Below are 57,671 nucleotides of genomic sequence, written 5' to 3'. Positions count from 1 at the left end.
AAAGGTAAGGCTCCTAAACATGTAGCACATCGGGCATCTGAGGCGAAGCAGATTGTGTATGACGATAAAGAAGGTATGACCTTTGAAGTGCATGTTAAGGTTAAGGCACAAGGTGGATCAGCAAAAGCGATAGGGAATAAAATTGCAGTAACTAATGCGAATGCAGTTACCATTTATCTCACAAGTGGGACTAGTTTTAATGGTTTCGACAAATCTCCGGGCTTAGCAGGTAAGAATCCTGCGCTTGAGGCCAAACCACCACTTGTAAAAGCCTATCCTAAGACGTTTGTAGCGCTTAAAGCTACCCATGTAGCCGATTACAAACAACTTTTCGATCGTGTTTCATTTAACCTGGCTGATGATGCTGGATTGGCTAATTTGCCAACAAATGTAAGGTTGTCCAGACAAGGTGCTGCTGGCAACGACCAAGGTTTACAGGTACTTTACTATCAGTTTGGTCGGTATTTAATGATCGCCAGTTCCAGACCAGGTTCCCAGGCTACCAATTTGCAGGGACTGTGGAATGATCATGTTCAACCACCTTGGGGAAGTAATTATACCGTAAATGCCAATACTCAAATGAATTATTGGTTGGCGGAGAATACGAATCTTTCAGAATTGCATCAGCCTTTGTTTGATATGATCGGTCGTCTGGCTGTTAATGGTGCAACAACCGCCAAAGAGAATTATGGCATTCAACAAGGTTGGGTAGTTCATCACAATACTGATATCTGGTCTAAAACATCACCTTCTGGTGGTTATGATTGGGATCCTAAAGGTGCACCAAGGTGGTCGGCATGGCCGATGGGCGGCGCCTGGTTAAGCACACATTTGTACGAACATTACCTGTTTACGGGTGATCAAAAATTCCTCAAAGAAAAAGGCTATCCATTAATGAAGGGGGCAGCAGAGTTTATGTTGAGCTGGCTGGTAAAAGATAAAGATGGGTATTTGGTAACAAATCCTTCTACTTCTCCGGAAAATGTCTTTAAAATAGATGGTAAAGAATATGAAGTGAGTAAGGCTACAACTATGGACATGGGGATTATCAGGGAGTTGTTTAACGATTGTATCGAGTCGTCGAAAGCGCTTGGTATTGACGCTGATTTTTCTGAGCGCCTGGTGCAAGCTCGTGCAAAACTGTATCCATTTAATATTGGTAAATACGGGCAGTTACAGGAATGGTTTAACGATGTGGATGATCCTAAAGATACGCATAGGCATTTATCTCATTTGTTTGCGCTGTATCCTGGAAATCAAATTACTACACAAAGTACACCTGAACTTGCTGCTGCTGCAAAGCAATCGCTGATTCACCGCGGTGATGTGAGCACGGGTTGGTCGATGGCCTGGAAAATGAATTGGTGGGCGAGGTTAAAGGATGGAAATCATGCTTTAAAGATTTTAAAAGCTGGACTTACCTTAATCGATCCTGCTAAAACAGTAGAGCCAAAAGCGAATCCAAATGCTCCTGCGGCGCAGCTAACGAATATTCAAATGAGTGGCGGTGGTACTTATCCTAATTTATTTGATGCCCATCCACCTTTTCAAATTGATGGAAACTTTGGGGCTACAGCTGGAATAACAGAAATGTTGCTGCAAAGTAATGAGGGCGAAGTAAGTCTGCTGCCCGCATTGCCAGATGAATGGAAAGCGGGTAGTATCAAGGGCATAAAGGCCAGAGGCAATTTTACGGTTGCTATCGATTGGAAAAATGGCAAATTATCAACAGCACAAATCTATTCTGGATCAGGTGGCAATTGCAGGTTAAGTACAACTGTGCCGGTAAAAGTCATTGGTATCGTTTCAACAGCAGCGACTGGTTCAAATAGGAATAGCTTAAATGAAATGTCTGAGAAACCGGAATACCATAAAAATGAACAAGCTAAACTTCAGGATCTTGGTCTGAAAAATAACTATATCATAGATTTCAAAACTGAAAAAGGAAAAACCTATAAAGTAATTACCCAATAAACCATTATTTGCTATGAACCGAATATTTAAATATTCAATTTGCTTAATCCTCCTGATTAGTACCTCCAGGTTAGCTGCTCAGGATATCAAATGGGAGCAAGTTGCTCCTGGTGTTTGGAAAGGGAGTATTGGCAAGCCGGAAAGCTATAACTTGCTGACTGCTGCTGGAGCTAAACCTGCCCTGGATGGATTAAAAGACATGGGCGATGTTGCATTTCCCCTTGTACAAGAAGAAATAACTGCAAAGCTTACTGATGGTAAAATTTATCTGCGCTTTCCGCTGGATAAGAAAGAGCAGCTTTACGGCTTTGGCTTAAACTTTCAAACCGTGTATCAGCGTGGTAAGATCTTGAAACTGCATGTAGACCATTTTGGAGGTAAGGATAATGGACGTACACATGCGCCAACACCTTTTTATGTCTCCTCAAATGGCTATGGCGTATTTATCAATTCGGCGCGATACCTGGATATTTATGCCGGATCTGCTGTAAAACGTGATGGGAAAAATGTACCTGAAGCTAAAGATCGCAATACAGATAAAACCTGGTCTTCGCGTCCGTATTCGGATGGAGTAGAGGTTTTGGTACCAGCGGAGGGCGTTGAATTTTATGTATTTGCCGGCCCTAAACCACTTGATGCCGTTCGTAGGTATAACTTGTTAAATGGTGGTGGTGTATTGCCTCCACGTTGGGGATTGGGCTTTACCCAAAGGGTAAAAACATTATATACTTCTGCTGATGTAGAAGCTGAAGTAAAAGCTTTTGAAGACAAAGGTTTTCCGCTTGACTTTATTGGTTTAGAACCTGGATGGCAAAGTAAAGCTTACCCTTGTACTTTTGAATGGGATAAGACACGCTTTCCTAACCCTTCAGTTTTCGTGAAAAGTTTATTGAATAAGGGGGTTAGAGTGAATCTGTGGACAAACCCATATATTTCTCCGCAAGCCTCAATTTATAATGGCATTAAACCATTTACAGCAGATCATACCGTATGGTTGGGGGCTATTCCTGATTTGACAATGCCTCAGGCACGTGATATTATGTTCTCTCAATTGAAAAAGAGCCAGGTAGATATTGGCGTTAGTGGCTATAAATTTGACGAGGTAGATGGTTATGATCATTATTTATGGCCTGATGTAACGACTTTCCCTTCGGGTAAAAGTGCGGAGCAAATGCGCCAGACTTATGGCTTATTGATTCAGCGCTACAGTGCTGATATGTACCATGAGCGCAATCAGCGTACTTATGGATTGGTTAGGGGATCAAATGGGGGCGGTGCTGCTTTACCCTATGTAATTTATAACGATTATTATAACCACGAAGATTTTATCACCGCCTTGATCAACAGTGGTTTTGCGGGTGTATTGTGGACGCCAGAAGCCAGAGCTTCTAAAACTGAAGAAGAATGGTTACGTCGTATGCAATCTGTGGTGTTTTCGCCAATGGCTATGATCAATGCCTGGTCTACAGGTACTAAACCTTGGTCGTATCCTAACGTAGAACAACAAGTAAAAGATGTTGCATTGCTGCGTATGCAGATGATGCCCTACTGGTATAGTGAGTTTGCAAAATACCATTTTAAGGGTATACCGCCATTTAGAGCGATGAATCTTGAGGATGGCTACCAGGCTGATGTTAAAAAAGAAGTGAAGACTACCAATCTGGAAGAAAACCCATATGTAGAAGCCGTAAGTAAAGAGGTTAAGGACCAATATATGGCTGGCGAATATTTATTAGTAGCGCCTATGTTTACCGGAAAACAAACCCGTACAGTGATTTTACCTAAAGGTAAATGGTTTGATTTTTATACCGGAGAATATGCTGGTGATGGTCAAGTGATTACCATCACTCCGGGCTTGGATAAAATTCCTGTTTATGTAAAAGACGGTGGTATTGTGCCTATGGGGCCTGCATTGATGCACGCACCTAAATCTACAGATAAAATTGATCTGGAGATCAGGTACTATGGCAGTAAACCGGGTAAGTACATGCTTTATGATGATGATGGCGAGACTTTTAACTATGAAAAAGGTGCGTATAGCTTTAGGGAAATTAATATAGTTAAGGATGCTTCTGGTAAACTTAAGGCCTCTATTTCCAATGCCCCCAAAGGGAAACCAAATACCATTAACAAAGTTAGCTTTAGGGCTATGACCAAATAAATGAACGTTATGAAACAATTGGTATTAACAGCATTTGTATTGATAAACATGATCAGTTATTCATCCTTCGCTGCTGCGAAGGATGGTCAGACAGACCCAAAAGGTGTAGAGCAGGAAGTTGTGAAAACGTTAAAGGCTTCTATTCTGAAAAATGCGGACTGGGCAATGAAGCAACAGCCTGTTACGGTAACTGCCGAAAGCTCGTCGAGAAGCGCAGGTGGTAAGCATGATTTTTATTCGGAGGGTGATTATTGGTGGCCAGATACACAAAATCCGGAAGGCCCATACATTCAAAAGGATGGGATGACCAATCCAGAGAACTTTGTCGCACACCGTTTGGCAATGATTCGTTTTAGCAAGATCATTGGCGCATTGGCTTCTGCCTATAAACTTACTGGAGATCAGAAATATGTAAAGCAGGCTATGTTGCATTTACAAGCCTGGTTTGTAAATGAAGGTACAATGATGAATCCTAACCTATTGTATGCGCAAGCTATAAAAGGACGATTCACAGGCCGTGGTATCGGAATTATTGATACCATTCAGCTAATGGAAGTAGCGCAGGGAATTATTGTATTGCAAAAAGCGATGGAATCAGGCGTATTAGCTGAGACCCGAAAATGGTTTGCGCAGTATTTAACCTGGCTAATGAGCCATCAGTATGGGAAAGATGAAATGAATGCTCAAAATAACCATGGAACTTGTTTTACCATGCAGGTAGCATCTTTTGCAAAATTGTGCAATGATGATAAGTTACTGGATTTTTGTCGTGATCGGTATAAAAATGTCTTGTTGCCCGATCAAATGGCTGTAGATGGAAGCTACCCAAGAGAACTTGCACGTACAAAACCTTATGGTTACTCCATCTTTAACCTGGATGCGATGACCACGCTTTGCCAGATTCTTTCTACCAAAACAGATAACCTGTGGGACTTTAAAACGGCTGATGGAAAATCCATTAAAAAAGGGATTGAATACTTATATCCTTTTGTAGCTGACAAAAGTAAATGGCCTTTAAAGCCAGATGTAATGTACTGGGATAACTGGCCTGTAGCACAACCATTTTTGGTTTTTGGTGCCAATGCGTATGATCAAACGAACTGGTTAAACACCTGGACTAAGCTTGATCATAATCCTAAAGTAGAAGAAGTAATTAGAAATTTACCCGTAAGAAATCCTTTAATATGGCTCAATTAAATAGCAAATCAGCGTTTTTATTGTCCGCTTTGTTATGTGTAAATCTTTATTCCTACAGTCAGGTGGCTGGTGATGAGGATGCAAGTATGTTGAACAAGGCACAACAACGTGACCAAAAAGCAATGGATGAGGCCAGAAATGGCTGGTGGAAAAACTCCATGAAAACTCATGACGAACGCGTACAATGGTGGCGAGATGCCCGCTTCGGTATGTTTATACACTGGGGATTATATTCATTGCCTGCAGGTGAATGGAAAGGCAAGGAGGTAAAAGGATATTCGGAGCATTTGATGCGTAAAGAAAAGATTACCAGAACGGCATATCTTGATCTGGCCCATGTGTTTAACCCTGTTAAGTTTAACGCAGAGGAATGGATTTTAACAGCAAAGAATGCCGGAATGCGTTACTTTATCATTACTGCAAAGCACCATGATGGTTTTGCGATGTATGATTCAAAAGTCTCTGACTTTAATGTGGTTAAGCAAACTCCTTTTAAGCGCGACCCAATGGCCGAGCTAGCGACTGCGGCTAAGAAACATGGGATGAAGTTCGGCTTTTATTATTCACATGCTTTTGATTGGGAGCATCCCGATGCACCTGGTAATGACTGGGAGTACCAGAACCCAGGTGGAGATAAATTAATTGGTGGTGCCAATTGGTTTGACAACCATCCGGAGTGGTTACCTAAGGCGGTAAAGTATGTCGACGAAAAAGCTATTCCACAGATAAAAGAGTTGATCAATAAGTATCATCCTGATATTATATGGTTCGATACTCCTCATAAATTGCCTTTGTCTGAAAATATTAAGATCCTTAAAGCGATTAGGGACACTGATCCGAATATCGTGGTGAATGGTCGTTTGGCAAGAAGTTCGAGTGGTAATTTTGGTGATTATGTAAATACGGGCGATAGGCCGGCAGAACTACTTACGGTTGCAGGTGATTCGGAAGCAATTCCTACTACCAACGAATCTTATGGTTATTCTAAACACGATAAAAGTCATAAATCAGCTCGATTTTTTATTCAGCTTTTAGCTAATTCTGCTTCAAGAGGAGGAAACCTATTGATGAATATCGGGCCAAAAGGCGATGGTACTTTTGATCAGAAAGACAAGCAGATTTTGGATAGTATTGGTGGATGGTTAAAGCAAAATGGTGCAGCAATATATGGTACTCAGAAAGGTGTGTTGCCAATCCCTGCATGGGGAGTCAGCACAGTAAAGGGACAAAATATTTACCTGCATGTATTTAACTGGCCTAAAGACGGTAATCTAGTCGTGGGTGGTTTAAAAAGCGATGTTAAAACAGCTTATCTACTAACAGACAAAAACAAAAAGCCATTGGCTCTTAAACGTTTGGGTGCTTCGGATTTAAATGTAAGTCTGCCTGTAAATACAACTGCTAGTCCTGATGTGGTGATCGTATTAGAAGTAAATGGTAAGATAGACGTTGATGTGGCTAGAGTGATATCTCCGAGTGTTTCTACGAACCGATTCCTTGTGTTTGATGCGGAACAGCATGGAAAGAAAATGGGCTATGGCGATGGAAAAACCGACCGCTACTTTGTTAATGGCTGGAAATCGAAAGACAGTTACCTAACATGGGATTTAAAAGCCCTAAAGCCAGCTAAATATAAAGTTGTTGTAAAATACATTGCAGATGAGGGCGGTTCTTCTTATGAGGTTAGCGTTGGCGATTTTTCTAAACAAGAGGAAGTTGTAGTCTCGCAAAAAGGTGCGGTAGTGACCAAAGAAATAGGTGTTGCAGAACTTGGCACTGGTCCAGTACAGCTTAGCGTTAAGCCAATAGCGATTAAAGGTGCTGAATTGATGAAGCTGCTCGAAGTTCAGCTGGTACCGGTAAATTAATATATGAATAATAACAGAGAGAAAATATGAAATCATTATCTATAACTGTATGTGCATTGATGTTGGCTAGTTCCTCATCCTTTGCGCAGTCTAGTGTTACACGTACTAGAACGACTACTGGTACAGTTAATTCTCAGTCGGCAAATTCGCGTAATACTCCGGATTTTGCACCTACTGTACGTAAATCAACGCCTGCAGAAATTGAAGTAGACGTAAAACAAGCTTTTAAACAAGCTGATAAGCAAACTATTTTGCTGTTGAAGGAAATTGAGAAAACGAAAGCTGCTAGTACAAATGCCGACCAGTTTTCGCCAAGAACATTAGAAAAAGGGGAGTTGAAATTGGTTGCCTCGCGTGATTGGACCAGTGGATTTTTCCCTGGGGAACTTTGGTTCTTATATCAATATACTGGGAAACAAGTATGGTTGGATCAGGCAAAAGCATTTACGGCTTTGGTAGAGCAAGAGCAATTTAATGGCAAAACACATGATATGGGTTTCAAGGTTTATTGCAGTGTGGGTACTGGTTACCGCATCACTAAAGATAAACACTATGCTGATGTCATTATCCAGTCCGCAAAAACATTAGCTACGCGTTTCAATCCAAAAACGGGCGTGATCCGCTCATGGGACCATAGCACTGATAAATGGATAAACCCAGTAATTATTGACAATATGATGAACCTGGAGCTGCTATTTGAAGCTACAGCACTTACTGGTGATTCTTCTTTTTATAAAATTGCGGTGAGCCATGCAAATACAACGATGAAAAATCATTTCCGTCCAGATTACAGTTCTTACCACGTGATTGATTATGATCCGAATACTGGTGCTGTACTGAAAAAGAATACGCATCAGGGCTATAGTCATGAATCAGCCTGGTCAAGGGGACAAGCTTGGGCATTATATGGATATACCATGTGCTATCGTTTTACAAAGAATCCAGTCTATTTAAAACAGGCTGAAAATATTGCAGCTTTTATCCTTAATCATAAAAATATGCCGGCAGACTTGGTTCCTTACTGGGATTTTGATGCACCTAATATTCCTAATGAACCACGCGATGCTTCGGCAGCGGCGGTTATTGCTTCAGGATTGTATGAATTGAGTGATTACAGTAAAAACAAAAGCCTTTATCTGAAAAAGGCTGACATCATGTTAAACAGTCTGAGTACTAAATACATTTCACCGGTAGGAGAAAATAAAGGATTTATTTTGCTGAGTAGTACGGGCTCAAAACCGTCAGACAGTGAAGTGGATGTACCTTTGTCTTATGCTGATTATTATTACCTTGAGGCATTGCTAAGGTATAAATCATTAAAAAGATAGGTGATTATAGCATAAGGATGAGCCAATTTTGCTGAATATTAACAATATGATATTCTCTAAATTAGGAGTTAATAAAACCAAATTATAAACAAATCATGTATAAACGAAAAGTACTTTTAATAGTAGCGGCTTTTTTAATATTAGGCCAGTCTGCATATAGCCAAAGCGCATTAACAAAGGATGAACGAATGGCCTGGTGGCGCGATGCCAAATTCGGTATGTTTATCCATTGGGGTGTATACGCGCAGTTTGCGGGTGTTTATAAAGGACATGAACAACTAAGAGGGGGAGCAGAGTGGATTATGAATCGTTCTAAAATTCCTGTTGCTGAATATCAGGAAATGGCCAAGAGCTTTAATCCCGTAAAGTATGATGCGGATGCATGGGTGAAAATGGCAAAAGACGCAGGAATGAAATACATTATCATTACTGCAAAACACCATGATGGATTTGCTTTGTTTAACTCTAAAGCAAGTAAATGGGACATTACTGACGCGACTCCTTACGGTAAAGATTTATTAACTCCACTGGCGGCAGCTTGTAAAAAGTATGGCATTAAGTTGGGCTTTTATTATTCTCAGGCTCAGGATTGGAACAATCCTGGAGGATCTGTTGCAAGAAAAGAAATGCGGGAAGGTTGGTTGAATCCTGATTCTGCTAAAATTGATGCCTATACATTAGCTAATAAAGGCCATTGGGATCCTGCTCAGATGACTAAAACTTTTGATCAATATATTGATGAAGTGGCGGTACCACAGGTTAAGGAACTGATGACGAATTATGGTGATGTTGCTGTGCTTTGGTGGGATACACCAACCAACATGACTGATGAGGCGGCTTTAAAATTACAGGCAGCACTAAAATCACAACCGCAAATTATTACTAATGATCGCTTAAAGCGTCCGAACTTTCCTGGTGATACCAAAACTCCAGAACAAAAAATACCTAGTCAAGCTGAACTGGATGGCATGGATTGGGAGACCTGTATGACCATGAATGGTACCTGGGGCTTTAGGACTTCAGATCATAAATGGAAGTCTACGGAGACTTTAATCCGCAATCTGGCAGATATTGCTTCAAAAGGTGGTAACTATTTACTGAATATTGGTCCTAAACCTGATGGTACATTTCCGCAGGAAAGTGTAGATCGTTTGAAGGCTATAGGTGGCTGGATGAAGGTCAATAGTGAAGCGATATATGGGACTAAATCGAGTCCATTGGCACCTTTAAGTTGGGGCCGTTGTACAAGAAAAGAAACACCAAAAGGGACTACGCTTTATTTCTCTGTGTTTAACTGGCCTGCCAACGGGCAATTGGTTATTCCAGGGGTAAATAACAAAGTTTTGTCGGCAACATTGTTGGCTACAAAAGGTAAGTTACAAACGGAAATCAAAGGTGATGGGCTGACCATCAATGTACCTGCGACTGCTCCTGATGAAATTGCCAGCGTAATTAAGGTTGAGTTTGAAGGAGCGGTAGCTCATCAGGTAGAAACAAAACCTAAGAAAGAAATGAAAACAGGTGCATTAGATTAATAAGATTTTGAAAAGAATAATCCTTGTTTTAAACGTATTGCTCTTAACTGTTGCCGTTCAGGCACAAAAAACAGCTCCTTTATGGGAGGACTTTGTCAAAGCTAAAAAATCAGGTGGTACAGCAGTACTCCCTGATTTTTCATATGCGGGCTATGGTTTTTCCGAAATTCCCTTACCATCGGTAAGTGATAAAAAGTATTTTAAGGTAGATGATTATGGTGCAAAAGCCGATGATGATCAGTTTGATGATGTAGCGATTCAAAAGGCTATTGATGCAGCTGAAGCGAATCCAGGTGGTGGCGTAGTATTCTTCTCAGTAGGTAAGTATCTAATAGCAGCAGATGAGGATGCGACCAAGCAAATCAGGATAGCTAAAAGTAACATCGTTTTAAAGGGTAGTGGAAGTGGAAAGGGTGGAACGGAAATTTATCAGGCCAATATGAGAATCAATGGCCGGCAGTTTTTGTTTAAACCCGAAGAGAGTAAAGTTGAAAAGCTAGCAACTATTGTTAAAGATGCCGGACGTGAAACTTTTTCGGTTGTTGTAAAAGATGCTTCAAAACTTAAAGTAGGTCAGGATGTAGCAGTTCGTCACAGAAGTGAGGAATTTACAAAGCTTTATTTTGCTCCTTTAGAATTAAAACCGCAATGGTCAAGGTTATTTGGTGATAAAGGTGGGATGTTGATCTATGAAATCCATACGATCACTAAAATTGAGGGTGATAAGGTGAGTTTTAAAAACCCTATTCATATCGGTATTAAAATGGTTAAGTCTGCCAACTGGACTATAGAATCTTATAATTCTATTGACCATTGTGGTGTAGAGGACATTTTGTTTACCAGTAACTGGAAAAATTATCCGGAAGAGTTTATCCACCATAAAAATGAAATTCATGACTATGCTTATGAAGCTGTAGGTATGGAGTATCTAAAAAATAGCTGGGTTCGCAATTGTGAGTTTCATGATTGGAATGAGGGGGTTTTCATACGCTCAGGTTACCAGATTACTGTAGAGAACACGCATTTTAGAGGGAAAAAGGGGCATGCCTCGGTGCACGCCCGTACTGGTTATGGTGTATTGGTGAAACATTGTACTTTTAATGGTGCTCAGCATCATGGTGCAGGTACTGGATATAGTGCAGTAGGGACTGTAGTTACTCAATGTTCGTTAGGTACTGATCAGAACTTTGATATTCATTCGGGCCAGCCTTATGCTACGCTTTATGATGATATTGATGGAGGTGTTTTTTATAATTTAGGAGGCCCGGAACCAGGACATCCACACCATGGTAAGCAATTGGTATTGTGGAATTTTCATCATAAATCTGATAAGGATCAGCATTATAATTTTTGGGATATGAGCAGGCGGAGGAATTATACAATTGCTGCACCAATTATTGTAGGTTTTACTTCTAATAAGCCGGTTACGTTTGAGAATGCAGGATCAGTAGAAATGCAGGGGGAAACGGTGTTGCCGAAATCGCTGTTTGAAGCGCAACTATCTTTACGATTGAAAAAATAACTGTTCTCTTCAAGAGCTGCATTGCTTCGCTGAAAAAGCGAAGAACGCTAGGCTCTTTCTGAGAAAGTAATTTTTTTCTAAACTGGGTGGCTAAAATGGATGCTTATATTAGAGGGTAATAAATCAAATAAAAATGAAGTATATCATTAGGTTGAGCCTTATTTGGGGGCTATTCTTGATTGTAGGGAATTCTTTTGGACAATCGAAAATGCGTATTGCTTGTATTGGGAATAGCATCACTTATGGATCTGGGCTAGCCAATAGGGCTCAGGAGTCTTATCCTGCGCAGTTACAGACTTTGTTGGGTTCAAGCTATGAAGTACTTAATTTTGGCGTAAGTGGGGCTACGATGCTTAAGAAGGGCAATAAGCCGTACTGGAATACGCCGGAATATCAGAAAGCACTATTGAGTAATCCCCATTTGGTATTTATCAAGTTAGGTACCAATGATAGTAAAGTGGTAAATAGGCCGATGATGGGCGATTTTGAGCAGGATTATCGTGATATGATTCGGAGTTTTATAGAATTGCCAAGTCATCCGAGGGTAGTTTTGTTGTTACCCGTAAAGGCCTTTTCTGACGAGAAATTTGGTATTTCTGGAACTTACCTCAAAGCAAGTATGATTCCTATGATTCAAAAGTTGGCTTATGATGAAAAATTAGCGGTACTTGATTTATATAGCTTGTTTGCAGACAAGGAAGAGCTATTGGCGGATAAAATTCATCCCAATGTGGTTGGTGCAGGGTTTATCGCTAGGCGATTGTATGACTTTATTAAGCTGCAAGCTAAGCCTGTTCCTGGTGGTAATGGTTTAATTGATGAGGCAGAAAAAAGTAATTTTTATGGATACAACTGTTTCTCATTCGATTTTAAAGGCCATAAAGCTAAGATCGTAGTACCCAAAGCTGTGGCCAAAGGTATGCCATGGATATGGCGGGCTAGATTTTGGGGACATGAGCCGCAAACTGATATTGCGCTGTTAGAGCGAGGGTTTTATGTGGTATATTGTGATGTGGCTGAGCTATTTGGTAATGCAGAGGCTATTGGGGTATGGAATGATTTTTATGCGCAGTTGCGGAAAATGGGCTTTGCTAAAAAAGCGGTACTGGAAGGAATGAGTCGCGGTGGGGTGTATGCTTATAATTGGGCCGCTGCCAACCCTACAAAAGTAGCCTGTGTATATGTCGATAACCCTGTGCTGGATTTAAAGAGCTGGCCAGGTGGTAAAGGTATAGGGCCAGGAAGTAAAAAAGAATGGGGTATTTTTTTGAAGGACTATGGTTACACTACTGAAGAACAGGCGGAAGGATTTGCCGGGAGTCCGATAGATAAAATTAAAGATATTGTTAAAGGTAAATACCCTATGCTTCATGTTTGCGGCGATATGGACGAGCTGGTTCCCATGTCTGAAAATACCTTGCCATTTGCAGAGAAAATAAAGCAAGCCGGTGGTGACATCAGGATCATTCATAAGCCCGAAGGGAAGCACCACCCGCATAGCTTACCCAATCCGCAGGCTATAGTCGACTTTATTTTAAAAGCCAGATAAAATTTTGGTGAATTTTGGTGATATTTGAGTTTAAATGTCCACATACTATTAAAACATAGTAATCATGGCCACAAAATTAAAGGAAGATACACCATGTAATGATCGCCAAGCCTGGCTTACTACATTATACAAGAATACCTTCCCGCTGGTAGCAAAGCACATCAGCAGGATGGGTGGTTCACTGGATGAAGCTCAAGACATTTTTCAGGATGCGTTGATCATTTATTATGAGAAAACCGTCCGCGCTGAGCTGAGTTTGGAATATAGCGATAAAGCTTACCTGTTTGGCATCGCCCGCCACCTTTGGAGCAAACGATACAAAGAAAGTGAAAGGCAGGTATCCATTGACGAACTCGATGCTGATTTTGATGAACAGGCTGGCTTATTCAATCCTGATGACCAGGAGATATCTACGTCCCGATTGTTCCAGCTTTTACAAACTTCAGGTCAGAAATGTATGCAGCTGCTTAATGCATTTTATTATGAGAAACTGAAAATGGAAAGTATTGCTGAGCGGTTTGGCTTTTCAGGTCCACGCTCCGCTACAGTTCAGAAATACAAATGCCTCGAAAAAGTTAAAGAAACAGTAAAAGAAAAATCAATAAGCTATGAAGACATCCTTGAATGAGCTGCAGTTAATTGAAGATTTTCTTTTGGGAAATACCAATGCAGAGGATAAAGTCTTGATGCAGGCCCGTCAGATACTGCAACCTGATCTTAAGGAAAGCGTGTACTGGCAGCAAAAAACGTATCGCTTGATTGAAACCTATGGCAGGGAACAGCTTCGTAAAGAAATCAGGCAGGTACATCAAATGCTATTTACAGCGCCGGAGCATTTATCTTTTAGGGAGAGGATTCAACAGTTCTTCAGTAAGTAAACCATCTTAATTTAATCACAAGTTTAATGTCCAGATAATGGGCAAGGGCAATGCTATGCCCTGATTTAATCTAATAATTAGAATATGAAAAATAAGGAATTTCGCAATTATGCTGTAAAGCATCACCGCATCAATAGTTTGTATGTAGACAATTACATTTCCAGGAGTTCGGCTATGGTTGGGCCTATTGCTATGACCCCTTACATCACAGAAGAGCGGCAATTAAACGTTGCGCAGATGGATGTATTCTCCCGTTTAATGATGGATCGCATCATTTTTATGGGGGAGGCTGTAGACGATAGAAACGCAAATGTAATACAAGCACAATTGCTCTTTCTGCAGTCAACAGATGCCGAGAAAGATATCCAGTTGTATGTAAATTCACCTGGGGGATCGGTTTATGCTGGCTTAGGTATTTACGATACTATGCAGTTTATCGCTCCTGATGTGGCCACGATTTGCACAGGAATAGCGCTATCTATGGGGGCTGTATTGCTTTGTGCCGGTGCGGCTGGAAAGCGTTCTGCCTTGCAACATTCCCGCGTGATGATTCATCAAACTTCAAGCGGAGCGCAGGGGACAGCCACTGATATGGATATATCGATTAAGCAGGTATTGCAGGTACAAAAAGAGCTTTACCAGGTTATCGCCCGTCACAGTGGACAGCCTTATGAAAAGATCAATGAAGCCGCCAGCCGAGACTATTGGATGTCATCAGCTGAGGCTAAGAAATTTGGAATGATTGACGAGGTTTTGTCTAAATAAGCTTACCTGGCCTTCAGCTGAGCCTCATATAAGGAGGTAGGCTGAAGATCAGTTTTATTTAAACCTTCCCATTCTCCATCAGGTTTTCCTTCCAGGCGACCTTTTAATTTTTGTCCCTGAACACCAACAGCATAGTTTTTACCTGATACCCATGGATTTTGTATAGCAGCACCTTTAACCTTACAATTCCATACAACCTGGGTAACACCAGCCCAACCATGACCACTTCCCCAGTTACCACGGTCTTGCACGTTAATCTCACCATCAGTGTCAATATTGTCGTATAAAGTGCCGCTAGACCAACGGTGGTGGGGACCAATATCAGCATGCGTATTTCGTGATTTGCAATGGTAAAAAACATTGGGTCCGCATGTTTTGGCACCCGTAACATAATCATGTCGGCCTTCTGTAGTCTCCAGGTGCATAAAAAGGTTTTGCTGTCCGCTATTGTTAAATGAATACCTTTTTCCACCGGTAATTACAGATTTTGCATCCAGACATTTTGAATCCTTTACTGTTACATTTTTAGCATCACCACCTAAACTTACGCAAGAATAACCAAAGAAACGGGAAGTTACACCACTTACCCAGGCATTCTCTATTCGATCAAAATCAACTGCAATCCAACCATGATCTTCATCGGTGTCATTAGCGTATTCAGATTCAAAATAGATGTTTTCAATGCCAACCTCTTTTATACGGCCTTTAAATTCGTATTTAAAAATTAACCCAGCACCATATTGCGCTTCCATAGCCATCACAATAGGATTGTCTATCGTGATTTTGTTGCCATCTACAGCTACAATTTCTCTTTCATAACTCAGGTTATATGATTCCGGTGTCCATTGTTTAGTGCCATTTCTCTCCACAATTTGATCCATTTGAAGGTCATGGATCCAGTTTTCAGTTCCAGGTCTATATACAATGATCCTGTCGCCAGCCTTAAAACCTTTCGACGAAGCTACCTGAAAGGATTTTGCGCCTGTTGGCACATAAGCATCCGTAATTTTTACCCTGCTACTGACTTCAGAAATTTTTCCTTTTCCACTAATCTTGATCAGTGAACGTAATCCTTTACCTGCAGCAATTAGCCTGGTACCTTGAACCGTATTTCCTTCACCCCTTAAAACAATACCGTCAGTTTTTATGTTGAGGGTTCCGGCGATTGCATAATCACCTTTTTTTAATAGGATTGCACCTCTAAAACCGTCAGCTCCTATCGGCATAGCCGATACTTCATCAATAGCTTGCTGAATGGTGCTGCCTGCATCGCCTTTTACAGGAGAAATTGTTTTTACAACCCCAACCTGCGGGATTTTTTTTAAACCATGATAGTAGCCTACACGACTAAAATCGGGAATGATATTACCTTTCTCATCGGGGATATAGGTAATGCTACCATCTTTGTTTACCGTTAAAAATTTAGAGGTCCATATTTTGTCCTTTACGAAGGAAAGTGTTAATCCTGCAACAAATAAGATGCAGATAGCTAAAGTAGATTTGGTTCTCATTGGAATTTATAATTGCTTATGCAATTGCGTCATAAAAACCGATTTTTTAATATGTGTTATTGGCCGATTTATAAATTCAATTGGCAATGCATTTACAGCTTCATTTGCTGAATACGCACTGCATTTAAAATAGCCAATAAGGCTACGCCAACATCGGCAATCACAGCTTCCCATAAGGTAGCCACACCACCTGCACCCAAAATCAAAACGATGATTTTGATGCCCATAGCTAAACCAATATTTTGCCAAACAATGTTTCTGGTTAGCTTTCCAACCCTTATAGCGGTTACAATTTTAGAAGGCTGATCGTTTTGAATGACAATGTCGGCCGTTTCTATTGTAACGTCACTTCCTAGACCTCCCATGGCAATTCCTGCGTCTGCAAGGGCTACAACTGGGGCATCATTCACACCGTCACCTACAAAGGCCAGGTGCTTACCTTCATTTTTAAGGGCTTCTACTTTTTTAACTTTATGCTCGGGTAACAGATCTCCAAAGGCATTATCTATGCCCAATAGTTTAGCCACTTTGTCGACTACACTTTGTTTGTCCCCGCTAAGCATTACCGTTTGGATGTTTAAATGGTGCAAATCAGTAATGGCCTGCTTCGCATCCTCTTTAATCTCATCGGCAATAGTGATGTAACCTACATATTTGCCATCAACGGCAACCACTACAATAGTGTCTGCTTCACTGTCGATACTGTGGTCGTAATCAACACCAAACTTTGTAAGCAGCTTGGTATTTCCTGCAAGAATAGCTTTGTCGTTTATGGTTCCTTTAAGACCATGGCCTGCAACTTCTTCTATGTGTCCGATTTTGATGTCATGAGAAACCTTTCCTGCATACTTAACCACAGCAAGCGCAATAGGGTGGGTAGATTTACTCTCAATAGCTGCGGTTAGCGAGATCAACTCTTTTTCATTGAAATTATTGGTCACCACTTTTTGAACCTCAAATACACCCTTAGTTAGCGTACCGGTTTTATCCATCACTATGGTATTTACTTTGGTCATTACATCCAAAAAGTTTGATCCTTTAAACAAGATTCCATTTTTTGAGGCTAAACCAATTCCACCAAAATACCCCAGCGGGATGGAGACTACAAGTGCACATGGGCAACTGATGACCAAAAATACCAAGCCTCGGTATAACCAATCTTTAAAAACATAATCAGTAACAAAGAGCATGGGGAGCAGGACTACTAAAACAGCCAGTGCAAATACTATAGGAGTGTATATTTTAGCAAACCGCGAGATAAATAGCTGTGTTTGTGACTTTCGAGCAGTAGCATCCTGAACCATTTCTAGTATTTTGCTTAGTTTGCTGTCTTTAAAAGCTGCCTTAATCTTAACGGTACTCAATTGTTCTAGATTGATCATTCCCGCCAGCACAACTTCACCTTTAATTTTGTTGTCGGGCTTACTTTCTCCAGTTAATGCTGCGGTATTGAAAGTAGCCTTGTCTGATAGCAGTATTCCATCCAATGCTACTTTTTCGCCAGGTTTTACCTGTATGGTCTCGTCAATAGCTACTTCTGCGGGATCAACAGTAATTACTTTTCCATCTCTGATCACGTCAACCGCATTGGGTCTAATATCGAGTAGGGCTTTAATGCTTCTTTTGGCATTGCTCACAGCACTATCCTGAAACCATTCGCCTATTGAATAGAAAACCATTACGGCTACACCTTCACTATAAGAGCCGATGGCAAAAGCACCAATTGTGGCTACACTCATCAACACGAATTCATTAAAGAAATCAAATCTTATGGCTTTTCTAAAGGCAAGATTCAATACATTATATCCAGCAAGGAAATATGCAGGGATAAAGATGAGCAGTTGTATGAGGTTGTTAAAGGTGATGTGGAAACCATATTCAAGTACCATCATTACCACGACAATCGCAAGTGCGGTCAGGAGTGGCCAGTGACTGGTCCAACTTTGAGGGGCTTCAGCACCATGGTTATGCCCATCGTCGTCACTATGCTCAACATGAGCTTGTTGGTCGTTATTGTGATGATGTTTATGATTGAGTTCTTCTGCCGCACAGCAGTCAGAATTTATGTCGGATGCTTTCATAACCTTAAATTATAAATCAAAGGTAAGGTAAGACATTATGCAATGCTATTGCAAACTTTACAAACGCCTTTAATAATAAGGTTCATTTCCTGTTGTTTAAAGCCTTCAGGTAAGGCCATTTCTGGAATGCTGGTGTTGGGTAGGCAAAAGGTTTCCCTGCAGTTGTTGCAATAAAAATGAACATGAAGATCGTGATGGTTTTCAGCATCACAATCTTCATCGCATAAAGCATACTTGGTCGCACCACTACCATCCTCTATACTATGCACCAATCCCTTTTCTTCGAAAGTTTTTAGCGTTCTGTATAGGGTGATGCGGTCGGATGGAGCCATGCCTTTTTCAAGATCATTTAAACTGATAGCTGCAGATTGTTTAGTTAAAAACTCTAATACCAGTAACCGCATGGCGGTAGGGTTAATTTGCTTGGCTTTAAGTCTGCTTTCCGCTTCCTTTATCATATGCTTTATGCTAATATTCAATTAATGGCTATGCTCTGCTGGCCCTGATGATTTTGACTGCAAATAAAAGGCCCCTTTTGTGACTATTTTAACATCGGTAGGTAATTTTTCTATAGGAGTGATCTGAATATAACCTTGTTCTGAAACTCCGGTAGTTACTTCCACTTTTTTGAAATGCACTGAATTTTGATCTTTTGCATCTTCTTCCTTATGTTTTTCTTCTGCTTCTCCTTTATGGGTATGACCATGTTCTTCTTCATGTGCAGCTTTGGCGCTTTCATCAACCACAAAGATGAACTCTTTACCTTCAGATCGTACCACCGCATCGATCGGTACAGCACTGGTTGTTTCAGTACCGACACCGATAAGACCGGTTACATACATTCCTGGGATAAGGTTGGCACCCGGTTTTTTGATAACCGCATGAACAACTACTCCTTTACTATCATTCTCGAATGATTTATTGATGCCGTAGATTTGCCCCTCAATTTGCTCATTCTTTTGATTGGTTAACCGGAAATCAACTTTCTGGCCCACTTTAATCTTGGATAAATCCTTTTCAAATACAATTAGATCAGCATGGATTTTAGAGTTGTCTACAATATCCATGATCGACACCCCAGGTTGTGCATAGGATCCTGTCTCTGCTGAGATTTTTCCTATTGTACCGTTGATAGGAGCGGTAACCGGCACTTGCGAGGTGATGTTTCCAGATGCAATACGGCTAATGGAAATACCGTATTGCTGAAGCTGACGTTCCAAAGCTTTTAGTTTGGCGCGTTCGGCATTGTAATTGGCTTCGGCCTGTTGATGCGCTTTTCCTGTACCCGCATCAGCAGCTTTAAGCTGTTGCTGACGGTTGTATTCGGCTTCAATAAAACTAAAGCCACTTTTAGCGGTCAGATAATCCTGTTGAAGTCTGATCAAGTCTTGGTTTTCAATAGTCACCAATACTTGTCCTTTACTTACGCGCTGTCCTTCAATTACATTGATCTTTCTGATGATACCACCAGTAAGAACGTTGATTTGGGCGGCATTTTGTGGTGGTACGGCTAATTGTCCGCTTGCTTTTACTACCGCCGTAAGGTTCTTTTGTTCGATATTGCCAATTACAATACCCACAGCATTCATTTGCTCCTGACTCAGTTCAAGCGCTTCACTGTGTTCTTCGTGACCTTCAGCACCGTGATCGTGTGCTGCTTCTGTTGTTGCTTCGGTTTTCTTTGTTGTATCACCGCAAGAATTGATTGCGGTCATGATAAATGCTGAACAGATGAGTACAGCGATGTTTCTTTTGATATATGATGTTGCGTTCATTTGATTAGTTCCCTTTTAAAAATTGTAATTGAATAACTGATTGGTTCAACTGGCTAACAGTTTGAAGATAATTGAGCTTACTTTGTACGGCTAGGGCCATATTCTGGATAAACTCAATGTAACCAATCTCTCCCAGATCGTAAGATACCTGTGCAATGCGCAGCTGCTCATCGGCTTGCTTTAAGCCGCCGGAAGTAAAGTAATCTGCTATACTTTTATGCTGGGCATAATTTTGAAGCTCTTGCTGGTATTGCACTGCCAACTGGTTTTGTATGCGCTGGTAATCCGTTTCTGCAATTTGTACTGCAATCTTCTCGTTGTTTACCCTGGCACGGCCGGCACCATTGAATATGGGTACAGCAATACCCAATTGAATACCTGCGATACGGGTTCCTGGGGTGTAGCTACGATCAATATTTGCAGGATTGAAAGATTTAATTAGAAATTGTTGTGCATAACTAAGCGTAAGATCTGGCATCGCACGAGAACGTTCCAAATCAATTTTGGCCTTAGCTACTGCTATTTGTTGTTGGTACACATCAATCAGCGGACTATTGTCCGTTCCATTTGTTCCAGTTTCAGTTAAGGCAAGTACCGGAAGCACTTTTTCAGCAGGACTGATGGTTGTTTTTAAATTTAGCAATTGCTGAAGGTTTAACTGCTGGATGGCTAGGTCTGTCTCGGCTGCCTTTTTTAAGGCTTGCACTTCCTGATATTTGTTCCTTGCCGTAATCAGCTCCAGGTTAGATGTTTCACCTACTTTGTACCTAAGTTCTGATTTTTTAATGAAATTTCGGTAGATGCTGTCCTGCAATTCCAGCACTTTTAAAGTATTGATGCTGTAAAGCAGGTTATAATAGGCTAATCTGGTGTCACGGGTAATTTCCGATTTGGTGTAATTACCTGTTTTCTCCATTAAGCCAGTTTGCCCAGTCAATACTTTTTTCTGGTTTTTATAAAATCCAGGCCAGGCAAAGCTTTGAGAAACTGAAATGGAGTTGTCATTGCTACCACCACCAGTAGGATCCTGAGAAACACTGAAAGCAGTTTTTCCGGGATCAAAAGCAGTTTTTTGCATGGCCTTCGACTGGTCGACTGCCAATCCGGATGACTTTAATTGCAGGTTGTTTTTTAGCGCAAGTGCAACAGCTGTATCCGCTGAGATGGGCAATTGTTGTGCTTTAGCGGAACCTGTAAATCCTAATCCCGCAAAAATCAAAAGGATTATGGCTAATGGTTTTGTAGGCATAGTTAAGTTCTTTTTACGGTCTGTAACCAATATGTATAGACAAGGCAGTACAAATAAGGTGAGCAGTGTTGCAGAAAGTAAACCACCAATTACTACTGTAGCCAATGGTTTTTGCACCTCAGCACCTGCACCACCTGATAGTGCCATTGGTAAAAAGCCCAATGAAGCCACTGCAGCGGTCATAATTACTGGCCTAAGCCTTACCGCTGTCCCCTGAATTACGCGCTTGTAAACGTCAGTAACCCCTTCTTCTTTCAATTGGTTGAAATAGGAGATGAGCACAATTCCATTCAATACGGCAACCCCAAATAAGGCTATAAAGCCAACTCCAGCCGAGATACTGAAAGGCATACCTCTAAGCAATAAGGCAAACACGCCGCCAATCGCTGATAATGGAACGGCTGTAAAGATCAGTATGGTTTGTGTAAAAGATCTGAAGGTAAAATAAAGTAAAGCCAGGATTAAAAGCATGGCTACTGGAACTGCTACAGAAAGCCTGTCTTTTGCCTCTTTCAAGTTTTGAAACTGACCGCCATAGGTGATGTAGTATCCTGATGGAAGTTTCAACTTTGATTCCAGTATCTGCTGAATTTCTGCAACAGTACGTTCTACATCTCTTCCTTTGACATTAAAACCTACGTAAATACGTCTTTTTCCATCCTCACGCGAGATTTGGGCAGGTGCTTCTTTAAGCTCGACTTTTGCCACCTGGTTTAATGGGACCTTATTGTCCGATGGAAGGGGGATATATAGGTTTTCTATATTGGAAATGTTTTCACGAAGGTCGCGCTGCAAACGTACAACCATATCAAAGCGTTTCTCACCTTCAAATACTACTCCGGCTACATTTCCGGCAAAAGCGGTTTTTAAAATACTATTGATGTCGCTAATGGTTAATCCATATTGTGCAATTTTATCTCTATCGTAAGTCACTAATACTTGTGGAAGTCCAGTTAGCTGTTCGACAAAAGGCTCACTTACACCGGCTACTGGCGCTATCAGTTTGGAAACTTTATTGGCTTCTTCCACCAGTACATCCAGATCTTCACCATAAATTTTAATGGCTACATCTTGTCTAACGCCAGTCATGAGCTCGTTGAAACGCATTTGCATTGGTTGGGTAAGCTCCACACTTACACCAGGTAAAATGGATAATGCTTCTTCCATTTTCTCCGACATTTCTTCCTTGGTTTTGGCTGAAGTCCACTCTTCCTTTGGCAGCATAGCGACCATCATATCACCCCGTTCAATTGGCATAGGGTCAGTTGGTATTTCTGCACTTCCAATCCTTGTTACGACTTGTTTTACCTCCGGGAACTTATCTTTCAATATTTTCTCAGCCTTGCTAAATGTTTCTACCACCTGCGTAAGCGAGGTTCCTTGTGCCATGGCAATTTCAACGGCCAAATCACCCTCTTCAAGCTGAGGTAGGAACTCGCCACCCATATTGCTAAATACCCATAAGGTAAATCCAAAGCAGACAATAGCAATGGCTACAACTAGTTTTTTAAAGCCAAGGGCCCGTTCAAGTAGAGGTTTGTACACGCGCTTGAAAAAATCCATGATCTTGTCGGATATATTCCGCTTATGCTCCGTATTTTTGCTTAAAAATAACGCGCTAACCATCGGTACATAAGTGAGCGATAGAATAAAGGCACCCACAATGGCAAAAACAACAGTTTCGGCCATAGGCTTAAACATTTTGCCTTCGATACCTACTAGGGATAATAGTGGCAGGTATACAATAAGGATAATGATTTCGCCAAATGTTGCACTGGCTCTGATTTTTGAAGAAGCTGTAAAAACTTCTTTGTCCATTTGTTGCTGAGTTAACCGAGGTGTGCTTTTAAAAAGGTTACTTTCTGTAAGTCTGAATATGATCGCTTCTACAATAATCACCGCGCCATCTACAATTAGACCAAAGTCTATAGCCCCCAGACTCATCAGGTTACCTGAAACTCCAAAAAGACGCATCATGGAAAAGGCAAACAGCATGGATAAAGGAATCACCGAGGCCACAATCAGTCCGGCTCTCCAGTTTCCAAGTAGGAGTAAGAGCACGAAAATTACAATCAAGGCTCCTTCAATCAGGTTTTTTTGAACTGTACTGATGGAGCGACCAACCAGTTCGGTACGGTCTATATAAGGTTCTATAACCACCCCTTCAGGTAAAGTTTTTTGGATCTGGGTAATCCTTTCTTTTACATTTGATATCACCTGATTAAAGTTTTTACCTTTCAACATCAGGGTAATTCCGGCTACCACTTCACCAGTACCATTTCTGGTTACAGCACCATATCTTGTGGCTGTCCCATATTGTACGGTTCCAATATCTCTGATCAGGACTGGTACACCACCAACATTCTTCACTACTATCTTTTCAATATCGTCCAGAGACTTAACCTGACCGATGCCGCGGATGGTATAGGCATTACTTTGTTGCTCTATATACGAACCACCAGTGTTTTCATTGTTGTTTTTAAGCGCATCATAAATTTGTGAAATGGTTACATTGTTGGCATTCAGTTTTTCATTGTCTAATGCAATTTCATACTGTTTTACATAACCACCCCAGCCACTTACTTCGGCAACGCCCTTGGTTCCGGCAAGCTGGGTTCTTACTACCCAATCCTGGAGGGTTCTTAAATCCGTAGCTGTATATTTATTTTCGTAGCCTTTTTTAGTATGCAATACGTACTGATAAATTTCGCCAAGGCCGGTGGTGATAGGGGCCAGTGTTGGCTCGACCATACCATCAGGGATGATGCTTTCAGCTTCTTTTAGTTGTGCGGCAACCTGTTGCCTTGCCCAGTAAATGTCAGTGTCATCTTCGAAAACAATGGTGATCACAGATATTCCGGAACGCGATATAGAGCGTTTTTCGATCACATTGGGAATGTTAGCCATGGACAGTTCAATAGGTGCTGTAATGAATTGCTCCACTTCTTGTGCGCCCAGGCTAGGGGCTTGCGAGATAATTTGCACCTGATTGTTGGTGATATCGGGCACCGCGTCAATAGGTAATCTTGTTAAGGAATAAATCCCCCATATGACTAATGCCAGGGTCATTATGCCAATCGCTAGTTTATTCTTTATAGAGAATAAAATAATCTTATTAAACATATAATGATGTTATTTTACAGCAGATCAATGGCAAGATTTTGCCATGAAATTGCGTGGGTTAATAATTAAAAAGAAAAAATCTGAGATTAATTATACCCATTGAGGGGGCTGCCAAATTTCGCCAGGAAATAAGATCACAGCAACGGCCAGATAATTAGGGAAACTGTTATTTTGTTCTGTTACGACAAGTGCTGGAGCTTTACTCACTGATGCCGAAGCTACAAAGGCATGATAAGTACTGGCATGAAAAAATGGTGAACAGGCATGTGGGTTTTCATGTTTCTCGCTATGGCTGTCTGAAGCGGAATAACATGTATCTTCATGCCCTGATGGAAGATCTGCTTCACTACCACAGCATGGCCATGCGGACAGGGCCATTACATATATGGTGAATATGAAAGCTAGATACCTCATATTACAAACTTAAGTCTTTTTTTTTAAAAACAAATTAATCCTTATCACTCGGCTGTTTTATTTTAATTTAAAGTTAATTAATGTCTTTTAAGGTGTGTTTTAGCCTTGGAAGGTTTCATTGTGTAATAGGAATATTGCAAGGCTTCGGGAAGGGTTGTATACCACAAGGAAGATAAGGGGGATCAAACAGGGACTTAACAGGGGGATAACAGGGACTAATCCCTGTTAAGGCCTTTCAATTTCCTTTCAGTATCCTACAGGAATAACTCTTCCTGAAGGAGTAGTTAAAAGGGGGACCTGAGCGCAATATCTGGTTCGTATATCGAACTCAAAATAAACTATCAATTAATCGTCTAAAAACGCAGATTTTTAAAAAATAAAAGGCACTTTTGCAAAACTGTAAAGAAAAGCATAAAGATGTAAAAGAACTGCGCATATATGGAAGAGGAAGTGGTTGAAGAGATCGTTAGACTGTTAGAACAGGATGACGACACACAATTAAAAGTTTACCTGGATGATCTTAACATTTCGGATGTTGAGCATTTGATAGATGAGCTTCCCCAACATGCAGTAAAATTTATCGATACACTATCTATAAAAAGGGCAGTAAATGTTTTCAGAATCCTTGATTTTCCTACGCAGGAAAAAATCATAAAAAAACTTCCGGGAAATAAACTGGCTGAGCTGATTAACTTGCTGCCGCCAGATGACCGTACTGCCTTGTTTAGTGAATTAAAAGGTGATGCAGTAAAAAAACTCATTATCCTGTTACCTGCAAAGGATAGGATTGAGGCACTTTCACTCTTGGGATACGAAGAGGATAGTGTGGGTAGGTTGATGACTCCGGATTATGTAGCAGTAAAAAAGGACTGGACAGTTAGCCGGGTATTGTCTCACATCAGACGTTACGGAAAAAACTCTGAAACCATTGATGTCGTTTACGTGATTGATAAAGATGGCGTATTGCTGGATGACATCCGAATCAGGGAAGTCTTACTGGCAGATCCTGATGCTAAAATTGGTGAACTAACAGATCATCGCCTGATTTCATTGAAAGTAAACGACCCACAAGAGGAAGCTATTAATGTATTTAGGATGAACAACCGGGTAGCTTTACCGGTGGTTGATGATAACAATGTTTTGCTTGGTATTGTAACAGTTGATGATATTCTTTGGATTGCTAATGAAGAGTATACCGAGGATATGCACAAAATTGGGGGTACCCAAGCGTTGGACGAACCTTATCTGGATATGCCAATTTTTGGTTTATTTAGAAGAAGGATCGGCTGGTTGGTAGTTCTGTTTCTAGGTGAAATGCTTACCGCTACTGCAATGGCCCATTTTGAAGCCGATATTGCCAAAGCAGTTATTCTGGCCATGTTTGTGCCGTTAATTATATCAAGTGGTGGAAATAGTGGATCTCAAGCTTCGACGCTGATTATACAAGCGATGGCATTGGGCGAAATTACAATTGGCGATTGGTGGCGTGTAATGCGAAGAGAGATTATTTCCGGATTGATGCTGGGTATTGTACTGGGCACAATAGGCTTTTTAAGGATATTTGTATGGACCTTTTTTACAGATATGTACGGACCGCACTGGATGCTGATAGGGCTAACGGTAGGTGTAGCTCTGGTTGGTGTAGTGTTATGGGGTTCTCTGGCAGGATCTATGTTGCCTTTGCTGCTTAAAAAGCTAGGAGCCGACCCTGCTACGTCGTCCGCTCCTTTTGTTGCAACCCTGGTTGATGTAACCGGGTTAATCATTTATTTCTCTGTTGCAGTAGTGTTTTTAACAGGAGTACTGTTATAAAGATTATTGAGCGTTTGAAAGCTTTATTGTGAAATCAAGTACCGAGTTTGCTGGAATACTAGGTTGTGCATTATTGCCATAAGCGTATCCTGATGGGATAAAAAGTCTTATTTGTCCGCCTTTTTGAATATATGGAATCCCAATTTGCCAGCCTTGGATTAAATTGCTTAATGGAAATGTTTTTTCCTGACCGCTATCAAAATTGGTTGATGATCCCAATACTTTACCCGAATAATCAACAGTAACGGTTTTATTAACTGTAACTACTTCGCCTGATCCTTGAGTAACCACTTGATAAAATACACCAGATTTATCCTTAAGGGCTGGAATATTGTTGTCAGTCACATATTTTCTGATGGCAATAGTGTCTGCTGTTAATTGCGCGTTTGCATCAAAATCATCAACAACATTATTTTTACAAGCTGTAAAACCGACGGCGATTGCGCCAAGAAGTACTAAATATTTAATCTGTTTCATAAATATAGTTTTAACTTTTTGAGATGATCTATCTCTGGTTTGGAATAGAAAATAAAACATTACTCTTCGAAGAGTAATGTTTTATTTTCTATATTTTAAACGTTGAAACGGAAGTGCATAATGTCACCATCTTCTACAACATAAGTTTTTCCTTCAACACCTAATTTACCTGCATCTTTACAAGCATTCTCAGATCCTAAGGTTACAAAGTCATTGTATTTAATCACCTCAGCACGGATAAATCCTTTTTCGAAATCGGTATGGATTACACCTGCAGCTTGTGGCGCTGTAAAACCTTTAGTAATGGTCCACGCTCTTACTTCCTGCACACCTGCAGTAAAATAAGTGTATAGATCTAATAAGCGGTATGCAGCAACAATCAGTTTGTTTACACCAGATTCTGTTAAACCAAGGTCAGCTAAAAACTCCTGACGCTCTTCGTAACTTTCTAATTCAGCAATTTCTGATTCTATTTTAGCAGAGATCACCAATACTTCGGCATTCTCATTTTTTACAGCTTCTTTAACACGGTCAACATAAGCATTCCCGTTGATCACTGAACCTTCATCTACATTACAAACGTATAATACTGGTTTTTGAGTTAACAAGCCCAGATCTTGAATAAATTCGAAGTCTTCTGCTGATACTGCTGCCGAACGAACTGTTTGCCCGCTTTCGAGTTGTGTTTTAATAACGCTCAGGATATCGAAAGTTCTTTTGGCATCCTTATCGGTTTTAGCCATTTTCTCCACTTTCTGAATTCGTTTATCAACCGTATCCAGGTCTTTAAGTTGTAATTCAGTATCAATGATTTCTTTATCACGAATAGGATCAACTGAACCATCAACATGGATCACATTTCCATCATCAAAGCAACGCAATACATGAATGATTGCATTTGTAGCCCTGATATTACCTAAAAACTGGTTGCCTAAGCCTTCACCTTTTGATGCACCTTTTACCAAACCAGCGATATCTACGATTTCGATAGTATTTGGAACGATACGGTTTGGCTTAACCAACTCGGCTAATTTTGTCAATCTCTCGTCTGGTACAGTAATTACGCCTATATTGGGCTCGATAGTACAAAAAGGGAAGTTCGCCGCTTGGGCTTTTGCGTTAGATAAACAGTTAAATAATGTAGATTTTCCAACATTTGGTAAACCAACGATACCACATTGTAATGCCATGAATGATTTTTTTCTTGATTTGGCGCAAAGGTATCAATTTTTTAAAAATATTTTTTATGTTTAGGGTACTTAAACCTTATTAAGTAATAATTAACGATTATGGAGAATTTTGAAGATACAGAGCCGATAGAAGAAGCAGCCGAAGAACAAGAGCAGCTGGTCGTAACAGAAGAGATAAGAAGCTATATTTATGAGACCGCCAAATGGACTAAGTTTCTTTCTATTATAGGTTTTGTATTTGCCGTTTTTATGGCACTTGCAGCGTTTAGTGCGACTGCAATTATGGAAAACGTTGTGGCTACGGCACCCGGCAACCCGATGGCCCAATTAGGTGCAACATTTCTAACGGTATACTTTTTATGCATTTCGCTAATGATGTTTTACCCAAGCTTTTTAATGTTTAAATTTTCTAATGCAGCCAATACAGGTGTGTTGTATGCCGATCAAGAGAATTTCACCATAGCAATGAAAAAGCTGAAATCGCTATTTAAGTTTTGGGGTGTTTTAACCATTGTTATACTGGCGATGTATGTATTAGCTTTATTGCTTACGCTTGTGGCTAAAACCGGCGGGGCATAGTATTTTCAATGGTATGTTTAAAGGTTTTAATTTCCTTTTTAAGCAGTCCCTCGAAATACGGATTTAGCAATTTTGCCATTCCTAGTCCAATACCGCCAGCAGGAGGGCGGTAAGAAAGTACGATTTTTAATAATGTACCCTGTTGGTCGGGTGTTTCTGCAAATTCGACTCGTCCAACATGCTGAATTAATGTGCCCGGAATGGATCGCCATCCGATTAAATGTCCGGGCTCATCTTTAACAATTTCTGCTTGCCAGTCTACGGCAAACAAATTGCCCATCACATTTGATTTCCATCTGGATAGATTTTCTTCAACCATTTCTACATTTAGCAAGTGCTTTATGCTTCCTGGTAGGTTATTTAAATTGCGCCAGTAGTTATAGACATCTTTAGCAGGACGTTCGATTTCAAATTCTCCTCTTATATTTATTGTATGTGGCTTGCTGGCATCTATGCCTAATCTTTCGTATAATAGGCAATGACCTGTAAACGCCCGGTAAGCAAGGTAGGATCCATATAAAAATGACGCCCCGAATGGCTTTTTTATGCCTCGGCTGATCAATAATCCACTTAAAAACATGGATACCATGCGTTCATTCATCCCAACGTTTTCATATTGGTGTTTTTCAATAGAAAATTTGCCCGAACGAAGCTTCAGATTAGTTTGATGTGTACTCATGGTATGGGTGTTATTTATTGCTTATAGCTGATCCAATTAGGTTTATAGTAGGTTGATCCAGATCTCCCCAGATCTGTTCCCAACTTCCATCTTCTTCTTTTCTGATCTGAGTTAAACTCTTACCTGAGTGTATACATTCGTAATATGCCACCCCATCGGTAGTTTCTTCTACTTTTACCTGAAGGGTAGTGGGCTTTCCGTTTAAATTAACCTCTATATCAAAGTCTTGCGATTGTAATTCTGTTGTTCCCATTGTAGTTTTATTTACGGATTAAATACTAACAGATACCTTAGATATTAACACTTTAGCTGAAAATATGTTTTATTTTTTTATTTTGCAGAACCAAATAAATCATTCCCATTATGTACAATGAAAATTATCCGGAAATTTACCAAGGGTATTTCAATTATAGAGAGCCCTATGTTGAAAATCTGGAAGATATTTACCAAAAACCCGTAGTAATTCCAATCTATCACATTGAAGAATTATTTAATGATCAGGTATTGAATGATGTACGTAGGTTTAATGAAATTTGTAATGATCCTGATGCTAAAGCAGAGTATGAGTTGTTGGGCACGCAGTTGAAAGAACGTGATTTACATATTTTTAAGTACTTTCATTTTATTGCAGCCCAAAGATATGTTTTGGATGAGCTAAAGACCAAGTACCGAGATTTTTACGAACTGGAACATACTTTAAAGCAGTTTGAAGCTATAGGGTATGATGTAAGTAAAGCTAGAGAAACTGATTTGGTTAAAAGAAAAAGACAGTTGCTGGATTTTCAGGCACGGTTGTGCTATAGGCAATTTGCTTAAATTGCATTAAATAAAAAGATATGAAAATGAACCGCTTAGTTGTTTTATTGTTTTTGCTGCCTTTTGCTAGCATGGCACAGGAAGACAAAGGTACCTTAACGAAAGTTGGAGAAAGTGTTCCGCAATTTTCCTTTGAAATAGAAAGAGGAAAAACAGTTAGCATCAACGATTATAAGGGCAAACTCATTCTCATTAATCTTTTTGCTACCTGGTGCCCACCTTGTAATGCCGAATTGCCATTGGTTCAAAAACAGATTTGGGATAAATATAGTGATCATACAGGCTTTGCGTTTTTTGTTTTTGGACGTGAAGAAGGCTGGGATAAACTGGAGCCCTTTAAAAAGGCCAAAGGATTTACTTTTCCTATACTTCCGGATGTTGATCGTAGTATTTTTAGCAAATTTGCAACACAGTCTATCCCTCGAAACATTATCGTAGACCAAGATGGTAAGATCATTTATCAGTCGATAGGTTTTTCAGAGAAAGAATTTGCTGAAATGGTTGCTTTGATAGATGCGAACCTAAAAAAACAGGTGGCCGTTAAGTAAGTTTTTAACCGATTTCTTTTCTTATAACAGGTGCAATCTTGGTACCAAACAGTTCAATTGTTTTTAGAATTTGTTTATGCGATATGGCTCCGGTTACCAATTGAGCAAGGAATCTTGTATTATGGAACAGTTCATATTGATGCATGATTTTATCTATAGCCTGTTGTGGATCTCCTACAACTAAAGGACCATCACTGCGCAGATATTCATATTGCTGTCTAGTCATGGGCGACCAACCCCTGTCTTTTCCTACGCGGTTCATTAACCTTTCATAAGAAGGATAAAACTCATCTGCTGCTTTTTGCGAATCTTCGGCAACGTAAAACTGAGAGCTGATGGCTAATTGAAGCTTGCTGGCATCATGTCCGGCATCAGTAGCGGATTTGCGGTAAAGTTCAACGAAAGGAACAAATTGCTCTGGCGGACTGCCTAATATGGCAATGGCCATTGGCAGATTGAGTTTTCCTGCACGTTGCGCAGACGCCGGTGTACCACCAACACCGATCCAAATTGGAAGAGCTTGTTGTGCAGGACGAGGATAAACTCCTCTGTTTACAATGGATGCCCGGTGTTTGCCTTTCCATGTCACCATTTCTTCTGCATTGATCTGCATGAATAAGCCTAGCTTCTCTGCAAAAAGCTCATCGTAGTCATGTAGGTTATAACCAAATAAGGGATAGGACTCTATAAAAGAACCACGACCGGCAATAATTTCCGCGCGTCCGTTAGAAATGAGGTCGACAGTGGCAAAGTTTTGAAAGGTGCGAACCGGGTCGGCAGAGCTTAATACAGTTACAGAACTAGATAATTTAATATTTTTTGTAATTGCCGCCGCTGCGGCCATCATAATTTCTGGAGCTGATATGACAAAATCAGGGCGATGGTGTTCACCAAAAGCAAATACATCGAGTCCAACTTCATCCGCCAGTTTTACTTCCTCTAATAATTCCTGTACCCTTTTTTGAGCATTTATCGCCTTTCCTGCTGTACCGTCTGGTTGTAACTCTCCGAAAGTGCTAATTCCTAATTCCATATGATTACTTTGCTGCAAAAGTATAAAGAAAATTAGAACCAATTTGTTTGGAACTAAGGCATGTCGATTTTATTATTAATTTAGACGCCCTAACGATGACCTGAAAGGAACGATTATCCAAAATTAAGATGAACACAGAATTGATTACGCGTTTAAGACCAACACTAAAAAACTATGCATACAACATTTGTGGTTCAGTAGAGGATGCGGAGGATGTTGTACAAGATGTATTACTGAAGTTTTTGGATTTGGAGCAAAGCCATATTGAAGATGCTAAATCATATCTGATCAGAATGGCGATTAATTGTGCGATCAATCAAAAGAAGAAGTTAAAAAAACAGGTGTTGAATTACCCGGGAGAGTGGCTTCCTGAACCAATGGCTACTGAAAGTGCAGATGCCGGTATCAATCGTAAAGAGTTGCTGTCGTATTCGTTGATGGTGCTTTTAGAGAAGTTAAATCCCAGACAAAGAGCTGTCTATATTTTAAAAGAAGCATTTGATTACGATCATGCTGAAATTGCCGCGGTATTGGATATTAAGCCGGATCTTTCCAGACAATTGTTAACCAGGGCAAAGAAAAGCATTGGAGATCCAAAGGAGCTGACTGGTGGTAATGTGCCTGAGTCTTTTTTAACTAATTATATTAATGTCCTTCACGCTGGTGATATGAACAGGTTAGAGGCTATGCTGAATGAAGATATTGTGTCTATTTCTGATGGAGGTGGTAAGGCTCGTGCCGCTATCAATCCTGTACATGGTAAAAAATCTGTGGCCGCATTGCTGCAAGGTCTTTATACTAAGTTTTATGAGGATGCAGTTGTACGTCATGGACTAGTTAATCAGCAGCCAGCATTGTTTTATTACCTGAATGGCGTACTTGCAAAATGTATGATTTTTACAATCAAGGATGGTCAGGTCATTAGTGCTTATATCATCAGAAATCCCGATAAATTAAAAAACTTAAATTAATTCTATACATCTGTCACATTGTATTACTATTTTTTGTCTTGTTGTTGATTTTAAAAATATGGTACAATGGAACGAATTAAAAATAATGAACTGCCACAAGGATTAATGGGAGCAATGCATCATGTAGAGGCTTATCTTGAGAAGTCAGGTTTGGACCATCGTTTGTTGGAGCTCATGAGGTTAAGAGTTTCACAAATCAACGGTTGCGCTTATTGTTTAGATATGCATTCTAAAGAAGCTTTACATGCAGGGGAAAGTTTTCAAAGGCTTATCTCTGTCTCTGCATGGAGGGAGGCACCTTACTATACGCCAAAAGAACGTGCCGTACTTGAATTTGCAGAGTTGCTAACTTATATGAAAGCTGATGTTGAGGCCGATGAAATTCATGAAGTACTTTTAAGACATTTTAGCAAACAGGAAATTGCCAATCTTACGCTAGCTATTGCGCAGATTAATTCATGGAATCGTATAGTGAAATCAACCGGGGCTGTTGCCGGGAATTATCAGGTTAAACAGTAATTCTTGCCAGATATAATAGCATTTACTGCGCTAAATAACTGCAGTAAATGCTATTTTTTGGAAAAAATATAAAAATGTTCAATGGCGTAACTTTCTTTGAACAAGTGTTTTACAATGCCGGTAAATTGAATTTAATTAAATCAATATGATTTTTGAGGTGTTTTAGTTCAAATAATACTACATTCCGTTTAGTAATATGCGAAAGGTAAAGGACTAAAATGAAAAGAAAAGCAAGCTACTATAACTTATTTGAGCAGTCCCCATTGCCTATGTGGGTTTATGACGTAAATACATACTACTTTCTGGATGTGAATATTGCCGCCACAGTACTGTACGGATTTTCGAAAGAGGAGTTTTTAACAATGACGATAGCTGGGATAGTTCCAGCGGAAGATTTAGAGATCGCTAAAAATATTGTGAGGGAAAATGCTAAAACAGGAGAATCCTATAAAAATACTTTCAGACATGTAAAAAAAAACGGCGAGTTAATTTATGTGGAAGTCGAAAGTAGTCAGATTGAACTTGATGATAAACAAGCCAGAGTTGTTTTGGTACATGATATTACCAGGCGTTTAGCTGATCAGAAAGAGGTCATGGAGAGCATGGAAAGGTATAATATTGTTTCTCAGGCAACAAGTGACGTAATTTGGGATTATACGATTAGGACAGGTCAGTTAAGCTGGAACAAGGGAATAGAGGAGATTCTCAAGTACAGGGGGATAGGTTCCATTACAAATATAGACTGGTGGAAAAATAATATTCATCCTGAAGATCGAGAAAGGGTCGTTATAAAGTTTGACAGACACTTGGAGGAAGGACTAAAAAGATGGGAAGCTCAGTATCGTTTTTTATGTGGGGACGGTAATTATAAGCATATTTTAGATAAAGGTTATATCGGTTTAGATGATAAGGGATGCGCTTACCGGATGATCGGTGCAATGCAGGATGTCACTAAGGTTGTAGAGGAGGAACATTGGTCTAAGCTATTGGAATCTGTGGTGATCAATACTACTGATGGGGTTGTGATTACTGATACTGCTGAATCAGGTGCTGTTATTATTTACGTTAATGACGCATTGCTGAATATGTCTGGTTTTAGTCGGGAAGAATTAATTGGAAAAGCCCCTGATGTTTTTCATGGTTACAACCATGCTCAACAAGGTTTAAGAAAAATTGATATCGCTATAAAAAACGGACTTTCATGTAATGTTGAATTGATTAATTATACCAAAAATGGGAAACCTTACGATGTAAGCATTAATATCTGTCCTGTGACTGACAATACCGGAACCATCACACACTGGGTATCCATCCAAAGAGACATTACCGAAAACAGAAACTATGTAAAGGAGATTGAGGATCAAAATAAAAAGCTAGTCGATATTGCCTGGATGCATTCGCATAAAGTGAGAGGGCCGCTAACACAGATCATGGCGCTGGTTGAATTACTGAAGGACCATAGTTCTATTGAAGACCAGAGTCTTTTACATGAATATCTATCAAAGTCAGCATTAGAATTGGATCACGCGATCTCTGATATTACGAAAAACACAGAACATGGCGCTTTTACGATGAATGAAAAGCGGTTTTATGCATTTATGGATGAATTGCCAGGGCTATGCTGGATTGCTGATGATGATAATTTTTTAAGATATGCCAATAAGTGTTTTTTTGATACACTCCATTTGAGCCCGGAAATAATAGGAAAGCCGCTCGAAGAGATTTTCGGTGAGGAGATCGCTAAGAGTGCACAATTAAATAATAAAGATGTGCTCAAATCTGGGGAAAACAAGGAATTTCACCAAACCGTAAGAGATCGAAACGGGCATCCCCAGTATTATAAAACCTATAAATTTCCTTTCAAAGACGGAGAAGGAGGAATGGTTGGCGCGGTAGCATTTAATGTGACTAAACGGATTAAGCTTGAGGAGGAACTTTATCAAAGTGAAGCTCAGTTTAAGCAGGCTTTTGAACACTCGCTCGTTGGGATGGCGCTGATTAGTCCCCAAGGGAAATGGGAAAGAGTAAATAGAAGTTTATGTCAGATGCTTGGCTACACGGAGCATGAAATGAAGGCGCTTAGTATTCAGGATCTGACTCATCCTGATGATCTTAAGGGGAGTCAAACCATATTAGAAGATTTGGCTCTGGGTAAGATTGAAGAAGTGAAATACGAAAAGAGATATCTACATAAAGATGGTAGTGCCATTTGGGTAATCATCGCAGCTACGATGCTTTATGACAGCGCAGGAAAAGCACTCCATTACGTATCGCAGATTGAAGACATTACCAAAAGAAAAGAAATCGAAAACGATCTGGTGCTGAGCGAAAAGAAGTACCGTACGATTTTTGAAAATGTGCAGGATGTATTTTATCAAACGAATCAGGAAGGTATTGTTACTGAAATCAGTCCTTCCATTTCCCATCATTCAGGTTATCTCCGTACAGAGATCATTGGAAAACCTGTAGGGGATTTTTACTACTATCTACAGGATCGCGAACGGATTATAGAACAGCTGCGCATTAACGGTGCTGTCATTGATTTTGAAGTCAGGCTTAAAACCAAAGATGAGGAGCTCCGCTACGCTTCGGTTAACGCAAAACTGAATGTAGAAAATGGTGTGATTACAGGTACTGAAGGTAGCATGAGAGATGTGACCAGGAGGAAGTTTCAGGAAAATGCATTACAAGCTTTAAATACCGAGCTTACCGCTTCAAATGAGCAAAAGAATAAACTCTTCTCGATTATTGGGCACGATTTGCGAAATCCAATATCAGGAAGTTTGCAATTGCTGGATTTGACGCTCAATGATTTTGAATCGAGTTCGGCAGATGAAGTACATTTATATCTTTCGATGATGAAAACCGAGTTGTCTAATGCTAATATATTGCTCGAAGATTTGCTTACCTGGGCAAAATCTCAGTTCAATGCGGTTAGCTTTAATCCTGTGGAGATTGAAGACCTTGCAGGCCTTATCGATAAGTGTATTCAGACGGTTTCTCCCATGGCTATTAAGAAAAACATTAACATCGTCCCTTGTTTCAAGGGAGATATTTTGCTTCATGCGGATATTGGAATGTTGGAAACAATTATTAGGAACTTGCTTTCTAATGCAGTTAAATTTACAGGCGCCGGAGGAAGTATTGGACTTAAAGCAGTAGGGAATGATAATGGTGTCCTCTTTTCTATTAAGGACAACGGACTCGGAATTCCAACACATAAGATCAATGAGCTGTTCAACAAGAATTCAAGCTATACCACTTTCGGTACTTCGGGCGAAAAGGGAACGGGCTTGGGTTTAAGTCTTTGCAATGATTTTGTGTTAAAACATGGTGGAGCTTTATGGGTAGAAAGTGAAGAGGGAGTAGGAACTACATTCTATTTTACCATTCCTGAGCTGCTTAAAGAGTCTTGAGTGCTTCATCCTCTTTTCCTTTAAGTACGATTTCTACTACATTTTTTAGTGCAGGATTTCTGTTCGATTCCTTCCAGGCGACATATAACTCCGTTCGCTGTGGAATATTTTTCAGCTCAATAAACTTAACATTTAAACTGTACCCATATTGTAAGGATGTGGGTACAATTGCTACTCCGAGACCTTCCTCAACCAGCTTAAATATAGTGAGTGCATTTACTGATTTATGGAACACTTTGGGGCGAAATCCGGCGTCCTCGCAAATGCTGGTTATCAGTTCATGGTAAAATGGACTGTCTTCGCTTGAAAAGAAGATAAATTGTTCCTGACTAAAATCTCGTACACTGTTAAAATTTGCTTCGTTTATGGGATGGTCCATAGGTAATACCATAGCGAAGGTATCCTGATGGATAAGGTGTCGGGAAATTCCTTCTGGTAAACGGTGTAGGCGGACAAATGCGAGGTCAAGCTTATCCTTTTCGAGCATTTCTACTTGTAGCCTGTTGGGCATTTCATCCAGAATAGTTTGTATTCCGGGGTATTCTTTGTTTAACCTGAGCACCAATTCTGGGACTACCTTCTGCGCTGCTGAACCTAAAAAACCAATGCGTAATTCTGTTTCTTTTCCCTGACTAATGTTGTCGAGCTGGCGCCTGATCGTTTCCAGATGGTTAAAAATAAAGTCTACCTCTTCTTTTAAATACAATCCAGCAGCAGTAAGCTCCACCTTTTTTTTGCTGCGGTCGAACAAGCTTACATTAAATATTTCTTCCATCTGCATGATTTGCCGGCTGAGGCCTGGCTGTGAGATAAATAAGAGTTCTGCTGCCTTTCTGAATTTTAATTCCTGTGCAAGAATCTGGAAATATTTCAAGTGACGTAGTTCTATTTGATAACTCATGGTTATTGGTTGATGATGTAATTGGTATTTATAAGTATCAAAGATAGGGGTTATATTTGTGTAAACGATTTTTGATATGAGTGTTAATCAGATTTTTAATTACGGTTCAGACTTCCTTACAGTTAGTAAAGCATTGGCAATTAGTAAAGGAACAATGAAAGGGGTTTTGAACCCTGAAACCCGTCAGAAGATAAAAGAAAGTAGTGCTATAGTTGAAAAAATAGCAGTTGCAGATAAGCCAGTTTATGGCATTAATACCGGTTTTGGTCCATTGTGCACGGAAATGATTTCTGCAGAAGATACAAAAAAACTGCAGGAAAATATTCTTAAGAGCCACGCTGTAGGTGTTGGGGAAGCCATTGATGAAGAAATAGCTAGATTGATGTTGGTGCTAAAATTACAAGCACTTGCCAAGGGATATTCCGGTATTCAGGAAGCTACATTGGATCGTATGATTTGGCATTTGGAAATAGGGGCTATACCATTAGTTCCAAAGCAAGGTTCTGTGGGCGCTTCAGGTGATTTGGCACCTTTATCGCACCTTTTCCTGCCTTTAATCGGATTAGGAAAAGTGCATTATAAAGGGGCAGTTATGGCTACTGCTGACCTTTTAAAAGAACACCATCTTAAGCCAATAGCTTTAGGTGCCAAAGAAGGTTTGGCGCTAATTAATGGTACTCAGTTTATTGCAGCCCACGCGGTAAAAGTGGTGGCACGTTTTCACAATGTGTTGGCTACTGCGGATATTACTGCTGCCATGATGCTGGAAGGCTTGATGGGATCTGTGAAACCTTTTGACGAAGGATTACATAAGTTAAGACCATATGCGGGGAATCAACATGTGGCTGCCAATATCAGGAACCTTTTGGCAGATTCGGAGATCGTGAGTTCACATTTGGATTGTGCAAAAGTTCAGGATCCATATTCCTTGCGTTGTATTCCGCAGGTGCATGGGGCATCTAGAAATGCCTGGTTACACCTTAAAGATACGTTAGAAATAGAAATCAATTCGGTTACAGATAACCCGATTATCTTTAGTGAAGATAATACCATCAGTGGTGGGAATTTCCACGGACAGCCTATTGCTATGCCTTTAGATTATGCTTGTTTAGCGGCTTCCGAGATTGGCAATATCTCAGACCGTAGGATCTATCTTTCTTTAGAAGGAAATACGGATGGTGTACCTAAATTGTTGATGAAGGAAACTGGTTTGAATTCGGGTTTCATGATTTTACAGTATACATCTGCGGCTTTGGCTAGCGAAAATAAAGGACTATGCTTTCCAGCAAGTGCTGATAGTATTCCTACTTCATTAGGGCAGGAAGATCATGTGAGTATGGGCTCTATCAGTGGAAGAAAAGCCTTACAGGTGATTGAAAATGTAGAGAAAATTTTAGGTATAGAACTCTTCTGTGCTGCGCAAGCGATGGATTACCATGCTCCATTAAAGTCTGGAAAAATCGTAACAGCTGTACATGAGTTTGTACGTTCTAAAATCGAGCACCTGGAGGAGGATCAGATCATGTATGAAATGATGGAAAAAGCGATAGAGATGGTGCAGTCAGGAACTATACTGCAAATAGCGACGGACATTGCTGCGCTGGAAAAAGTGCACTTTACAACTGCGTTTGATACCCAGTTTGAAAATTTTTAATATCGAAACCTTAATAACTGAATCATAAATACAATTCCAATGAATTTTAAGGAGCAAATCTTACAGGGAATACCAGATCAATTGCCTGAAAAAAAGCCATATCATACACAAATTAGTCATGCCCCGGTACGTAAGGACATTTTAAACAAGGAGGAAAAGAAGCTAGCGCTTCGTAATGCTTTACGTTACTTCTCTGATACCTGGCATGAGGAATTGGCTGCCGAATTTTTGGAGGAACTAAAAAACTACGGACGTATTTATATGTACCGCTTTAGGCCGGATTACGAGATGTATGCTCGTCCGGTACAAGAGTATCCATTTCAGAGTTTACATGCTGCGTGCATCATGTTGATGATTCAAAATAACCTTGACCCGGCAATTGCTCAACATCCGCATGAATTGATTACTTATGGTGGGAATGGGGGTGTTTTTCAGAATTGGGCGCAATACCTGCTTACGATGCAATATCTAGGTAGAATGACAGATGAGCAAACCTTGAATATGTACAGTGGACATCCCCAAGGCTTATTTCCTTCTTCTTCTGCTGCTCCACGTGTTGTAGTAACAAATGGGATGATGATTCCTAATTATTCTTCTCCTGATGATTTAGAGAAGTACAGTGCACTAGGGGTAACACAATACGGACAAATGACGGCTGGTTCTTATATGTATATTGGTCCGCAAGGCATTGTACATGGTACTACAATTACGCTAATGAATGCTTTTAGGAAGAAATTGGGCGCAGCTCAAAGTCCGGCAGGCCGGATTTTTCTGACCGCTGGTTTGGGCGGGATGAGCGGTGCACAGCCTAAAGCTGGAACCATTAGTGGTTGTATCACTGTATGTGCTGAAATAAACCCAAAAGCTGCCCGTAAAAGGCATGAGCAGGGATGGGTAGATGAGTTACTGGAAGATTTGGACGGATTGGTTGCAAGGATTAAAACTGCGCAAGCTGCAAAAGAAACGGTATCTCTTGCCTACATTGGGAATGTAGTTGATGTATGGGAGCGTTTTGATGAGGCAGGTGTTTTTGTGGAGATTGGATCAGATCAAACTTCATTACATAACCCATGGTCTGGTGGCTATTATCCGGTAGGTCTTAGTTACGAGGAATCGAATGCAATGATGGCTGCTGAACCAGAGCGTTTTAAAGAACAGGTTAAGGCTTCTTTGGTCAGACATGCGGCTTCAGTAAATAGACATACTTCAAAAGGTACTTACTTTTTTGATTATGGAAATGCTTTTTTATTGGAATGTAGCAGGGCAGGAGCCGATGTAATGGCTGCCAATGGAATAGATTTTAAATATCCATCTTATGTCGAGGATATTTTAGGACCGATGTGTTTTGACTATGGTTTTGGTCCTTTTAGATGGGTTTGTACTTCCGGCAATCCAGGAGATTTAAAAATCACAGATCAGCTGGCTTGTGAAGTGATGCAGGAGATCAAAGAAGAGGCACCAGCAGAAATACAACAACAACTACAAGATAATATCATCTGGATAAAAGAAGCGGCAGCGAATAAGCTCGTTGTCGGTTCGCAGGCTAGGATTTTATATGCGGATGCTGAAGGACGTGCTAAAATCGCCCTGCGCTTTAATGAAGCGGTAAATTCAGGTCGTTTAACTGCCCCTGTAGTATTGGGTAGGGACCATCACGATGTGAGCGGAACAGATTCTCCTTTCAGGGAAACCAGCAATATTTATGATGGAAGTCGTTTTACCGCTGATATGGCTATTCATAATGTGATAGGTGATAGTTTTAGAGGGGCAACCTGGGTATCGATCCACAATGGAGGTGGTGTAGGCTGGGGAGAAGTGATTAATGGTGGCTTCGGAATGGTGCTTGATGGAACAGAGGCTGCAGCTGGAAAGCTAAAAAGTATGCTGTTTTTTGATGTAAATAATGGAATTGCCAGGAGAAGCTGGGCCAGAAATAAGGAAGCCCGCTTTGCTATAGCCAGAGAAATGGAAAGGACGCCAACATTGAATGTCACTATGCCACATTTGGTTGACGATAGTTTGTTGGATAGTCTGTTATAAAGTTCATTAGTGCCGGTCTCTGCTGTTTACAAAAAGTAGGATATAATAGAGTAAAGTTGCAATTGAGCTAATTGCAGCTACGACGTAGGTACGTGCAGCCCATTTGAGTGCATCTGCTGCCTTATCATGTTCGGCAGGGGTGGTGATGTTACTTTTTTCAAGCCAGCTTAAAGCGCGGTTGCTAGCATCGTATTCAACAGGCAGCGTAATGATGGTGAAAAGTGTAGTGATAGCAAATAGGGCTATCCCTACAAGTAAAATTGTAGGATTTGCGCTTCCTACTAAAAGTCCGAGCCCCGCGAGTATGATCCATTGGGAAAGTTGTGAGCTGATATTAACTATAGGGACAATTGCACTACGGAAAGTCAGCATGCTATAAGCAGTAGCATGTTGCACGGCATGGCCACACTCATGCGCAGCAACAGCTGCCGCTGATATACTCCTTCCCTCATACACATCGGGGCTCAGATTTACAGTTTTATCTTGTGGATTATAATGATCACTTAAATGGCCAGGTACAGAGGTGACGCGCACATCATAAATACCATTGTCTGCCAGCATTTTTTCTGCAATTTCTCTGCCGCTCATGCCATTTCTGAGTCCAATCTGGCTATACTCCTTAAATTTACTTTTGAGCTTGTTGCTTACAATCAGCCCAACTATAAACATAATGCCGGCAATCAGGTAGTAACCCATTAATCCCATATCTTCTTATCGTTTTCGTGATCGTTTTATCAATAACAATCGAATTCGAAATTGGTTCGGAATATGGAAGGTTTTATGATACTATGTTAACAATATTGCATCCAGTCGTTTAAACATTTTGATCCAGCTTTGGTAAGCACCGGTTTGTTTTGCATCTGCTTCAGAAACGATTTGATGAATAGAAAGCTTGGTCTGGTTTCCAATTGTTTTGAAAGTAATGGTTGTTAACGTTTCTTCAGGCCAATCATCTGGTTTTCCTGCTTCGGTGGCGCCAACATTATGACCGTTCTCATTGGTTAATATCATAGAGAAGACCAGCTTTTCGGGGAAAGTAACTTCTTTATAAAAGCCCTTTATCCAGCATTCACCATGTACAGGATCGTGAATACAAGAATGAAAGGTACCACCCTGTTTAACATCTATTGATTTGAATTCAATAGTACAGCCATCGGGGGCATACCAGTGTATTAATTTTTCAGGATCTGTCCAGGCTTCAAAAACAAGTTCTCTGGGGGCATTGAAGAGGTGGGTAATAAACAGCTCTTTTTCTTGTTGTTTGTTATTTTGTTCCATCTTGCCGGTTTTTGGTTTGTAATTCGTTCAAATAGGTATCCAGTTTTTCAAATTTGCTAATCCATTGTTTTCTAGATTGCTCAATCCAACTGGTTACTTCATTAAGCTGACCAAGCTGGGCCTCGCAATAGCGTTCACGTCCCTTTTGGGTAATGACAACCAATCCACACTCGGTAAGGATTTGGATGTGTTTTGAAACTGCCTGTCGACTGATGTCGAAAGATTCAGCTATTGAATTTAGATTGAGTGACCCTTGGGCGATTCTTTGAATAATCTCCCGGCGGGTGGGATCGGCTATAGCCTGGAATACATCTCTTCTTGTTATCATTGTGCAACTATTTGATTGCAAATATAAGTGCAATCATTTAATTGCGCAAGTGTTTTACTTTTTTATTGTAGGACCAGTAAAATACAATGGGTTAGATACTAGCCCGTTGAACCTCTTTGCTATTACAGTTTAGAATATGTAGTGTATTTAAATCTTTACTTTTAAGGTGTTCATTAAATAGTCGCGTGTAATCTGGCCACTTTGCAGGGGTGTACGGTCCTTTACAGGAACGGCATCCAGCTCAACAATTGCGTACCCGTTGTAGTTTATATTTTTTAAGGTGGCGAGTACAGCAGGTAGATCAACACGACCCTGGCCAAGTTCTACAAAAATATAGCCTTTAGTATCAGTAGTGTTTTTTACATCCTTGATGTGTAGGCAATCTAATCGTTTTTTGTATTTCAATATTGCCGCTACAGGATCTCCGCCACCTTGTTGATAATGGGCTATATCCAGTAAAAGTTTAACATATTTCGGATCCGAATGCTGCAAAATTATATCTACTTCTTCTGGTGTTTGTCCGAGTTGTCCCATATGGTTATGGTAAGTTGTTTTTATTCCAATAGCGGCAGTTTGCTTCCCAATTTCAGTTAACAGTTTTGCATATTTTATGAGGTCTTCATTTGTTACTGTACCCGATTTTGGGCGTGAAGAATTGGTAACCTGTATGCTGTCGCCCCCCAGAAGTTTAACAAAGCGAGCACTTGCTATATGTTTGGCAATTTCGGCTTCATCATTACCGGTATTTATGTTTGCATTGCCACTCGAATACATGGCTAGTTTTAAATTTGCGTCTTTGAGCAACTTGATGAGTTCGTCCGGTTTCTGGCCAAATTCAGTAAAAGCATTGGCCCTTAGCTGGATTCCTTTAAAACCGAGTGAAGATATATCCTGAATGGATTGTTTAATATTATTGCCCCAGGTGATGGCAGCGTAACCATATTGAATCGCAATAGGGGAGTGTGCTGCTGCAAACAAGTTGGAAGATGCCAATAAAGGTGCGGCAGATAGTAGGCTGATTTGGGTAAGAAAACTACGACGTGATTGTTTCATGTGTTCTTTTTTAGCGGGTTGAGGTGTTAATATACGTTGAATTTTTTTTAAGCAAAAAAAGAGGTGCCGTAAGCACCTCTCCTGAAATTGAATTTCTAACTAAAATTTATTTATTTTTCTTTACCGCTTTATTTGCTTTATATCGCATATCAGGTGTGCCATCTTTTTTAGTTGGGGCAGTGGTAGGTTTTACTACAGCTTTGGCTTTATTTTCTTTAAGACGCATATCTGGCGTACCATCTTTTTTCAGGCCCTCTACTTTTGTTTTAGTAGTTACAGTTGCTGCTGGAGTAGCTTTAACTCCTTTTTTTACCGGCGTAGTAACTGTTTTAACTTCTTTTTTTACCACTTTTTTTGCTGCTGGAGTATGTACAGCAGCTGGTGTTTGAGCAAATGTGGTAGTTAAACCTAATGCCATAATTGCGATTAATCCTAATAACTTTTTCATGATTTCTGTTTTTATTTTTATTCGTTAATTGTACTGTAAAGTTTGAATATTCAAATGAAGATTACATGAAGATGAGTAAGATGCTTATGTTAAAGTAAATATGCTTACCTTTGCGCAAATTTTATGAAGAAGATCACTGATTACAGAAAACTATTAGGTGTACAAAAGGATGCCGAATTAAAGGAATTGAAATCCATTTACAGGAATTTAATGAAAGACTGGCACCCTGATAAATTTCAGGACAGCGAAGAAGCTAAACTTGATGCCGAAGCTAAAAGTAAGGAAATCATTGAAGCTTATCATTTCCTGGTAAGTATAGCGCCAGAAACGCTTGCGCTTTCTATTGATGAATATACACAAACTACTGCTACTTGTGGTATTGCCGATTACAATTGGGCTGGTTTAGTACTTACTGTGCACTTTTTGGATGGTAGTGCTTATGAATATTTTGGTGTGCCTAAAGCCGTTTATGTGAAGTTGGTAAATGCTGATTCACCAGGAAGGTTTGCACGTCGCCATATTTTTGGTTCTTTTCCTTACAGAAATATTGCCAAATTACAAACGGCTTAATACCGTATAAAAAATACTTTACTTATAGGTTAAGATAAATAATAGTTTGTAGCTTTGGTATAACATACGATAAAAGCTACGAACTATTGAAAATATCACTTAAAAATCTTGAAAAAGGGCTGCTGGCATTATCTTGCTGCAGCCTGTTTTTATTTTATTCCTGCGGTACAAGCAAAAAGGTTAAAACTTCGACTGCCGAAACTAAGTCTGTTATTGTTGATAGGCCCCAAGTTGCCAAGGAATTCAGGGCAGCATGGGTAGCCTCTGTTGCCAATATCAACTGGCCCTCTAAGTCCGGTTTAAGTACCGCTGAGCAACAGAAAGAAGCCATCTTTCTGCTTGATTTTTTAAAAAAGAATAATTTTAATGCGGTGATATTTCAGGTTAGGCCACAAGCTGATGCCTTTTATAAAAGCAATTTGGAGCCTTGGTCTGTTTTTCTAAGTGGTAAACAGGGGCAAGCACCTAATCCTTATTATGATCCGCTACAGTTTTGGATTGAAGCGGCGCATGATCGTGGATTAGAGCTTCATGTATGGCTTAATCCTTATCGTGCACACCATACTTCGGGTAAAGTGATTAGCGATCAATCTATCGTTAAGAAAAGACCTGATATGGTACTGAAGTTGAAAGATGGCCAGTACTGGATGGATCCATCAAATAAGGCCACTCAGGACCACGCTTCGGCGGTGGTAAAGGATATTGTAAAACGTTACGATATTGATGGGGTACATTTTGATGATTATTTCTATCCCTATGAGTCTTATAATGGTGGTGCTGATTTTCCGGATGAGGTAAGTTGGGCGGCTTACCTGAAAAGCGGGGGTAAGCTAGGTAGAGGTGATTGGCGCCGACAAAGCGTAAACCAGTTTATAGAGCGAGTTTATAAAGAGATTAAGGCTGAAAAGAAATATGTGAAGTTTGGTCTGAGTCCATTTGGTGTTTGGAAGCCAGGTTACCCAGCGTCAATTGAAGGTTTGGATCAATACAATAAGCTATATGCTGATGCGAAGCTTTGGTTAAACAAGGGTTGGATTGATTATTTTATGCCGCAGTTGTACTGGTCTATTAATAATGCTCCACAAAGTTTTCCGGTATTACTGGGCTGGTGGGCGTCTGAAAATACCATGAATAGACACTTGTGGCCTGGGATGAATGTCGGATTGGGTGGTGATGATAAGAACGTAGACGAGATTGTAAATCAGATCATGATCACACGTGGTATGTTGCCTAATAGTCCGGGTGCTGCACACTGGAGTATCGCTGGACTAACCAAGCATGAGAAACTGATTAAAGGTATTGCTGAAGGTCCTTATAAAAAGCATGCGCTTGTTCCGGCTAGTTCCTGGTTGGATGATAAAGCACCGGCTGCACCTGATGTTAGAACCGAATTAAAACAGGGGCAGTGGAAGCTTAGCTGGAATGGTGTCGAAGCTAAAGATGTATTTAGGTGGGTGGTGTACGCTCAATATGGCAATAACTGGAGTTATGTAATTCTGAACCGTAATGACCGCTATTTGATTAAATCAGCTTTAGAGGGTGGTGCTAAGTTAAATAAGGTTGCTGTAACTGCGGTTGATCGCACTGGAAACGAAAGCTTGTTTAGAGAGGTTGTATTGGCAAAATAGGAAATTGCTATGGTCGTAAAATCATATATTTATTTACATTTAAAATATTGTTAATCGTTTTGACCTATGATTGCCTTTGTACGTACTGACTCAATAAACCAAGATTTCATTGATCTGGTAAAATTATTAGACAAGGATCTGGCTGTGAGAGATGGTGAAGAACATTCATTTTATGCTCAGTTTAATAAAATTGATTTGATTAAAAATGTTGTTGTTGCTTACGAGAATGAGAAAGCTGTAGGTTGTGGCGCATTCAAATACTTTGATGACCTTACTGCCGAGATCAAGAGGATGTATGTACTGGAGACTGCAAGAGGAAAAAAGGTAGCTAGCAAAGTTTTAATTGAACTTGAAGCTTGGGCTAAAGAAATGGATTTTAATAAAACTATTTTAGAAACCGGGATTCGCCAGCCCGAAGCTATTGGCTTATATGGAAAAATGGGCTATGCTATTATTCCTAATTACGGCCAATATGAGGGCGTGGAGAATAGTGTTTGTTTCGAGAAGGCATTGTAGTTTAGCTCTTATTCTAAGTGGTTTGCTTTAACTTATTTCGCTCTTTTTGTAGATTATAATCCATCTGTAGTCTTAACCAAAATTCAGCAGGTATTTCTAGTTCCATCTCTAGTCTCAATGCTATGTATGCTGTGATATTACGTTTACCTTTTAATATATCGGTCAATTGAGAAGGGTATGCCCCCGCTTTTATTGCGAAAGCAGCTTTTGTAAGTTTTCTTGCTTCAAGCTCGTTGGCGAGTACTTCTCCTGGATGAAGGAGAATGTTTACATTGAACTGATTCCCTTTTTTGTTTAGAATTTTACTTTGTCTCATGATTTTTCAGGTTTAATTTTTATGAATTATTACTCTGCAAGTCTATACGATTTTTTAGTACCGTTGGGCGTAAAATCTGATATTTATTTATGACCTGAAAAAGAGGAGTGCGATAAAAAACAAACGAACTAACATTTTTAGATTTACAGGTAAGAGTAAAAAGGCATACCAAACGGGAAGATAGCTATCATGAGTTGGAGTTGCTGGGCTTTCCCCTCAGCCTTTCTATGTTGGTCAAACTGTAAAAATGGCAGGCTTGTATGTTTGCGAAAAAACTGTACACGCAAAGAACAATAAAAAGATGTGGTTTGGTACTTTTCTAGATGCAGATGGGAATTTCTTTGATACCACACATTTTCCAAACTATACATCGATCTATCCTTTTAGAGGAAAAGGCTGCTATTTGATATTAGGTAAAGTGGTGGAGGACTTTGGTTTTCCAAGTATTGAAGTGATTCGTTTTGCCAAATTACCAATTAAGGAGAACCCTGTATTGGAGTAAAATAAGACATAAGTAAGGGATAGCTGGTAAATACTACTGATAATTAGGTGAGTTACCCTTTTAATAGTGTAGGTTTGATTAAAAAAAATGGAAGATTTAAGACACAATATAAATCCAAATGATTTAACGCAAATGCATAAGTTAACAGATCCTGAGCCTGCACTTAGAATAGGAGAGACTGTTGAATATGATGAGGATTATAATGGGGCAATACCTTCGTTAGATAGATTTAAAAAATACCTGGATCGTTTTTATGAATACAAACTGATCAAGGGTAAAGAAAATCCTGTTGATTTTCCTCTGTATCAAATAACTGCAATTAAGTAATTAAAGTGGGTATGCGGTTTCTGTTTTAATTTCAGACATCACAAAGAAACTTTGAACAGTGCCAATATTGCTCAGCTGTGCCAGTTTGCTTCTTAAAAAATTATGATAGGCATCCATGTCTGAGATCACAATCCTCAGGATGAAATCAAAGGCCCCGGTCATGTGATAACACTCCATGACTTCAGGGAATTTTACGACCTCTTTTTCAAAACTGCTTAATGCGCTATCGGTATGCTCCTTAAGCTGTACCTGAGAGTAAGCAATCAGGCTTTTACCAATTTTCTTCCCATCCACGATAGCAACCGAGCGTTTAATGTATCCTTCGGATTTTAATCTTCTCACCCTTTCGTGGATGGTTGCGGTGGATTTGTTCAGTTCCAACGCCAATTGCTTGTTACTCAATAGTGCATCCTGTTGTAAAAGTCTTAAAATTCCGATGTCTGTCTTGTCTAGGTTTGGAGGATTCATTACCAGTTGATTAGATGAAAGTGTGTATCGTACACTGAGATTTCGAAACTAATAAAAAAATGGCTATTTAAAATACGATTTCCGTAAAAAGTGTAATTTTTTTTAACTATTTCCGTAAAATAATCGGAAATGATGTATATCCATTGATCTAAAAATCATTTCTTCTGACCTTGCTTGCGATGAGACAATTAAAGATAGAGCAGTCCATTACCAACAGGGATTCGGACTCAATCGAAAAATACTTGTATGATATTGCAAGAATTGACCTGCTGAACGTCGAAGAAGAGATCGTGCTGGCACAGAAGATCAGGAATGGGGATCAACTGGCATTGGATCGGCTGGTAAAGTCTAATCTTCGTTTTGTAGTTTCGGTAGCTAAGAAATACCAGAACCAGGGCATTCGGCTTTCAGATCTGATTGCTGAAGGGAACTTAGGGTTGATTAAAGCGGCCCAACGTTTTGATGAAACCAAAGGTTTTAAGTTCATTTCTTTTGCGGTATGGTGGATTCGTCAAAGTATTATGTTGGCTATAGCAGAACAAAAAAGAATGGTTCGTTTGCCTGCAAACCAAATTGGTGGTATTATGAGGATCAATAAGGCCATGAGTGAATTGGAGCAGCGTTTGGAAAGAATACCAAGTTTGGAAGAGGTTTGTGAGTTTATCGAATTATCGGAAGAAAAGGTGGTTGACTATCTACACCATGCACCTATGACCACTTCTCTGGACGCAGTGATTGCCGAAGAGTCTGGTTATACACTGGCCGAAACCATTGAAGATACTAACACGGAGAAGACGGATACCATGGTGTTGCAAAGCTCTGTTTCGGTTGATATAAAGCGCCTAATGAAAAGATTACCCGAGCGTGAAAAGGAAATACTATCTATGTTTTATGGACTGGGTGGGAATACCGCTATCGGTTTGGACGAGATTGGCTGTAAAATGAAACTGGGTAAAGAACGCGTGAGGCAGATTAAAGATAAGGCCCTAAAAACGTTACGATCGGAAAAACCAAAAGCATACATGATGGAATATATCTAGTATATTTACTAGTATGGACAAGTCACTGTATCTGGATTATCTAAATCTGTTGCCAATTCCAGGAGAGGTATTTTTTTACCCTGATTTCTTTAATGAAGAAGAGAGTGATAAATATTTTGATTACTTGAATACAACTGTCGACTGGAAACAAGAATCTATTCAGGTATTTGGTGAAATGGTGTTGCAACCGCGTTTTACGGCGTTTTACGGTGATGAGGGTGTAAGTTACGGCTACTCAGGAATTACGATGAATGCATTGCCCTGGACAGATGTGCTACAGCGCATTAAACAGGATATAGCCCATAAATTTGATGTAAAATTTAACAGTTGTCAGCTTAGCTATTACCGCAACGGTGAAGATAGTTTGGGCTGGCATCGTGATCATGGAAGGGATCTAGGGAAGTATCCTTTTATTGCTTCTGTGAGCTTTGGTGCATCAAGAATATTTCAATTCAGGAATTATAAAGATAAAATTCCTATCATTTCAGTTGAGCTTACACACGGTAGTTTACTGGTTATGAAAGCTGAGACACAGCATTTATGGGAACATAGGCTTCCTAAAACAGTGATTCCGACCACCCCTCGCATCAATTTAACTTTTCGACTCATTAAATAATATTTGTTGTATTTTAGTCAGAAAGTAGATATGCTTTTGTAAATATATTTTGGTGTATTACTTTTGTTAACACTGTTAACTAAAATATATAGCACATGGGAATTGCGGAAAGAAAAATTAGACAGAAGGAGGAATTCAGGGCAAGTATACTGGAGGCCGCATGGCTTCAAGTATTAACGGATGGCTGGCAATCTCTATCGATCCGTAAAATTGCCGATGCTATTGAATACAGTATTCCAGTTATTTATAATCATTTTGAAAATAAGGAAGCTATATTGCTGGAGTTTACGAAAGAAGGTTTTCAAAAACTTGGCGAAGCACTTCAAGGGGTTAAAGATCAACATCAGGAGCCAGCTGTGCAACTTGAAGCCATGGCACATGCCTATTGGGATTTTGCATTTGATCATCAGGAGTATTATCAGTTGATGTTTGGTTTGGGCATTCCTGCTTGCGAGAAGGTAAATCAGATTGTGGAAATGAAAAACATGACTATCATTATGATCTCCACTATCCAGGAAACAATTGCGACAAGCTCAAATAAGGAGGCTGATTTTTTCCTTAAGTACCATACTTATTTATCTATTCTTCATGGCCTGGTATCTATCCAAATGATGAGGAAAGATGGCAAGCCTACGGAGGAGAATCGTAGGATATTGCAAGACGCTATATCTGGATTTATCAAATCGTTGTTAGTTTAATCAATACTTCAAATTTTAATCATCCATATCATTAACAAATAAACTTATCTATGAAAAGATTATTTAACACCAATTTTAATAACGCAGCTCTGCATTTCATGCTACTTGTCTTACGTGTAGGTATTGCATCTTTTATGATTGTTCATGGCTACCAGAAACTAGGATGGCTTATGGCAGGTGGCGAAATTCAATTTGGTGATCCAATAGGAGTGGGGATGGCAGCTTCGTTGTACTTAACTGTTTTTGCTGAATTTTTCTGTTCTATCTTTTTATTGTTGGGTTTAGGCACCAGATTAGCTACTATACCATTAATCATTACCATGATAGTTGCTGTGTTTATTGTACATGGTCCGGATGGCTTTGATAAGAAAGAAATAGGCTTGCTTTATCTGCTTGTGTATGTTTTCTTATTGGTTTCCGGTCCTGGAAAATACAGTATCGACCACATCATTAGCAAAAGTTTATACCGCCGTAAGCGCTAAACATTTATATTGTACATATCATTTTTAATCAAATACCGTTATAGCTGTTATGAAGAAAATATTGCTATTGTGTCTCGCGACTGTTGTTTTATCTAGTTGTAGTATAAATAAACAGGCGCAGCAAATTAAAGCACTTGAAAAGTGCAGGTACAAAATCACTTCTGCAGATCAGGTTACCCTTGGTGGGGCGGATGTAAAAAAGATGATCATCAATCAGGATATTAATTTGGCTAGTTTGCCTGGATTAGCACTCGGTTTACTTAGAAAAGATGTTCCGCTAAGAGCACGCTTAAATCTGGAAGTTCAAAATCCGACGGGAGATGATGCTGCGATCAATGAATTTGAATATAAAATTCTGATCAACAAACAGGAACTAGCTACAGGTTTTATAAACCAGGCATTAAATGTTGCTGCGGGACAGTCGACTACCGTACCTGTTGATATGGAAGTAAATGTTTATCCATTTATTTCGAATAGCAAGGTGATGGGGGAAATTAGCGATTTTCTTAAAAGCGGTAAGAATGGTGGACCTGAAAAGAAAGGCATCCTTACACTTAAGATCAGACCTAGCATTAAAGTTGGAAACACCCTGGTAAAATATCCTGGGTTTATTACGATAGATAAAGAAGTGAGTAGTAAGATTCTCTTATAAAATCTGTAGTACTATTTCAGTATTGTTACGGAGTAGTTTGCAATTAAAACTTCAGATTAATGATTTTTGATTAATTTCGAAAGATCGTGGTTGTACTTGCTGAAAACGATGTGCAACCACGATAATCATTTAAAATTTGAATATGAAGTTTCGCTTGTCGCTGCTCTGTTTTACTGTAGTTATTCCTTTTTTTAGCCAGGCACAAAATATGCAGCAATTAAATGCTGCAGAGATAAAGCAAGGCCTGGAAGCGCTAAATGTTACCGGAAGTGTGCTGTATGTTGCTGCACATCCTGATGATGAAAATACCAGATTACTGACTTACCTGGCAAAAGAAAAGAAGGTAAGAACAGGCTATCTGTCATTAACCAGAGGTGATGGTGGACAAAACCTGATTGGTAATGAACAGGCCGAACTATTGGGTTTGATACGTACACAAGAACTGTTAGCTGCCCGTCGCATGGATGGTGCAGAACAATTCTTTACAAGAGCCAATGATTTTGGCTTTTCTAAAAATCCAGAAGAGAGTTTTAAAATCTGGGACAAAGCAAAGATTCTTGGAGATGTGGTTTGGGTGATCCGTAAGTTTCAACCCGATGTCATCATTACACGCTTCCCAGAAGATGCACGTGCAGGACATGGTCATCATTCTGGTTCCGCAATATTGGCGCGTGAGGCTTTCGCTGCCGCTGCCGATCCTAAGCAGTTTCCAGAGCAGTTGGCTTTTGTAAAGCCATGGCAAGCGAAAAGAATCGTATGGAATACATTTAACTTTGGAGGTAATAACACTACTGCCGAGGATCAAATGAAGATTGATGTTGGTTTGTACAATCCACTGTTAGGCAAAAGTTATGGAGAAATAGCTGCCGAAAGCAGATCTAATCATAGAAGTCAGGGCTTTGGTGCTGCAAAACAACGCGGAACAGCTACAGAGTATTTCACACCTGTGGCAGGCGAAAAAGCAAAGGGCGATATATTTGATGGTGTAGATTTTACATTGAACAGAACACCTGGAACTGCCGCTATTCAGCAACTGCTAACAGAGATCAATAGTGAATACAATGCTGCCGATCCTTCAAAATCAATAACGAAACTTCTAAAATTAAAACAACTGGTAAAAGGAAAGCCTTTTAAACAGGAGCAGCTTGATGATCTTATTCTTGCTTGTGCTGGTATTTGGCTAGAAAGTACAACTACAAATTCTTCATATGCCCTAAACCAGCCAATAAATGTAAAAGTGCAGGGAATTGCAAGAGTGAAACCGGGATTTCCAATAGCCATCAGCATGGAAGAAACATATAGTGGTGCTTCATTTGATTTGTCACCAAATAAGTTTGTAAGTCAGGATAAAGTGCTTTCAACAACGAATGTAGGCATTACTCAGCCTTACTGGCTTGAAAAAAAACATCCAATAGGTTCTTTTGTAGTTGATTCCCTTTCTATGATTGGGATGCCTGAAAATAGACCAGCGCTAATGGCAGTATTTAAAATCAAAATAGGTGATCAAATTATAGAAAAGAAACGCCCTGTGGTTTACAAATATACTGATCAGGTACGTGGAGAGGTTTATCAGCCATTGGTTATTGCGCCACCAGTAACTGCTACACTTTCTGAGAAAGCCTTTATTTTTAATGGTAATGAAGCCAAAAACATTACAGTATTATTAAGGAGCTTTAAAGACAATGCTTCGGGAGTCTTAGCCCCACAAGTACCTTCAGGATGGAAAGTAAGTCCTCAGAAAATAGATTTTACACTGGCTAAAAAAGGAGATGAACAGTCGGCTATGTTTACGGTTACTCCTGCTGGAAATACTACAGGAGGTGATTTATTGTTAAATGTGGTGGTTGATGGTAAAACATATAACAAGGGGCTTCGTGTAATTAATTATGAGCATATCCCAATGCAAACACTTTTCCCTTTTGCAGAAGCAAGGTTAGATAAAGTGGATCTGAAATTTGGAGGAAAGCGCATTGGTTATATCGCAGGCGCTGGAGACCTTGTGCCTGAATCTTTAAAGCAAATTGGGTACGATGTGGTTAACCTGACCGAGAATCAAGTGATCAACAGTAATCTTTCAGGTTTTGATGCGATCGTTGACGGCGTGAGGTTGTATAATGTGAACGATCAGATTAAAAACATGCAGCCTAAGCTGATGAAGTATGTAGAGAATGGCGGAACTTTGTTAATTCAATATAATGTAAACAGTCCGTTAAAGATTGATAATATTGGTCCTTATCCTTTCAAGTTGTCACGTGATAGGGTTACGGAAGAAGATGCAAAAGTTACTATTCTTGCACCTGAAGATCCCGCTTTAAACTATCCTAATAAGATTACGGCTAAGGATTTTGATGGCTGGATACAAGAACGTGGCTTGTACTTCGTTACCGATGCGGATCAGAAATATACACCAATCCTGAGTATGAATGACAATGGGGAAAGTGCTAAAACAGGATCGTTAATTGTTGCCAATTACGGAAAGGGTAGGTATGTGTATACCGGTATTTCTTTCTTCAGGCAATTGCCTGCTGGAGTTCCTGGTGCATACCGCTTGTTCGTGAATTTGTTATCCAGCAAAAATAATTAGTTTTTCATATATGATAGAGCAGGAGCCAATAGGCGAAAAAGAACAGGATTTACCGCCTTTTGTTAAAAACTGGAAGCAGTTTTATCGCCTACTGATCGGTTGGCTGGTTTTTCTAATCTTAATTTTTTACGCTTTTACTAAATACTTCGAATGAGTGTTATCGATTGGTCTGTCTTAATCATTACACTGGTTGTAATTGTAGCTTATGGCGTTTATAAAAGTCGTGGTGCGCAAAATATTCAAGGATATTTGTTGGGTAACCAGTCCCTGCCATGGTATCATGTTTGCTTATCTGTGATGGCTACACAAGCCAGTGCCATTACTTTTTTATCGGCACCGGGTCTTGCTTATTCATCTGGGATGAGCTTTGTGCAATTTTATCTAGGCTTACCGCTGGCAATGATTGTCTTGTGTATCACTTTTGTGCCTATATTTCATCGATTAAAAGTATATACTGCATACGAGTATCTGGAGCAACGCTTTGATTTGAAAACGAGGGCATTAACCGCATTTCTTTTCTTAATTCAGCGTGGGCTTTCGACGGGGATAACCATTTATGCACCATCTATCATTTTATCAACCATATTAAATATCAATACCACTTATACAACGCTATTTATTGGCAGTTTGGTTATATTTTATACCGTATATGGAGGTACTAAAGCAGTTTCATATACACAAATGCTGCAAATGAGTATTATCTTTTGCGGTTTGTTTGCCGCTGGAATAATGGTGGTACACCTGCTTCCGGGGGATATTGGCTTTAGCAGAGCGATCAGCATAGCCGGGAAAATGGGTAGAACCAACGCTATAGATTTTAAACTGGATTTGAACAATCAGTATACGGTGTGGACTGGTTTAATCGGTGGTTTCTTTTTGCAGTTGTCTTATTTTGGAACAGATCAGAGTCAGGTGGGGCGATATTTGTCGGGAGCCTCGGTTAGTCAGAGTAGATTAGGTTTATTGATGAATGGCTTGGTGAAAATACCAATGCAGTTCTTGATATTGCTAATTGGGGTGCTTGTTTTTGCTTTTTATCAATATAACAGACCGCCAATTTTCTTTAACAGTTTTGAGTTAAATAAACTGGAAAACAGTAAGTATGGTCCAGAATTGGATAAGATTAAGGTTAATTATGACCGTGCATTTGATGAAAAACAAATAGAGGTAAATAAGATGAATGCGGCACTCGATGCCGATAATAAAGCACTTATTGATCAACAAAGAACTGCCCTGCAGCTTGCCGATGAGAAGGAGAAGGGAATTAGACTACAGGTGACAGAGTTAATGTTGAAGAATGATGAACAAGCCAACACAAAGGATAACAATTATATCTTTTTAAGTTTTGTAACCCAGTATTTGCCAAAGGGATTAATAGGCTTGTTAATTGCCATTATTTTTCTAGCGTCTATGGGCTCCACGGCCAGTGCATTAAATTCTCTGGCTTCTACTACTGTTATTGATATTTATAAACGATTGATTAAAAAGGATGCTTCAGATCACGAATACTTACAGGCATCGCGTTTGGCAACTGTATTTTGGGGTGTAGTATGTATAGTAATGGCTTTATATGCGAGCAAGATTGGTAATTTGCTGGAAGCGGTAAACATCCTGGGTTCTTATATTTATGGAACAATTCTAGGTGTTTTCCTAGTTGCATTTTATGTAAAACGAGTAAATGGAAGGGCTGTGTTTTTTGCGGCACTACTAACTGAGGCCATAATTGTCGTATTGGGACGATCGGAACTTGTAGCTTACTTGTGGCTTAATGTGATTGGTTGTTTGTTGGTGGTGGTAATTGCCTTGATCATTCAGCAGATTATCAATGCTGGTAGCGCTAATGTGGAGCGTTCCGAAGGGCATTAACCTTTCAGCCAATCTGCCACATATTGTAGCACCTCTGCACTTTCCGGTTCATTATGCATCTCATGATAGAGGTTATCCCATTCTTTATAAGTGAGCAGGTTGGCTGGTGCGCGTTTGGCAAACAATCGAGAACCCTCTACAGCTGTAAATTCGTCTGCGCTACCATGCATTAACAGCGATCTTATTTTCAATTGATCTGCATGTTCCAGGCACCAGGCTCCGTTCTGTATCATATCGTTGGCTAGCCGGAAGCTGATTTTATCATGGCGCAAAGGATCATTCTCAAATTTTTCTACCGCTAATGGATCATGTGAAACTTTATTGATGTCTAGTCCCTGAGAGATACGGAAGTTTGGTGCTATTGTGGTGAACACCTTTAAGGCACCTTTAAGTAAAGGACCTGGGCGCGTACCAATAATGAGTGCAGGAGCAGAAATAACTGCGGCTAGTATTTCAGGTTGTCGCTTGAGTAAGAATCCTGTTAATACACCACCACCCATGCTATGGCCGTACATGATAACAGGTTTGCTGAATTGTGTTTTTACATGACGTAAAAAGGCTTTTAGGTAATCAAACATAAATTCGAAACCGCGGGAAGCACCTTTATGACCATCGGTTTTACCATGACCATAATGATCGATACCGATAACTGCATAGCCTTGTTGCACAAAAAAAGCAGCTACCTGATCATAACGTCCGATATGCTCGCCAATACCATGGACAATGATAATTAC

52 protein-coding genes (2 of these 52 running past the window's edge) are annotated in these 57,671 nt (G+C 39.9%); 32 read left to right on the top strand and 20 right to left on the bottom strand.

Going from position 1 to position 57,671, the window contains the following annotated elements; genetic code table 11:
* The 11 genes from EZ444_RS01000 to EZ444_RS00950 form a co-directional block, all read left to right on the top strand.
* A protein-coding gene (locus EZ444_RS01000) for a glycoside hydrolase family 95 protein (protein WP_131606336.1) crosses the window boundary here: on the top strand, window positions 1–1,974 show its 3' portion. It extends 624 nt beyond the left edge of the window; 1,974 of the gene's 2,598 nt are visible here — the last part of the coding sequence; the start codon falls outside the window, past its left edge; its stop codon occupies window positions 1,972–1,974.
* 13 nt (window positions 1,975–1,987) lie between these two features.
* On the top strand, window positions 1,988–4,135 hold the full coding sequence (locus tag EZ444_RS00995; protein WP_205945183.1) for a glycoside hydrolase family 31 protein: 2,148 nt from the start codon (window positions 1,988–1,990) through the stop codon (window positions 4,133–4,135).
* Window positions 4,136–4,144: 9 nt separating this feature from the next.
* Entirely contained in the window at window positions 4,145–5,332 is a 1,188-nt protein-coding gene (locus EZ444_RS00990; RefSeq protein WP_394365945.1) for an alginate lyase family protein, read from the top strand.
* A complete protein-coding gene (locus tag EZ444_RS00985; RefSeq protein WP_131606334.1) occupies window positions 5,320–7,200 on the top strand; it encodes an alpha-L-fucosidase in 1,881 nt (626 codons plus the stop codon). Before EZ444_RS00990 ends, EZ444_RS00985 begins: the two co-directional genes overlap by 13 nt.
* A 26-nt stretch (window positions 7,201–7,226) precedes the next feature.
* Window positions 7,227–8,528, top strand: coding sequence for a glycoside hydrolase family 88 protein (locus EZ444_RS00980; protein WP_225874589.1), 1,302 nt, complete (start codon window positions 7,227–7,229; stop codon window positions 8,526–8,528).
* A gap of 95 nt (window positions 8,529–8,623) precedes the next feature.
* Window positions 8,624–10,063 (top strand): alpha-L-fucosidase, encoded by a 1,440-nt coding sequence (locus EZ444_RS00975; RefSeq protein ID WP_131606332.1) that lies wholly within the window; start codon window positions 8,624–8,626, stop codon window positions 10,061–10,063.
* Window positions 10,064–10,070: 7 nt separating this feature from the next.
* Complete coding sequence (locus tag EZ444_RS00970; protein ID WP_225874588.1) at window positions 10,071–11,585, top strand: DUF4955 domain-containing protein; 1,515 nt, start codon at window positions 10,071–10,073, stop codon at window positions 11,583–11,585.
* Window positions 11,586–11,718: 133 nt separating this feature from the next.
* Window positions 11,719–13,134, top strand: a complete 1,416-nt coding sequence (locus EZ444_RS00965; RefSeq protein WP_225874587.1) for a GDSL-type esterase/lipase family protein — start codon at window positions 11,719–11,721, stop codon at window positions 13,132–13,134.
* 64 nt (window positions 13,135–13,198) lie between these two features.
* The gene (locus EZ444_RS00960) at window positions 13,199–13,762 is read left to right on the top strand and encodes an RNA polymerase sigma factor (RefSeq protein ID WP_131606330.1); all 564 of its coding nucleotides are present in this window, start codon (window positions 13,199–13,201) and stop codon (window positions 13,760–13,762) included.
* On the top strand, window positions 13,743–14,012 hold the full coding sequence (locus tag EZ444_RS00955) for a hypothetical protein (RefSeq protein ID WP_131606328.1): 270 nt from the start codon (window positions 13,743–13,745) through the stop codon (window positions 14,010–14,012). Before EZ444_RS00960 ends, EZ444_RS00955 begins: the two co-directional genes overlap by 20 nt.
* 84 nt (window positions 14,013–14,096) lie before the next feature.
* Complete coding sequence (locus EZ444_RS00950; protein WP_131606326.1) at window positions 14,097–14,777, top strand: ATP-dependent Clp protease proteolytic subunit; 681 nt, start codon at window positions 14,097–14,099, stop codon at window positions 14,775–14,777.
* Between the two features lie 2 nt (window positions 14,778–14,779).
* Here the strand turns inward: EZ444_RS00950 and EZ444_RS00945 are convergent, their stop codons facing one another.
* The 6 genes from EZ444_RS00945 to EZ444_RS00920 all read right to left on the bottom strand — a co-directional run bounded on the left by EZ444_RS00945 (window position 14,780) and on the right by EZ444_RS00920 (window position 24,930).
* Window positions 14,780–16,288: a hypothetical protein gene (locus EZ444_RS00945; RefSeq protein WP_131606324.1), complete on the bottom strand. Its 1,509-nt coding sequence runs from the start codon at window positions 16,286–16,288 to the stop codon at window positions 14,780–14,782.
* A gap of 92 nt (window positions 16,289–16,380) precedes the next feature.
* Complete coding sequence (locus EZ444_RS00940) at window positions 16,381–18,369, bottom strand: heavy metal translocating P-type ATPase (protein WP_131606322.1); 1,989 nt, start codon at window positions 18,367–18,369, stop codon at window positions 16,381–16,383.
* A 35-nt stretch (window positions 18,370–18,404) separates the two neighbouring features.
* Window positions 18,405–18,827, bottom strand: coding sequence for a Fur family transcriptional regulator (locus tag EZ444_RS00935; protein ID WP_131606320.1), 423 nt, complete (start codon window positions 18,825–18,827; stop codon window positions 18,405–18,407).
* Between the two features lie 21 nt (window positions 18,828–18,848).
* Window positions 18,849–20,144 (bottom strand): efflux RND transporter periplasmic adaptor subunit, encoded by a 1,296-nt coding sequence (locus tag EZ444_RS00930; protein ID WP_131606318.1) that lies wholly within the window; start codon window positions 20,142–20,144, stop codon window positions 18,849–18,851.
* A 4-nt stretch (window positions 20,145–20,148) separates the two neighbouring features.
* Window positions 20,149–24,516, bottom strand: a complete 4,368-nt coding sequence (locus EZ444_RS00925) for a CusA/CzcA family heavy metal efflux RND transporter (RefSeq protein ID WP_131606315.1) — start codon at window positions 24,514–24,516, stop codon at window positions 20,149–20,151.
* 90 nt (window positions 24,517–24,606) lie between these two features.
* Window positions 24,607–24,930, bottom strand: coding sequence for a hypothetical protein (locus EZ444_RS00920; protein WP_131606313.1), 324 nt, complete (start codon window positions 24,928–24,930; stop codon window positions 24,607–24,609).
* 438 nt (window positions 24,931–25,368) lie between these two features.
* On the opposite strand from EZ444_RS00920, the gene mgtE reads away from it, so the two are divergent.
* Window positions 25,369–26,742, top strand: coding sequence for a magnesium transporter (gene mgtE / locus EZ444_RS00915; RefSeq protein ID WP_131606311.1), 1,374 nt, complete (start codon window positions 25,369–25,371; stop codon window positions 26,740–26,742).
* A 3-nt stretch (window positions 26,743–26,745) separates the two neighbouring features.
* Here the strand turns inward: mgtE and EZ444_RS00910 are convergent, their stop codons facing one another.
* Both EZ444_RS00910 and ychF read right to left on the bottom strand, forming a co-directional pair.
* On the bottom strand, window positions 26,746–27,219 hold the full coding sequence (locus EZ444_RS00910) for an FKBP-type peptidyl-prolyl cis-trans isomerase (protein ID WP_131606309.1): 474 nt from the start codon (window positions 27,217–27,219) through the stop codon (window positions 26,746–26,748).
* 95 nt (window positions 27,220–27,314) lie between these two features.
* Window positions 27,315–28,409 carry a redox-regulated ATPase YchF gene (gene ychF / locus EZ444_RS00905; protein WP_131606307.1) on the bottom strand — a complete coding sequence of 365 codons (1,095 nt, stop codon included), beginning with the start codon at window positions 28,407–28,409 and terminating at the stop codon, window positions 27,315–27,317.
* A gap of 99 nt (window positions 28,410–28,508) precedes the next feature.
* Between ychF and EZ444_RS00900 the strand changes: the two genes are divergently transcribed.
* A complete protein-coding gene (locus EZ444_RS00900) occupies window positions 28,509–28,988 on the top strand; it encodes a hypothetical protein (protein WP_131606305.1) in 480 nt (159 codons plus the stop codon).
* Here the strand turns inward: EZ444_RS00900 and EZ444_RS00895 are convergent.
* Together EZ444_RS00895 and EZ444_RS00890 are read right to left on the bottom strand one after the other, a co-directional pair.
* Window positions 28,969–29,667, bottom strand: coding sequence for an SRPBCC family protein (locus EZ444_RS00895; protein ID WP_131606303.1), 699 nt, complete (start codon window positions 29,665–29,667; stop codon window positions 28,969–28,971). The two genes, EZ444_RS00900 and EZ444_RS00895, sit on opposite strands and share 20 nt — an antisense overlap.
* Before the next feature lie 10 nt (window positions 29,668–29,677).
* Window positions 29,678–29,920 carry a hypothetical protein gene (locus EZ444_RS00890; protein ID WP_131606301.1) on the bottom strand — a complete coding sequence of 81 codons (243 nt, stop codon included), beginning with the start codon at window positions 29,918–29,920 and terminating at the stop codon, window positions 29,678–29,680.
* A 110-nt stretch (window positions 29,921–30,030) separates the two neighbouring features.
* Between EZ444_RS00890 and EZ444_RS00885 the strand changes: the two genes are divergently transcribed.
* Window positions 30,031–30,483, top strand: coding sequence for a hypothetical protein (locus EZ444_RS00885; RefSeq protein WP_131606299.1), 453 nt, complete (start codon window positions 30,031–30,033; stop codon window positions 30,481–30,483).
* Window positions 30,484–30,503: 20 nt separating this feature from the next.
* Window positions 30,504–31,031 (top strand): TlpA family protein disulfide reductase, encoded by a 528-nt coding sequence (locus tag EZ444_RS00880; protein WP_225874586.1) that lies wholly within the window; start codon window positions 30,504–30,506, stop codon window positions 31,029–31,031.
* Window positions 31,032–31,035: 4 nt separating this feature from the next.
* On the opposite strand, the gene EZ444_RS00875 is transcribed toward EZ444_RS00880, so the two are convergent.
* The gene (locus tag EZ444_RS00875) at window positions 31,036–32,064 is read right to left on the bottom strand and encodes an Atu2307/SP_0267 family LLM class monooxygenase (RefSeq protein WP_131606297.1); all 1,029 of its coding nucleotides are present in this window, start codon (window positions 32,062–32,064) and stop codon (window positions 31,036–31,038) included.
* Window positions 32,065–32,192: 128 nt separating this feature from the next.
* Here EZ444_RS00875 and EZ444_RS00870 point away from each other — a divergent pair, with 128 nt between their 5' ends.
* The 3 genes from EZ444_RS00870 (at window position 32,193) to EZ444_RS00860 (ending at window position 36,970) form a co-directional block, all read left to right on the top strand.
* On the top strand, window positions 32,193–33,035 hold the full coding sequence (locus EZ444_RS00870) for a sigma-70 family RNA polymerase sigma factor (RefSeq protein WP_131606295.1): 843 nt from the start codon (window positions 32,193–32,195) through the stop codon (window positions 33,033–33,035).
* Between the two features lie 66 nt (window positions 33,036–33,101).
* Complete coding sequence (locus tag EZ444_RS00865) at window positions 33,102–33,554, top strand: carboxymuconolactone decarboxylase family protein (RefSeq protein WP_131606293.1); 453 nt, start codon at window positions 33,102–33,104, stop codon at window positions 33,552–33,554.
* 218 nt (window positions 33,555–33,772) lie between these two features.
* A complete protein-coding gene (locus EZ444_RS00860; RefSeq protein WP_131606291.1) occupies window positions 33,773–36,970 on the top strand; it encodes a PAS domain S-box protein in 3,198 nt (1,065 codons plus the stop codon).
* Here the strand turns inward: EZ444_RS00860 and EZ444_RS00855 are convergent.
* Entirely contained in the window at window positions 36,957–37,871 is a 915-nt protein-coding gene (locus EZ444_RS00855; RefSeq protein ID WP_131606289.1) for a LysR substrate-binding domain-containing protein, read from the bottom strand. The genes EZ444_RS00860 and EZ444_RS00855 overlap by 14 nt on opposite strands.
* A 76-nt stretch (window positions 37,872–37,947) precedes the next feature.
* On the opposite strand from EZ444_RS00855, the gene hutH reads away from it, so the two are divergent.
* Both hutH and EZ444_RS00845 read left to right on the top strand, forming a co-directional pair.
* The gene (hutH, locus tag EZ444_RS00850; RefSeq protein ID WP_131606287.1) at window positions 37,948–39,525 is read left to right on the top strand and encodes a histidine ammonia-lyase; all 1,578 of its coding nucleotides are present in this window, start codon (window positions 37,948–37,950) and stop codon (window positions 39,523–39,525) included.
* Between the two features lie 39 nt (window positions 39,526–39,564).
* Window positions 39,565–41,565, top strand: a complete 2,001-nt coding sequence (locus tag EZ444_RS00845; protein WP_131606285.1) for a urocanate hydratase — start codon at window positions 39,565–39,567, stop codon at window positions 41,563–41,565.
* 6 nt (window positions 41,566–41,571) lie between these two features.
* Here EZ444_RS00845 and EZ444_RS00840 read toward each other — a convergent pair whose 3' ends face one another.
* From EZ444_RS00840 to EZ444_RS00820, 5 genes are all read right to left on the bottom strand, one after another.
* On the bottom strand, window positions 41,572–42,270 hold the full coding sequence (locus EZ444_RS00840) for a zinc metallopeptidase (protein ID WP_131606283.1): 699 nt from the start codon (window positions 42,268–42,270) through the stop codon (window positions 41,572–41,574).
* 81 nt (window positions 42,271–42,351) lie between these two features.
* On the bottom strand, window positions 42,352–42,843 hold the full coding sequence (locus EZ444_RS00835) for an SRPBCC family protein (RefSeq protein ID WP_131606281.1): 492 nt from the start codon (window positions 42,841–42,843) through the stop codon (window positions 42,352–42,354).
* Window positions 42,830–43,171 carry an ArsR/SmtB family transcription factor gene (locus EZ444_RS00830; protein WP_131606279.1) on the bottom strand — a complete coding sequence of 114 codons (342 nt, stop codon included), beginning with the start codon at window positions 43,169–43,171 and terminating at the stop codon, window positions 42,830–42,832. Before EZ444_RS00830 ends, EZ444_RS00835 begins: the two co-directional genes overlap by 14 nt.
* 147 nt (window positions 43,172–43,318) lie before the next feature.
* Window positions 43,319–44,224, bottom strand: a complete 906-nt coding sequence (locus EZ444_RS00825) for a sugar phosphate isomerase/epimerase family protein (RefSeq protein WP_131606277.1) — start codon at window positions 44,222–44,224, stop codon at window positions 43,319–43,321.
* A gap of 106 nt (window positions 44,225–44,330) precedes the next feature.
* Window positions 44,331–44,672 (bottom strand): hypothetical protein, encoded by a 342-nt coding sequence (locus EZ444_RS00820; protein WP_131606275.1) that lies wholly within the window; start codon window positions 44,670–44,672, stop codon window positions 44,331–44,333.
* Between the two features lie 123 nt (window positions 44,673–44,795).
* On the opposite strand from EZ444_RS00820, the gene EZ444_RS00815 reads away from it, so the two are divergent.
* From EZ444_RS00815 to EZ444_RS00805, 3 genes are all read left to right on the top strand, one after another.
* Entirely contained in the window at window positions 44,796–45,242 is a 447-nt protein-coding gene (locus EZ444_RS00815; RefSeq protein ID WP_090777202.1) for a KTSC domain-containing protein, read from the top strand.
* An 86-nt stretch (window positions 45,243–45,328) separates the two neighbouring features.
* The gene (locus EZ444_RS00810) at window positions 45,329–46,870 is read left to right on the top strand and encodes a glycoside hydrolase family 10 protein (protein ID WP_131606273.1); all 1,542 of its coding nucleotides are present in this window, start codon (window positions 45,329–45,331) and stop codon (window positions 46,868–46,870) included.
* Window positions 46,871–46,936: 66 nt separating this feature from the next.
* Complete coding sequence (locus tag EZ444_RS00805; protein WP_131606271.1) at window positions 46,937–47,386, top strand: GNAT family N-acetyltransferase; 450 nt, start codon at window positions 46,937–46,939, stop codon at window positions 47,384–47,386.
* 13 nt (window positions 47,387–47,399) lie between these two features.
* Here EZ444_RS00805 and EZ444_RS00800 read toward each other — a convergent pair whose 3' ends face one another.
* Window positions 47,400–47,702, bottom strand: a complete 303-nt coding sequence (locus tag EZ444_RS00800) for a HigA family addiction module antitoxin (RefSeq protein WP_131606269.1) — start codon at window positions 47,700–47,702, stop codon at window positions 47,400–47,402.
* Window positions 47,703–47,949: 247 nt separating this feature from the next.
* Here EZ444_RS00800 and EZ444_RS00795 point away from each other — a divergent pair, with 247 nt between their 5' ends.
* A complete protein-coding gene (locus EZ444_RS00795; protein ID WP_225874585.1) occupies window positions 47,950–48,204 on the top strand; it encodes a hypothetical protein in 255 nt (84 codons plus the stop codon).
* Between the two features lie 87 nt (window positions 48,205–48,291).
* Entirely contained in the window at window positions 48,292–48,531 is a 240-nt protein-coding gene (locus tag EZ444_RS00790) for a hypothetical protein (protein WP_131606267.1), read from the top strand.
* Here EZ444_RS00790 and EZ444_RS00785 read toward each other — a convergent pair whose 3' ends face one another.
* Window positions 48,532–48,999 (bottom strand): Lrp/AsnC family transcriptional regulator, encoded by a 468-nt coding sequence (locus tag EZ444_RS00785; RefSeq protein WP_131606265.1) that lies wholly within the window; start codon window positions 48,997–48,999, stop codon window positions 48,532–48,534.
* 179 nt (window positions 49,000–49,178) lie between these two features.
* On the opposite strand from EZ444_RS00785, the gene EZ444_RS00780 reads away from it, so the two are divergent.
* The 7 genes from EZ444_RS00780 (at window position 49,179) to EZ444_RS00750 (ending at window position 56,937) form a co-directional block, all read left to right on the top strand.
* Window positions 49,179–50,039 (top strand): sigma-70 family RNA polymerase sigma factor, encoded by an 861-nt coding sequence (locus EZ444_RS00780; RefSeq protein WP_131606262.1) that lies wholly within the window; start codon window positions 49,179–49,181, stop codon window positions 50,037–50,039.
* Window positions 50,040–50,052: 13 nt separating this feature from the next.
* Window positions 50,053–50,655: an alpha-ketoglutarate-dependent dioxygenase AlkB family protein gene (locus EZ444_RS00775; RefSeq protein ID WP_131606260.1), complete on the top strand. Its 603-nt coding sequence runs from the start codon at window positions 50,053–50,055 to the stop codon at window positions 50,653–50,655.
* A gap of 95 nt (window positions 50,656–50,750) precedes the next feature.
* Entirely contained in the window at window positions 50,751–51,353 is a 603-nt protein-coding gene (locus tag EZ444_RS00770) for a TetR/AcrR family transcriptional regulator (RefSeq protein ID WP_131606258.1), read from the top strand.
* Between the two features lie 50 nt (window positions 51,354–51,403).
* Window positions 51,404–51,835 carry a DoxX family protein gene (locus EZ444_RS00765; protein WP_131606256.1) on the top strand — a complete coding sequence of 144 codons (432 nt, stop codon included), beginning with the start codon at window positions 51,404–51,406 and terminating at the stop codon, window positions 51,833–51,835.
* Window positions 51,836–51,884: 49 nt separating this feature from the next.
* Window positions 51,885–52,487 carry an NDR1/HIN1-like protein gene (locus tag EZ444_RS00760; RefSeq protein WP_131606254.1) on the top strand — a complete coding sequence of 201 codons (603 nt, stop codon included), beginning with the start codon at window positions 51,885–51,887 and terminating at the stop codon, window positions 52,485–52,487.
* A gap of 142 nt (window positions 52,488–52,629) precedes the next feature.
* Complete coding sequence (locus EZ444_RS00755) at window positions 52,630–55,071, top strand: PIG-L family deacetylase (protein WP_131606252.1); 2,442 nt, start codon at window positions 52,630–52,632, stop codon at window positions 55,069–55,071.
* 150 nt (window positions 55,072–55,221) lie between these two features.
* Entirely contained in the window at window positions 55,222–56,937 is a 1,716-nt protein-coding gene (locus EZ444_RS00750) for a sodium:solute symporter (protein ID WP_131606250.1), read from the top strand.
* Here EZ444_RS00750 and EZ444_RS00745 read toward each other — a convergent pair.
* Window positions 56,934–57,671, bottom strand: partial view of an alpha/beta hydrolase gene (locus EZ444_RS00745; RefSeq protein ID WP_131606248.1) — the 3' portion only. 75 nt of this gene lie beyond the right edge of the window; 738 of the gene's 813 nt are visible here — the last part of the coding sequence; its start codon lies beyond the right edge, outside the window; its stop codon occupies window positions 56,934–56,936. The genes EZ444_RS00750 and EZ444_RS00745 overlap by 4 nt on opposite strands.

It is taken from the genome of Pedobacter hiemivivus, from assembly GCF_004331685.1.
Taxonomy (GTDB): Bacteria; Bacteroidota; Bacteroidia; order Sphingobacteriales; family Sphingobacteriaceae; genus Pedobacter; species Pedobacter hiemivivus.
Note: the sequence above shows the minus strand (reverse complement) of the source record. Positions and strands in the feature narration are given on the sequence as shown.

Bases quoted from the DNA above. Each gene is read 5' to 3' on its own strand.
- hutH (WP_131606287.1), top strand. From the start codon at position 37,948: ATGAGTGTTAATCAGATTTTTAATTACGGTTCAGACTTCCTTACAGTT.
- EZ444_RS00765 (WP_131606256.1), top strand. From the start codon at position 51,404: ATGAAAAGATTATTTAACACCAATTTTAATAACGCAGCTCTGCATTTC.
- EZ444_RS00935 (WP_131606320.1), bottom strand. From the start codon at position 18,827: ATGATAAAGGAAGCGGAAAGCAGACTTAAAGCCAAGCAAATTAACCCT.
- EZ444_RS00815 (WP_090777202.1), top strand. From the start codon at position 44,796: ATGAAGAAGATCACTGATTACAGAAAACTATTAGGTGTACAAAAGGAT.
- EZ444_RS00785 (WP_131606265.1), bottom strand. From the start codon at position 48,999: ATGAATCCTCCAAACCTAGACAAGACAGACATCGGAATTTTAAGACTT.
- EZ444_RS00825 (WP_131606277.1), bottom strand. From the start codon at position 44,224: ATGAAACAATCACGTCGTAGTTTTCTTACCCAAATCAGCCTACTATCT.
- mgtE (WP_131606311.1), top strand. From the start codon at position 25,369: ATGGAAGAGGAAGTGGTTGAAGAGATCGTTAGACTGTTAGAACAGGAT.
- EZ444_RS00895 (WP_131606303.1), bottom strand. From the start codon at position 29,667: ATGAGTACACATCAAACTAATCTGAAGCTTCGTTCGGGCAAATTTTCT.
- EZ444_RS00925 (WP_131606315.1), bottom strand. From the start codon at position 24,516: ATGTTTAATAAGATTATTTTATTCTCTATAAAGAATAAACTAGCGATT.
- EZ444_RS00860 (WP_131606291.1), top strand. From the start codon at position 33,773: ATGAAAAGAAAAGCAAGCTACTATAACTTATTTGAGCAGTCCCCATTG.
- EZ444_RS00770 (WP_131606258.1), top strand. From the start codon at position 50,751: ATGGGAATTGCGGAAAGAAAAATTAGACAGAAGGAGGAATTCAGGGCA.
- EZ444_RS00990 (WP_394365945.1), top strand. From the start codon at position 4,145: ATGAAACAATTGGTATTAACAGCATTTGTATTGATAAACATGATCAGT.
- EZ444_RS00995 (WP_205945183.1), top strand. From the start codon at position 1,988: ATGAACCGAATATTTAAATATTCAATTTGCTTAATCCTCCTGATTAGT.
- EZ444_RS00750 (WP_131606250.1), top strand. From the start codon at position 55,222: ATGAGTGTTATCGATTGGTCTGTCTTAATCATTACACTGGTTGTAATT.
- EZ444_RS00965 (WP_225874587.1), top strand. From the start codon at position 11,719: ATGAAGTATATCATTAGGTTGAGCCTTATTTGGGGGCTATTCTTGATT.
- EZ444_RS00840 (WP_131606283.1), bottom strand. From the start codon at position 42,270: ATGGGATTAATGGGTTACTACCTGATTGCCGGCATTATGTTTATAGTT.
- EZ444_RS00910 (WP_131606309.1), bottom strand. From the start codon at position 27,219: ATGAAACAGATTAAATATTTAGTACTTCTTGGCGCAATCGCCGTCGGT.
- EZ444_RS00790 (WP_131606267.1), top strand. From the start codon at position 48,292: ATGGAAGATTTAAGACACAATATAAATCCAAATGATTTAACGCAAATG.
- EZ444_RS00985 (WP_131606334.1), top strand. From the start codon at position 5,320: ATGGCTCAATTAAATAGCAAATCAGCGTTTTTATTGTCCGCTTTGTTA.
- EZ444_RS00775 (WP_131606260.1), top strand. From the start codon at position 50,053: ATGGACAAGTCACTGTATCTGGATTATCTAAATCTGTTGCCAATTCCA.
- EZ444_RS00880 (WP_225874586.1), top strand. From the start codon at position 30,504: ATGAAAATGAACCGCTTAGTTGTTTTATTGTTTTTGCTGCCTTTTGCT.
- EZ444_RS00945 (WP_131606324.1), bottom strand. From the start codon at position 16,288: ATGAGAACCAAATCTACTTTAGCTATCTGCATCTTATTTGTTGCAGGA.
- EZ444_RS00875 (WP_131606297.1), bottom strand. From the start codon at position 32,064: ATGGAATTAGGAATTAGCACTTTCGGAGAGTTACAACCAGACGGTACA.
- EZ444_RS00865 (WP_131606293.1), top strand. From the start codon at position 33,102: ATGGAACGAATTAAAAATAATGAACTGCCACAAGGATTAATGGGAGCA.
- EZ444_RS00870 (WP_131606295.1), top strand. From the start codon at position 32,193: ATGAACACAGAATTGATTACGCGTTTAAGACCAACACTAAAAAACTAT.
- EZ444_RS00830 (WP_131606279.1), bottom strand. From the start codon at position 43,171: ATGATAACAAGAAGAGATGTATTCCAGGCTATAGCCGATCCCACCCGC.
- EZ444_RS00900 (WP_131606305.1), top strand. From the start codon at position 28,509: ATGGAGAATTTTGAAGATACAGAGCCGATAGAAGAAGCAGCCGAAGAA.
- EZ444_RS00885 (WP_131606299.1), top strand. From the start codon at position 30,031: ATGTACAATGAAAATTATCCGGAAATTTACCAAGGGTATTTCAATTAT.
- ychF (WP_131606307.1), bottom strand. From the start codon at position 28,409: ATGGCATTACAATGTGGTATCGTTGGTTTACCAAATGTTGGAAAATCT.
- EZ444_RS00805 (WP_131606271.1), top strand. From the start codon at position 46,937: ATGATTGCCTTTGTACGTACTGACTCAATAAACCAAGATTTCATTGAT.
- EZ444_RS00890 (WP_131606301.1), bottom strand. From the start codon at position 29,920: ATGGGAACAACAGAATTACAATCGCAAGACTTTGATATAGAGGTTAAT.
- EZ444_RS00795 (WP_225874585.1), top strand. From the start codon at position 47,950: ATGGCAGGCTTGTATGTTTGCGAAAAAACTGTACACGCAAAGAACAAT.
- EZ444_RS00780 (WP_131606262.1), top strand. From the start codon at position 49,179: ATGAGACAATTAAAGATAGAGCAGTCCATTACCAACAGGGATTCGGAC.
- EZ444_RS00835 (WP_131606281.1), bottom strand. From the start codon at position 42,843: ATGGAACAAAATAACAAACAACAAGAAAAAGAGCTGTTTATTACCCAC.
- EZ444_RS00980 (WP_225874589.1), top strand. From the start codon at position 7,227: ATGAAATCATTATCTATAACTGTATGTGCATTGATGTTGGCTAGTTCC.
- EZ444_RS00960 (WP_131606330.1), top strand. From the start codon at position 13,199: ATGGCCACAAAATTAAAGGAAGATACACCATGTAATGATCGCCAAGCC.
- EZ444_RS00920 (WP_131606313.1), bottom strand. From the start codon at position 24,930: ATGAGGTATCTAGCTTTCATATTCACCATATATGTAATGGCCCTGTCC.
- EZ444_RS00940 (WP_131606322.1), bottom strand. From the start codon at position 18,369: ATGAAAGCATCCGACATAAATTCTGACTGCTGTGCGGCAGAAGAACTC.
- EZ444_RS00845 (WP_131606285.1), top strand. From the start codon at position 39,565: ATGAATTTTAAGGAGCAAATCTTACAGGGAATACCAGATCAATTGCCT.
- EZ444_RS00950 (WP_131606326.1), top strand. From the start codon at position 14,097: ATGAAAAATAAGGAATTTCGCAATTATGCTGTAAAGCATCACCGCATC.
- EZ444_RS00820 (WP_131606275.1), bottom strand. From the start codon at position 44,672: ATGAAAAAGTTATTAGGATTAATCGCAATTATGGCATTAGGTTTAACT.
- EZ444_RS00930 (WP_131606318.1), bottom strand. From the start codon at position 20,144: ATGAACGCAACATCATATATCAAAAGAAACATCGCTGTACTCATCTGT.
- EZ444_RS00760 (WP_131606254.1), top strand. From the start codon at position 51,885: ATGAAGAAAATATTGCTATTGTGTCTCGCGACTGTTGTTTTATCTAGT.
- EZ444_RS00975 (WP_131606332.1), top strand. From the start codon at position 8,624: ATGTATAAACGAAAAGTACTTTTAATAGTAGCGGCTTTTTTAATATTA.
- EZ444_RS00955 (WP_131606328.1), top strand. From the start codon at position 13,743: ATGAAGACATCCTTGAATGAGCTGCAGTTAATTGAAGATTTTCTTTTG.
- EZ444_RS00855 (WP_131606289.1), bottom strand. From the start codon at position 37,871: ATGAGTTATCAAATAGAACTACGTCACTTGAAATATTTCCAGATTCTT.
- EZ444_RS00800 (WP_131606269.1), bottom strand. From the start codon at position 47,702: ATGAGACAAAGTAAAATTCTAAACAAAAAAGGGAATCAGTTCAATGTA.
- EZ444_RS00755 (WP_131606252.1), top strand. From the start codon at position 52,630: ATGAAGTTTCGCTTGTCGCTGCTCTGTTTTACTGTAGTTATTCCTTTT.